We start from the raw sequence: 46661 nt of genomic DNA, 5'->3' as shown, positions 1-46661 counted from the left end.
ATAAACGTCCCCCTGCCGCTCCCCCGAAGCGAAGCTGGAACCGCCGATGAAATGGTCGATGCTGCGAAGCATGGATATAGAATCCCTTGGTCATAATTGACGTTGATGGCAGACGCGGATCAGCCGCGAAGACTTTTCCAGGTCTGTGTCTTGGCACCCGGCGGGTTGGTCGCTTCGAACACCCCCCGCGCCACCGCGCGGGTCAGCGTATCCGCCGCCAGCGCACCAATGCGGGCAACGGTGAAAGCGCGCGGCTCAGGTGCCGGCCGCTTGCCGGTCGAGATACCGAAAACGACATCGCCGTCAAATGGGGAATGGATTGGACGGATGGCCCGCGGAAGGCCGTCCTGCGCCATCATCACAACGCGCTTCATCTCGTCGGGCGTTAGCTCAACGTCGGTCGCGACGCAGGCGATCGTCGTGTTCTGCCGTGCCGCTGGGCTTGCCTTGCTCGACCCCCAATCGTCCGCGCCGATCCTGGCCGCAGGCGGCGCAAGCCCACCAAACTCGTTGTTCATTTCGAACGGCGCTGCCCAAAAACCCTTTCCATCGGGCCCAATCACCGAACCAAGGCTATTGACTGCGACAATGGCACCAACTGTCATTCCGTCGAACGTGACGACCGACGCGGACCCGGTCCCACCCTTCAGCGACCCCGCTCCCGCACCGTAGCCTGCGCCGGCGGTGCCGAGCGCGAACGTTTGCGACGCATTCTGGACCGCCCTGATTCCAAGTGCCCGGTATGGCGGCTCGAGACCCCAATTCTTGTCGCCGCCATTGGGAAGGTCAAACAAGATTGCGGCCGGGACGATCGGCGATTTCGGCACACCGGGCATTGCCATCGCGGAATAGCCACGGTTGTTCGCCCCGAGCCACGTGCAAACACCGTCTGCAGCAGCAAGGCCGTAAACCGAACCGCCTGACAGGACGATTGCATCGACGGCATGGACGAGGTTGTAGGTGTCCAGCGCGTCGGTTTCGCGCGTGCCAGGGCCACCGCCGCGGACGTCGACAGCCGCGGTCGATTCCTTGTCCGGAACTATGACGGTGACGCCGGTCCGGACCGCCGGGCTGTCCGCTTGCCCAACCGTAATTCCCGAGACGTCAGTAATGAGGTTGCGCGGGCCGGGCTTGCCGCGTCGGTCGCCACTCGGTGGCGGTGCGGGCTTGGTTTGCGCGGCTGCGCGGCTGCCCCCGAGCATCGAGGTGGCGCCGGCAAGACCGCTCAGGAGCGTACGCCGGTCTACGGTGAAATCCGGGCTTTTCATTGGTCTTGCTCCTTCGCTTGGTTCTTCTGCTCGGCGCGCTTTTGAAGCGCGGTTTCGATGATCGGTGTCGCGGCGATCAATTCGCGGGTGTAGGTGTGGGCGGGCGCGTCGAAGATTTGGCGCGCTGTGCCCTGCTCGACCATTTCACCGCCCCGCATCACCAGCACGCGGTCGGCAATGGCTCGGACAACCGAAAGATCATGGGTAACGAAAACGTATGCCATGCCGGTATCGTCGGCGAGGCTGGCCAGAAGATCGAGAATCTGGGCGCGGACCGACACGTCAAGAGCCGACACTGCCTCATCGAGCGCCATGATCGAGGGTTCGACGATAAGAGCTCGGGCGATCGCTATCCGCTGCCGCTGGCCGCCGGAGAACTCATGGGGAAAGCGTTCGCCGTCTGACGACTTCAGTCCAACCCGCTCAAGGGCCGCCGCCACACGGCGCCGTCGCTCCTCTGCAGAAACCGAATGTTCGGCAAGCGCCAGTGGCTCGGCAACAATGCGCTCGACCCGCCAACGCGGATCGAAGCTTCCATAAGGGTCCTGGAACACCGCCTGGATTTCTTGCCGCGACTTTCTCAGCTCTCGCGGTGCGAGCGCTGCATCGAACGGCGAACCCTTAATCCTTACGGTTCCCGATTGCGGCTTATCGAGCGCGAGCAGTGTTCGCAGCAATGTCGACTTCCCTGAGCCCGACTCGCCAACGATGGCCAAGGTCTCCCCGCGCGCAAGCTCGACGTCGACGCCATTCACCGCAACGTGGTCGGGCTCACGGCCGAAGAAGCCGCGACGCGCGCCAGGATAGCGTCGAACGATCTTTTCGGCGATGAGCACAGGAGGCTCGCCCCTTGCCGGCCCGGTCGCGCGAACGGGCATATGGCGCGTCGCATCCATCAACTTGCGTGAATAAGGGTGCTTTATCTCGCGGAAGATTTCGAGCGCCGGACCCTGCTCGACGATTGAGCCGGCTTGCATGATCGCGACGCGGTCGGCGACCTCGGCCACGACGCCGAGGTCGTGCGTAACCAGCACCAGACCCATATTCTGCTCGGCAACGAAGCTTTTCAGCAGCTCGAGCACCTTGGCCTGCGTGGTGACGTCGAGGGCGGTGGTCGGCTCATCGGCAAGAAGAACCTTGGGCGACGCTGCGAGCGCCATCGCTATCGCCACACGCTGACGCTGGCCACCCGAGATTTCATGCGGGTAACGGCTCAGTGGAAAACGGTCGACCGGCATCGCGACCCGCTCGAGCGCGGCGGCGGCATGCGCATGCGCCTCCTTCCGGCCGAATCCGCAATGTTGGCGAAGCGTTTCGGCGACCTGGTCGCCGATTGTCATTAACGGATTGAGCGCGGTCATCGGTTCCTGCGAGACGAAACCGATCTCCTTGCCCCGGATCGCGCACATCGCTTGGTCGTCGCCGATCGGCAACGACACGCCGTTCAGCGTGACTGAACCGCTCATCCGTGCGCCAGGCGGCAGCAGATCGAGCATGGCGAGGACCGTGGTCGACTTGCCCGAGCCGGACTCGCCGACCAGCGCCAGGATTTCACCCGGGTTCACATCGAGCGTAACGTTCGCGATGATCGGCGCACCGCCGATCGACACCGACAGGTCTCGGGCGCAGAGCAGCGTCATGCCCACCGGTCTCGCCGGAGCCGCGGATCCAGCAGGTCTCGAAGTCCATCGCCGAGCAGGCTGAAACCTAAGACCGCAATCGCAATCGCAAGTCCCGGAAAAATCGCTAGCCAGGGCGCAGAACCGATCAACGTTTGTGCTTCACTCAACATCCGGCCCCAGCTGGGCGTCGGCGGCTGGGTTCCAAGTCCGACATAGGAGAGCCCTGCTTCCGCGAGGATCGCGAGCGAGAATTGGATCGTCGCCTGAACGAGAAGTAGAGCCGAGAGGTTTGGCGCAACGTGCTCGGCTGCGATCCGCATCCGTCCTTTTCCCGCCACCTGTGCGGCGAGCACCCATTCGCGCTCAAACAAGGGGAGTGCAGCTCCGCGCGTAATTCTCGCGAACACCGGTACGTTGAAAATGCCGATTGCGATGATGGCATTGATCGCGCCGGGACCGAGTGTCGCGGAAATCATCACGGCAAGCAGCAGTGAGGGAAAGGCAAAGACGACATCCGATGCACGCATCACCAGTTCGCCAAGCCAGCCGTCTTTCGCCGCAGCGAGAAGGCCGAGCGGCGCCCCGATGCCAAGCCCCATCGCGATCGCCACCAACGCAACCCCAAGCGATGTCTGAGTGCCTGCCATCACCATCGACAGCAGGTCGCGCCCGAAGTGATCGGTGCCGAACGGATGCCGCCAGGACGGCGCCTGCAGCAAGGCGTCCGGATTCATCGTCTCGTACGAGCTCGGAGTCCAGACGAGTGAGACGAGGGCGACCAGGAACACCAGCGCGGTCAGGACCGCCCCGGTCCACAAGGCCGCCGGGAGACGCCGGCCGCTCATGGCCTCTCGCTGGGGCTGGCGAGGCGCGGGTCGACCGCGAGATAAGCAAGATCAACGAGCATCGCCATCGCGACAGCGAAGAAGACCAGCACGACGACGACGCCTTGAACGACGATGAGGTCACGCTGGGTGATCGCTTGGAACACCAATCGGCCAAGCCCCGGCAGGGTGAACACATTTTCAATGATGATCGCGCCAGCCAGTAGGAAGGGAATTTGCAGCCCGAGTACAGAAAGGACCGGAATCAGCGAATTCCGAAGCGCGTGACGGCGAAGCGCTTGCCCCCGTGAGAGCCCCTTGGCGCGGGCGGAGCGGACATAGTCTTCGTGCATTGTCTCGACCAAGGCCGAGCGCAGCACGCGAGTGAGGATCGCAGCTTGCGGCGTTGCAAGCGCAATCGCCGGAAGGATGAGCGATTTGAGCGCTGGCCAGAACCCAGCTGACCAGCCGTCGAAACCCCCGGCGGGAAGCCATTTCAACCGGATGGAGATGACCAAGACCAGCAGCATCGCCAACCAGAAATTCGGCAGCGCGATCCCCGCCTGCGCTAGCGCCGAGACCGCCGCGCCGGTGGGGCTTTGCCGCTTGGCAGCCGCAAGCAGGCCAAGCGGAAACGCAATCAGCAATGAGAGCAAGGTCGCAATGAGGGCTAGCGGGAGCGAGACCACAAGACCGTCTGCGATCAGGTTTCCGACATCGACCTTGTAGGTGTAGCTCGTGCCGAACTGACCCTGGAGAAGGCCTGTGAACCAGGCAAAGTAGCGTTGCAGTGGCGGAGCATCGAGGCCCATCTCCCGGTGCAGTGCAGCGATGGATGAGGGACTTGCGTTCAGGCCCATCATGTACCGAGCAGGATCGCCGGGTACGATCTGCAACAGGACGAAGATGACGATGGTCGCGGCGATCATCGTGGCTCCGAAGGATCCGAGCCGTCGCGCAGTCCCAAGCGGCCCGATCCTTCGCAACATCCAGGCAACGAGGACGGCAAGGCCAGCTAGCAACGCGGCCAGCCCAATCCCCCCTGTTGCCCTTGATCCTCCCCTCTCCGCCGAAGCAATTGCGGCATTTCCGTCCATGGTCACGCCGGCAAGGATCGTTCCCGCGATCGGCGAATTGACCCACAGCCCTTCGATCCCCTTCCGGTGGACATTGATCCTCGGCTGCTGGAACAGGAAAACGTTGGCGGCATCACTTGCCAACTGAATCTGCATTTTCTGCAGGATTGCCTTGCGATGATCGGGGTCGAGGGTACCTTCGAGTTGCTTCAGCAACGCGTTGTACGAAGCGCTGTGATACCCGAAATAATAATCGGGGCGACCGTAGATACCGTAGTCCATCGGTTCGACGTGATCGACGATCGTCATCTCGAAATCGTGCCGGCCGAAAACCTGGTCGAGCCACTGCGCCCACTCCATATTCTCGATCCGGGTGCGGATTCCGACTGCTTGAAGTTGGGCAACGATCATCTCCCCACTCCGTCGTGCGTAAGCACGGGGCGGCAGCCTCAGGACGAGGTCCATGCCGTGGGGATAACCGGCTTCGGCGAGCAGTTGCCGTGCCTTGACGGGGTCGTAGGGATAAAAGCCGGTCAAATCGATATAGGCTGGATCGGCCGGCGAGAAGTGACTGCCGATGGGCGTCGCGAAGCCGAACATCGCGCCCTGAATGATCGCGTTACGATTGACCGCGTAGGAGATTGCACGACGCACACGTAAATCGTTTAGCGGCGCCACTTCGTTGTTGAGCGCGAGGATCGTCTTGCTCTGTGTCGAGCCCAACGTGACAACGAAATGCGGATCGGCCTTGAATTCGGACACATTCTCCGGTGCGGAATAGTTGACGAACGCATCGACGGTGCCGGATCGGATCGCCGTATAGGCAGCTGTCGGGTCGCTATAGAATTTGAAGGTGGCACGCTGGAGTGCGGGCGCACGCCCCCAATAGGTCGGATTGCGCGAAAGCTGCACAGACGTCCCGCGCTGCCAGCTTTCAAAGCGGAATGGGCCCGTGCCGATCGGGCGGCTGGCATTGGTCGAAGCCGACGCCGGGCTAACGATTACCATGTCGCCCCACGCCAATACCGAAAGGAACTCCGCGTAGGGCCGGTTCAGCCTGATTTTGACGGTGAGGGGATCGACGACATCGACCGACGTGACCGGTTCTAGCAGTGCCTTCTGGGCATTGGCGGAGTCCTGTGCGCGCGCACGGTCGAGGGAGAATTTCACGTCGGCGGCGGTCAGCAGAGAACCGTCGTGGAAACGGACGTTGGGGCGCAGCTTGAAGATATAAACGAGATGGTCGGGCGAAATTGTCCAGCCCTGCGCCAGTGCAGGCTCGACCGTTCCTGCCTCAGTCATCCGGGTCAGGCCTTCGAAGATATTTTGGTAGACCACTTCATCGACCGCGGCTGCTGCGCCGGCCGTGGGATCCAGATTGGGCGGCTCCAGCGGCATTCCGATCACGATCGAGGAATGCTGGCCCGCCGCGATCAGCGGCGCACCGAACGCAGACAGCAGCCCGATCAGGGCTAGCACGACCTTGACGAGAACGCTTGGAATCAGGTGTGCCGGGGGACGAACGGTCACTAGTCGATCGTCGATAGGACGCTTCGTAGTCGCCCTGCGATCTCATCGATCTGCGCCGGTTCGATGATGAGCGGTGGCGACAGCGCAATCGTGTCGCCCGTCACGCGGATCAGCAGCCCCTGGTCGAAGCAGCGATGGAAAGCTTCCATTGCTCTTGCACCGGCAGCGCCGGGACGAGGCTCAAGCTCAATTCCGGCGACAAGTCCGAGGTTGCGGATATCAATGACGTGCGACGCGTCGCGCAAAGAATGAACCGCGTCTTCCCATCGGGCGCTCAGAGATCGCGCGCGTTCAAACAGTTTTTCTTCGGCATAGACGTCGAGTGTGGCCAAGCCCGCTGCAGCGGCAAGCGGATGCCCCGAGCAAGTATAGCCGTGGAAGAATTCGATGCCGCCTTCGGCATGGTCGATGATGGTATCGTGAATTGATCGGCTGACCGCGACACAGCCCATCGGGACAGCACCATTGGTCAACCCCTTGGCGCCTGTGATGAGGTCCGGAATGATGTTGAAAAAGTGGGCTGCGGTCGCCGCGCCCAAGCGGCCAAACCCCGTTATAACTTCGTCGAAAATGAGCAGGATGCCATGCGCCTGCGTGATTTCGCGAAGCCGTTCGAGATACCCAGTGGGCGGAATCAAGACGCCGGTCGAGCCGGCGACGGGCTCGACGATGACGGCGGCGATCGTTTCCGCGCCTTCGCGATCGATAATTTCCTCGAGCTCATCGGCGAGAGTCGCGCCCGCCTCGGGCAAACCGCGCGTGAACCGCTGGTGATCTGGGCCAAGCGTGTCGGCCAGATGGCTGACGTTCGGCAACGTCGGAAAGCCGCGGCGGTTATTTTCGATACCGCCGACCGAAATGCCGCCGAAGCCGACACCGTGGTAGCCGCGACGGCGGCCGACCAAACCGCTCCGCTCCGGAAAGCCTTTCGCCCGTTGATAAGCGAACGCGATCTTCAGTGCGCTGTCGACTGCCTCCGATCCGGAGTTGGCGAAGAAAACGCGGTCGAGCGGCGGCGGAAAGAAGGTCTCGAGGCGTTCGGCGAGCTTGAACGCAAGCGGATGACCGAGCTGGAACGTGGGCGCGTAGTCGAGCACCCCTGCTTCCCTGCGGATGGCATCGACAATCCGATCTCGGCCGTGGCCCGCATTGACGCACCACAGACCCGCAGCGCCGTCCAGGATGAGATTGTTCTGGGCATCACGATAGTGCATCCCGGACGCGGAAACCAACAGCCGGGGCGCCTTTTTGAAAGACCGGTTGTCGGTGAACGGCATCCAGAAAAAATCGGTGCTCGGTGCCCAGTCGTTCAGCATTTCCCCCTTGCATCCCCATGTGCGCTCACAAAGAGTGTTCCAGGTGCATGAGGCCTTGCAAGCCTCTTTCTAAGCCTGACTTAAGTATCGGAAACTGTTGGGGACTTCCGTTGACCCGCTCAGAATATTGAGCAACTTAGGCGATAATCGAAATCTCCGCGGTCAAAACGAGGGCGGCGTACAGGCGGAGATGAGGGTGCAGACATCATCCGTCACATTGCGAAAGCGGTGCGGGGTCGTGCTCTTGAACAGATAAGCCTCGCCTGCGCGGAGCACTTTTGTCTGGTCGCCCACCGTAACCTCGAGCTTGCCCGAGATGACGATCCCGCCTTCCTCGCCTTCGTGAGACAGGAGAACCCGCCCGCTGTCCGACCGCGGCTGGTAGGTTTCGTACAGAATCTGCAGCGACGAGGCGCCCGAGGAGCCGACCTGACGATAGGATACGTCGCCTCGCGAAATCTCGACGAGATCTGATGCTTTGAAGAAAACCTGGTTCTCGTCGCGGACTTCGAGATTGAAGAAGTCACCCAGCGAAATGCCGGCCGCGTCGACCAGTCGCTTGAGCGAGCCTATCGAGGGATTGGTATGGCCACCCTCGATGAGCGACACCGTGCTGCTGGGGACGCCTGCACGTTTCGCCAACGCTCGCTGGCTTAGGCCGAGGCGGGTCCGAAGCGCCCGAAGACGCGGCCCAACATCGCTTTCCATCGGTCCTCCACTGCTCAACAAAATGAGCACTTCGGGATATCGTTCAAGATTCGCGAGAAGGCAAGCCGCGAATAACAGGCTTGGCAACGCGACTTGCGATGCCTCAAAACAGTCGTCCCGGGCGATGCATGGACTGAGCAAGGAGATCGTGGTTGAGTGAGCTTTGCGACCTGACTGCCGGCGAGCTTCTCAACGGTTACCGATCAGGCAGTTTTGCTCCCATCGACGTGATCGAATCCGTAATCGCTCGGATCGAGGCGCTGGAGCCAAAACTTCACGCCACTTACGCGTTTGAGCCTGACCAGGCCCGGATCGTCGCGAAAGCCTCGCTGCAACGCTGGCGTGACGGCAGCGCGCGGAGCCTCGAAGGCGTGCCCGTCAGCATCAAGGAAATGATCGCGACCAAGGGCGTGCCCAAACCCGTTGGAACCGCCGCAGGCGACATGAATCCGCAGCCAGCCGACGCGCCGCCCGCTGCACGGCTTCGCGAGGCCGGGGCGATCATCGTCACCAAGACAACCAACCCCGATTACGGCATGCTGTCCTCGGGGGTCTCGAGCTTCCATCCACTCTCCCGCAACCCATGGGACCTCAGCCGGACACCCGGCGGATCAAGCAGCGGAGCCGGCGCGGCCGCAGCAGCGGGCTATGGACCGCTGCACGTGGGAACCGACATTGGCGGGTCGCTCCGTCTGCCTGCGTCGTGGTGCGGCATCTATTCGCTGAAACCCAGCTTCGGACGAATCCCGATCGATCCTCCTTTCATCGGTCGTGTGGCCGGGCCAATGACACGCACCGTCGAGGATTCCGCGTTGATGATGGAGGTGCTTTCGCAGCCGGATGCCCGCGATTACATGAGCCTTCCGCCCGCTGACATCGAATGGGACAAGCTCGATCGCCGTCTGGCAGGCCTTCGCGTCGGCCTGCAAATGGACGCGGGTTGCGGGTTGCCAGTCGAACCGGAAGTCGCTGCTTCTGTCGAGAATGCGGCAAAGCTGCTCGCAGATGCGGGCGTCCACATCGAGCCGGTCCGGCCGTTCCTGACCGAGGAGATGCTGGACGGGCTGGACCGTTTCTGGCGCACCCGCTTTCTTGCCGAGACGAGACATCTGTCGCCCGAGCGCTACGCGAAGATCACTCCGTTCATCCGTGCCTGGATCGAAGCCGCGCCGGCCTATGACGGGATGAGCGTCTATACAGGCTTCAACCAGATCATCCGAATGCGCGAGCTTGGCATGCGCGCGTTCCAGGGCTTCGATTTCATCATCTCACCAACGGCGCCGATTCCGGCGTGCGGCGCGGAGCAGGCGATGCCGACGGACGACCCCAGGCGACCGTTTGAGCATATCGGCTTCACCGTGCCCGCCAACATGACGGAACAGCCGGCTGCGTCTATCAATTGCGGTTACACCAGCAGTGGACTTCCGATCGGACTGCAGATCGTGGGCGATCGCTTCGACGACCTTGGTGTGTTGCAGTTCTCGCGCGAATTTGAGCGCATCCGCGGTCCGCAACGTCCGTGGCCAATCAATCCGTGATCAAGAGGCCAAGCTTGTGACACTTCGTTATCCAAAGGGGCTGTTCATTGGCGGCAAGTGGACCTCATCCCACGGCGGCGTCACGGCGATCGAGAACCCTTCGACGGGCGACACGATCGGCGAGCTTCAGCTCGCGTCGGAGCAGGATGTGGACCATGCGGTCGAAGCAGCGCGAGCGGCCTTGCGCGGACCTTGGGGTAAACTGAGCGCAGCCGAGCGGGGTCGCTTCCTGTCCTCAATCAGTGCGATCGTCACCAAGCACGCAGACTGGCTCGCCGAGCTTGAAGCGAGTGATGTCGGTAAGCCGATCAGCCAGGCTCGCGCCGATGTTCGAGCATTGGCGCGATACTTCGAATTTTACGGCGGAGCGGCCGACAAGATCCACGGCGAAACCATTCCGTATCAGGCAGGCTACACCGTCTACACCTTGCTCGAACCGTTCGGTGTCACCGGGCACATCATCCCGTGGAACTACCCGATGCAGATCATCGGCCGCTCCGTGGTCGCCGCGCTTACGATGGGCAATGCTGCAGTGCTGAAACCCGCAGAACAGGCGAGCTTGACCTCGCTAGCAGTCGCAGAGCTGCTGCATGAAGCGGGTCTTCCCCCGGGCGTACTTAACGTCGTTCCAGGGACCGGCCCTGTCGCCGGCGAAGCGCTCGCCGGACACCGAGGGATCGACCACGTGTCGTTCACCGGTTCGACGGGCGTTGGCGCCACCGTGCAGGCCGCGGCGAGCCGCAATGCCGTGCCCGTGACGCTCGAGTTAGGCGGCAAGTCGCCGCAGGTCGTGTTCGATGACGCAGACATCGAATCAGCACTCCCATTTCTCCTCAACGCCGGGATCCAGAACGCCGGGCAGACTTGCTCGGCCGGATCGCGAATCATCGTTCAGCGCGGCGTGTACGAGGAAGTCGTCGACCGGCTTGGCAGGAAGTTCAACGATCTCAAGGCTGGTCCGGCGATGGATGATCATGCTCTCGGGCCGCTCATCTCGAACAAGCAGCAGGAAGTGGTCGCGCGCTATCTCGAGCAGGGCGAGCGCGAGCTCAAACTGGTCGGTCGCGGCTCAATCGTTGAAGACGCACCGGCGGGTGGCCACTACGTGCCGCCGTCGCTGTTCGCGGACGTCTCCGGCGACCACCGGCTGGCGCAGGAAGAAGTGTTCGGGCCGCTGGTCGTCGTGATTCCGTTCGACAGCGAGGACGATGCGATCGAGCTCGCGAACGGGACGCCATATGGTTTGGTGGCAGGCGCCTGGACCAAGGACGGAGGGCGGCAAATGCGCCTCGCGCGTTCGCTCAGGGCCGGTCAGGTGTTCCTCAACAACTACGGCGCAGCGGGCGGCGTCGAATTGCCGTTTGGTGGCGTCGGCCGCTCGGGCCATGGCCGCGAAAAAGGCATGGAAGCACTCTACTCCTTCTCAACTCTCAAGACGGTAGCGGCCTATCATGGGTGAAATTTCCTGTTCGCGCTTCGTTGGCAAGACGGCGCTGGTGACCGGTGGCGGTTCCGGGTTCGGTGCCGGCATAGCCCGTCGCCTCGCTGCGGAAGGTGCACGCGTCGCGGTCGTGGACATCAACCTCAATGCCGCTGAGGAGGTGGCGAAAAGCCTGGGCAATGGCTCGCTCGCTTTCGAAGCGAATGTCGCAACTGACAGCCAAGTCGGAAAAATGGCAGCTTCGCTGCTGCGTGAGTTCGGCCGCCTTGACGTGCTCGTCAATAATGCCGGCGTCGGACACTCACCGCAGCCGCTGGAAGGCGTTTCGGAGGAATTGTTCGACAAGATTTTTTCGGTGAACGCCAAATCGGTATTTCTGACTTCACGTCACTTCGTCCCAGCCATGAAATCATCGGGGGGCGGTGCGATCCTCAACGTCGCGTCGACCGGCGCGGTCCGACCACGTCCGGGCCTTACCTGGTACAATGCCTCGAAGGGCTGGATGACCGCGGCGACGCGCGCGATGGCGATCGAGCTCGCGCCGTCGGCGATCCGGGTCAACGCAATTAACCCGGTAGCCGGTGCAACGCCCCTTCTTGCGACGTTCATGGGGGAAGACAGCGACGAAGGCCGCGCGCGAATGGTCGCATCGATCCCGCTCGGCAGGCTGTCGACCCCGGAGGACATGGCAGCGGCGGCGGCCTATCTCTGTTCCGACGACGCGGCGATGGTGACGGGGATCGCCCTTGAGGTCGACGGTGGCCGCTGCATCTGAGGGATCGCACTTCCGGCTGCTCGTCCTTCCTGGCGACGGAATCGGCCCCGAAGTCGTCGCAGCGACGCTGCCCGTGGTTGATTGGTTCGCGCAGCATCTCAATTTCAATTTTCAAATCGGGAGCGATCTGGTCGGCGGTGCCTCTATCGATGCTCATGGATTGCCCGTCACCGACGCCGTCGTCGAAAGAGCCAGGGCTTCGGACGCGATCCTGTTCGGTGCGGTCGGAGGATCCAATTGGGACGACCGCAAGGTTAGCGACCGGCCCGAAGCAGGGCTGATCCGGCTCCGCCGCGATCTCGACCTCTTCGCCAATTTGCGGCCCGCGGTCTGCTTTCCGGAATTGGTCGCGGCATCCTCGCTCAAGCCCGAGCTGATCGATGGGGTCGACATCCTGATCATCCGCGAGCTGACGTCCGGTGTCTATTTCGGGCAGCCGCGCGGACGGGAACAACTGCCTGACGGCACGGTCCGCGCTTTCGACACCCAGGCCTATTCCGAACGGGAGATTGAGCGGGTCGCGCGGGTCGCATTCGAACTGGCCCGCGGCCGCCGGTCGAAACTCTGCTCGGTCGACAAGGCCAACGTGATGGAAACGGGGGCATTCTGGCGAAGCATCGTCAGCGCACTCGCCGATGACTATCCCGACGTCGAACTTTCCCACATGTACGCAGACAATATGGCGATGCAGCTGATGCGCGACCCGCGCCAGTTCGACGTCGTGGTCACCGACAATTTGTTCGGTGACATTCTGTCAGACGAAGCGGCCATGCTGACCGGATCGCTCGGGCTTTTGCCATCCGCTTCGCTTGGCCACGCGGCGGGAGGCAAGGCGCAAGGCCTCTACGAACCCGTGCACGGGTCAGCACCGGACATAGCCGGACAAGGCCGCGCCAACCCTTTAGCGACGATTCTCTCGTTCGGGATGTGCCTCCGATACTCGCTAGGAAAGCCCGATGCGGCGGACCTTCTCGACCGGGCCGTCCGGGCATTGCTTTCAAGAGGGGTTCGGACCGCTGACCTTGCGAACGGCGGGCTCGCTCCGGTCTCGACGATGGAAATGACCGACGCGTTGCTCGCTGAACTCGACCAGTCGGCGATCCTTTGAGACCTCAGTATTTGAAGCTCAACCGAACGCCGTAAGAACGTGGCCGTCCGGGCTGCGCGATATCGGCGCTGGTGAAGAAGTTACGGGTGAGATCGTACTTCTTGTTGAAGATGTTCCGGGCCCACAAGGCTGCCTGCCAGGCACCCGACGACGGAGCGAGCGAGATTTCGGCGTTGGCCAGCCAATATCCCTTCACATCGTAGGTGGCGCCCAGCCAGGACGGATAGCGGTCACGATAGCTGTACGTGCCGTTCGCGCTCACGACATAAGCGCCAACCGGCATGTCGTAATTGATCGACCCGCCGTACGACCAGTGCGGGAACGGAATGCGCTGGCCACTCTTGTCGACGTAGACGGCGTGACCGGCGGCCCGCGACGCGGGAACGTCGAGATCGAAGAAATCGAGATATTTGCCGCTCTTATAGCTCGCATACTGAGAAATGGTCAGGCCGTGCGTCGGGTGCAGCGTCGATTCAAGTTCAAGGCCCCAGATCCGTGACTTCGGAACGTTCGCGAACCGGCCCACCGGCCCGTTCACGCCGTACACCGCCGACAAGACCTGCTGATTGCGATAGTCGTAATAATAAGCCGCGCCGTTCAGCTGGAATGCGCGCGAGAAGTCGGATTTGAAGCCGCCTTCATAGGCCCACAGCACCTCCGGCTTGAACGGCTGGATGGCCGAGGAATTGCCGGTGTTGTAGGTCGTAAAACCGCCCGATTTCACCCCGCGGCTGGCGGACGCATAGACCATGAAGTTTGGCTGGATCTTATACTGGATCTCAGCCTTTCCGGTCAGCGGCTTCATCTTCGTTGACACGTCTGTAGGAGGAAGCGCAGTCGCTCCGCCAAAGGCCGTGCCGAAACCATTGAGCTTGCGGGTTTCTTCCTCGTAACGAAGTCCGCCGATGAGGCTCAATTGGTTGGTCACGGCATATTCGGCCTGGCCGAACGCGCTGATCGAATGCACTTTCTGGTTGTACTTGACCCGGCCGTAGGTGCCGAAAATGTCTATGAAGTCGGAAAAGTAGCGCTCGTCCAGATTCTGCGCCGAATAATAGACGCCGGCGACCCAGGTGAAGCGGCTCTTGGGATGCGATGAGAAGCGCGCTTCCTCGGAAAAGACATGAACGTTGGAACCAAAGAAGGTGTCTGCCTCGATCGACGGCGAGGAATCCCAGTCCCCGAATTCCTCGCGCTTCAGTTTCTCGTAACTGGTGATCGTCGTAAACAGGGCCGGACCAAAGTCATAAGTGAGGTTCAGTGAGGTACCCCAGCTCTTGTTGTTGCGACCAGGCTTCTGGTTGGGTGACAAGCCGGCATCCCGAATGAGCGCCGGAGAAACACCCCACCCCGTCGCAAACCGATCGGTATCGGCCGGTATCGTCGGACCACGTCCGTTCCGAGTGTGCAGCGGATTGATAAGGTAGAGCCCGATCGCTTCCGATTTGTCGCGGCCAGCGTGGACGTCGATCAGCGCGGAAAGCTCGGGGCTTGGATCCAATTTGAGCAGACCACGGACGCCCCAGCGATTGGCGTCCCCGAGACCGCGCCCATCAACTCGGTTGTGCTGGTAACCACCGCCCTGCTCGGTCATCCCCGAAATGCGGAAGGACGCGATGTTTCCAAGCGGCGCATTCACATAGCCTTCCGCCTTCAGGGCATTGAAACGGCCATACTCGATCGTTCCGCCGGCCCCCAAGCGGTTGGTCGGCTTGTTAGTGATGAAGTTAATCGCGCCGCCCGTTGTGTTACGACCATATAGCGTTCCTTGCGGACCCCGCAGGATTTCGACGCGCGCAATGTCGAAGATAAGGCCCTGCGTCATTACGGGCACCGGGTAGGCGACGTCGTTCACATACACGCCGACAGTCGGTGAGTTGTTTGTCGCGTAATCCTGGAAACCTACGCCGCGAAGACGAAATTGGGCCGCGCCCCCTCCAAACGCGGGCTCGACCTCAAGGTTCGGGGTGGCCTCCTGCAGCTGGTTAACATTGGTGATGCCGCGCTTCACGAGCTGGTCACCGGTCACGACACTAAGGGCGATGCCCACATCCTGCGCAGATTGTTCGCGGCGCTGGGCCGTAATAACGATCGCGTTGGGGTCGGACTGAGCCTCTTGCTGGGCGGGCGTGTTCGGCACGGTTTGCGCGTTAGCGGCACCGGCGTGGACAAAGCCCAGCGTGCACAGCGCGGTGCTGAGAAGAAACCTGTTCATAACCCCCCCTTTTAACTCGCTCGGCCTGAGCGCGGCGCGAGCGCATCGGCTTTGCCCTCAATCACCAATTATCCGTCAGCGGTGCCTCTCCATGCACCACCGTATCAGACGCAGGCTCGCAGATTTCGGCTAATCGACGTGCGCCGCACTTCTGAATGACATGGTGAGACTGGCCCTGACCATTAGACTGGACAACCCTGTTATTTGAAATGTCAGAAGGCCCTGATAAACGGCGACTTTCCGAATGGGCCGCTCAACGGATTGAGCGATTGTTTCTTAAATGAGCGGTTACTGGCACCACTCAAATCCGAGTAGCGTTCCCTGAAACCTGCTGCAAACCATTGAAGGGTTCAATGGGCTGTTCCGCTCGCTGAAGCGCGTGTGGCTCGCGGATGGCGTGGAGGTTGACGAACACTCTCCCTGGCAGCCCTTGCGATCCTTCAGGTCGGCAGTTCCCGTCGCTCACTCTTTCAGGCGCCGATCCTTGTGAGGGCATCGCTTGATTTTCAACCGGCTGCTGCAAATCAGTCTCGCCCGGCCGTATCGAGCAGCCACCGGCTCTCACCCTCGATCGCAAGGGCTGTCAGAATTCCGGTGCGATAGGCTCCAGTGTCGATCCCGATGCGATTGGGCCGTTCGTCCACCCCTTTCGAGATCGTATGACCATGGATCACCATGAAACCATGGTCGCTACTATCGCTTAGAAATGGTTCGCGGATCCAGCGCAGATCGAACTCGCTCTGCCGGTCAAGGGGAACGCCGGGCCTCACGCCTGCGTGGACAAAGAGATAGTCGCCAAAGCTGAGGCTGCAGGTGAAGTCTTCAAGGAATTCTACGTGGTTTTTCGGGATGGCATTCCGGATGCGAGCTACAGCTTCGTCCTCGTCGAGAAGCGCGATTTCGGCGGGATCAACTCCGTAGCTCTGGAGGCATTCAGCACCCCCAAAGCAGAGCCAGTCGGCGATTAGCGGAGCTTCACCGGCGAGGATGCGAAGCAAGACCTCCTCATGGTTACCGAGGATGAAAACTGGCTCGATGCCGCCGCGACGATAGGTTCGGAGACGTTCGAGGACGTTGGCGGAACGGGGGCCCCGGTCGATGAGATCTCCGACGAAGACCAGCAGGGTGCGTTCGGGAGGACGGTGCTGAATCTCGGCATGAATCTTCGCGAGCAGGTCTTCGAGTAGGTCGAGCCGGCCATGGACGTCTCCGATCACATAGGCCCGGCAGTCCGGAGGACCCGAGGGATTGCTGCGCTGGCGGCGCAAAAATCTCAGCATTTAGCCCCCGATTGCATCGCACCGAGTTCGACAAGCCCGTCAGGGATGCCGCCGAGTAAAGGTTCAGATCGAACCTGAACCTTTCCAGTCTGCCTGTCACCCACGAGATGGAGGGACCGCGCTCGTCTGCGCACCTTCTCAGGCGCTGAGGAGCTGGAAGCGCGGAATTTCAACGTCAAAAGCGGTGCCGTCCTCGTCGACCATCCGGTAGCTGCCGCTCATGGCGCCGTTCGAAGTGTCGAGCGGACAACCCGATACATAATCGAAACTCGCGCCCGGAGCGATCAGCGGCATCTCGCCGACGACGCCTTCTCCGACGACTTCGTGGACGGTTCCGCGGCCATCGATGATCGTCCAGCTGCGCGAAAGCAGCTGCACCGCGACCTCGGCACCATTCTCGATGCGCACATGATATGACCAGAACCAGCGGTTGCTTGCGGGGTCGGATTGCTCGGCAAGAAAGCTCACCGCGACCCGCACCGCAATGCCGCGAGTCACTGCAACATTGGGGAACAGCATGGCGATCGCGTCGGTGGTCACGTTGCGGAGCCTAGGCGAGACCACTGGCGCGGCGCAACCGTTCGACGAGTCTGTGCCGGGGTTCGGTGATTGGCCTGGACCGGTCCGCGAGCGCATCACGCAAGAGAAAATGGCCGGTGAGGCTAAGCCCGTCCAATATGTCCTCCCAGGACGCACTGCCTCCTTCGCGAACAAACGACGGGAGTTTGAGGAGCTTGCCGGCATACGGCGCCGCCTCGGCTGCACTCACCGCCCTGCCCGACTTGGGACTGACGGCAACGAGATTGTCGTTACTGCCGGTCACTGCACAATTCGTAAGATCAAGGCCGAAGCCAAGCTCGGCCAGAAGCAACAACTCGAAGCGGACGAGCGCAGCACCCCACCCGCTCGCCGAAGGTGCAGCCTCGATCGCGCCCAATAGTCCATCGAGGGCCTGGTAGAGGCGTGGGTAAGGCTGGCCTTCTGGCAGCACCGTTGCGATGAGAACTGTCGCCCATTCGATCGCGGTAGCGGGCAAGGGTTCGCCAAGCAGCGGCCCACGGCTGTGAATTAATTCGATGCTGGCCTGTGGAAGCTGAGTCTCGGTCCGTGCCGACATCTGTGCCTGGACAATATTCCCGGCGATCAGCACGGGCCTCATGCGCCGGCCTCGTCCGCCCCGCACATAGGCCGCCAGGAGACCCTGCTCCGGCGTCATAAGACGGACGATCGCACCATGTTCGCCATGGCTCCTCAGCGCACAGACGATTGCCTCCGTCTCGCTTCTCATGCGCGCGGATGAAAATAATCGTACAGTTGGCGCGCCATCGCCCTGCTGATCCCGGGCGCTTTCTCAAGGTCCTCGAGCGCCGCCCCTTTGACGGCTCTTGCAGTTCCAAAATGCATCAGCAGCGCTCGTTTGCGGTTGGGACCGATTCCGGGCACTTCATCGAGGGTCGATGTGGTGAGACTCTTGGCCCTCTTCGCTCGGTGAGTGCCGATCGCAAACCTGTGAGCTTCATCACGCAAGCGCTGGAGATAAAACAGTAAGGCTGAATTTGGCGGCAGCGTGACCTCGCGCCCCCCCGGCAAGTGAAACGTCTCGCGGCCGGCGTTGCGATCGGGTCCCTTGGAAACCCCGACGATTGGCACGTCGTGGACACCCATGTCTTCCAGTACCTCGCAGACAGCCGAAAGCTGCCCCTTTCCGCCATCGATGAGCAGCAGGTCTGGCCATTCGCCACTCTCGCGGTCAGGATCCTCTTTCTCGAGACGCGCAAAACGCCTTTCGAGAACCTCGCGCATCATGGCGAAATCATCGCCTGGCTGTGTTTCAGGTCTCTTGATGTTGAACTTCCGATAGTTGTTCTTGCGAAAGCCCTCGGGGCCAGCGACGATCATTGCGCCGGTGGCATTCGTGCCCATGATATGACTGTTGTCGTAGACCTCGATACGCTTGGGGATATCCGCGAGCTCGAACGTATCCATGAGCTCGCGAAGGATCCTCGTCTGCGTGGTCGTCTCCGCGAGGCGCCTGTCGAGCGCCTCTTCGGCGTTGCGGCGCGCCTGCTCCATCAGCTTCCGCCTGGCGCCGCGCTGCGGAACTTCGATCGCGACCCTCCGCTCGGCGCGTTCCGACAGAGCTTCCTCGAGTAGTTCCCAGTCCCTCAGCTCGCGATCGACGAGAATCCGCCTGGGAGGCGGCATGTCCTCGTAAAACTGGACCAGAAAACTCGATAAAACCTCAGCTTCCGGGACGTCGCTCGTATGTGCCGGGAAGAAGGCCCGGTGACCCCAATTCTGTCCGCCGCGAATGAAGAATGCCTGTATCGACACGGTCCCCGCCTTGCAGGCAAGTGCAAACACGTCCGCATCGCCAAGGCCTTCGGCATGCACCGTCTGGCTGCCTTGGATGTAGGTGAGCGCGCGGAGCCGGTCGCGATAGACGGCTGCAAGCTCGTAGTCCTGCTTTTCAGCGGCCTCGGCCATTAGGCGGGACAGGCGGAGCTGAACACCGGTCGATTTGCCGGCGAGGAACTCCTTGGCCTCGCCAACGAGCTCGACATAATCGGTTTCGCTGATGCGCCCGACGCAGGGCGCCGAACAGCGCTTGATCTGATAGAGCAGGCACGGCCGCGATCGATTGGCAAAAAAGCTGTCGGAACAGCTTCTTAAGAGAAAAAGTTTCTGAAGTGCGTTAAGCGTCCGGGTAACCGAACCAGCGCTTGCGAAGGGACCATAATACTGACCCTTGATGCGCCTCGCACCGCGATGCTTCTGGATGCGGGGAAAGTCGTGATCCTCGCGCAGGAGAATGAAGGGGAAGCTTTTGTCGTCCCGCAGAAGCACGTTGTAGGGCGGCCGGAAGCGCTTGATGAGCTGGGCTTCCAGCAGCAGCGCCTCGGCTTCGGTGCGCGTGGTGACGATGGTCATCGAGCGCGTTTGCGCGATCATCCGCTGAAGCCGCTTGGGCAGCTTGCTCACCTGGGTATAGTTGGTGACGCGGTTCTTGAGGACGCGCGCTTTCCCGACGTAGAGCACGTCTCCCCGGGCATCCTGCATTCGATAGACGCCCGGCCGCGACGGAAGGGTTTTCAGGACTTCCCTGATTGCAGCAATCCCGGCCTCGAGGTCGGGAGCGCCCTCGCCGCGCACGGCATTGGTCGCCTGCTCTTCGTTGAAGCGCTCGGCAGCTCGCGGATGATCGGGACGATCGGCTTTGGTCACCACCCGGAGATAAGCGCTAGGCCGGCCCAGCGCGAGGGTTCAGGCAGCAGCCCTTGCCTCCTTCTCCTCGGCGAGCATCCACTCGACGCACGCCCGGGCATGGAGCGCGGTCGTATCATATACGGGAAGCACATTGGCCCGGACATCGACTGCGAGGACGAGCTCGGTACAGCCAAGGACGACGGCCTGAACCCGTTGCTTGGCAAGTTCGGTAATAAGCGTCTTGAGCTTGCGCTGGCTGTCCCTGACGACCCTGCCCGCGGCGAGCTCTTCGAAGATGATGCGATCGACCTCCTTCACCCATCCGTCCTCGACGGGAGTGAGCACGATGCCCCTCGCCTCGAGGCGGCTGCGAATATGCGGCTCCAGCATGGTGAAGCGCGTCCCAAGAAGTGCAACGCGTTTGCGGCCATCCGCTGCGAGCTCGTCGGCCGTGGCATCGGCGATGTGCAGCATCGGCACGCCGACCATAGGCGCAACCGCGTCATAGACCTTGTGCCCCGTATTGGACGTGATGATGATGCCGTCGGCGCCTGCTCTCTCGAGGAGCTTGGCAGCGGCAAGCGTGACTTCCGCAACGCCGTCCCAGTCGCCCGCAAGCTCCATCTGGGCAAAAGGAGCAAGATCGAGGCTCTCGATGACGAGGCGGGCGCTGTGGAGTCCGCCGAGCCGCTGGGCGATGCCACGGTTGATGTGTTCGTAGTAAAGCGCGGTCGACGACCAGCTAGTCCCGCCGATGATGCCGAGCTTGCGCACTGATGTCCCCTCCACGGCTCGCCAATTCGATACGCGGGAATCACGCTTCCCTCCCGATCATTTCCGCGAGGACTGGAGAGCGGACAAGCCGTGAAACATCAATTTACCGCGAAGTGAATCGCTTTTGCGGCGAATGGTTGAACCACTTAGCCGAGCGACTTCACGATCTCCTCGACCATCTTCTTGGCGTCCGCAAGGAGCATCATCGTGTTGTCGCGGTAGAACAGTTCGTTGTCGACGCCCGCGTAACCGACACCGCCCATCGACCGCTTCACGAACAGCACCGTGCGCGCTTTTTCCACGTCGAGCACGGGCATGCCGTAGATGGGCGAGCTCTTGTCAGTCCGCGCTGCCGGGTTGGTAACGTCATTTGCGCCAATCACGAAGGCGACGTCGGTCTGGGCGAATTCGCTGTTGATGTCCTCGAGCTCGAACACCTCGTCATAGGGTACGTTCGCCTCGGCGAGGAGAACGTTCATGTGCCCCGGCATCCGGCCGGCGACAGGATGAATTGCATATTTAACGCGGACGCCCTTGGACTTCAGCAGGTCCGCCATCTCGCGAAGTGCATGCTGCGCCTGGCTGACCGCCATGCCGTAACCCGGAACGATGATGACCTGATCGGCCTGGCTCATGAGGAAGGCAGCATCTTCCGCCGAGCCCCGCTTGTATGGCCGGTCGATCGCGGCGGCCGCTCCGGTGCTTGCGCCGGCGCCGCCGAACCCGCCGGCGATCACCGAAATGAAGCTGCGGTTCATTGCCCGGCACATGATGTAGCTCAGGATCGCACCGGAACTTCCGACGAGGGCACCGGTGATGATCATCGCGCTGTTGTGGAGCGTGAAGCCCATCGCGGCGGCGGCCCAGCCCGAATAGCTGTTCAGCATTGAGATTACGACGGGCATGTCGGCGCCGCCGATCGGGATGATGAGGAGGAATCCGATCGCGAAGCTCAGCGCCGTTATCGCGCCGTACACCCAGGGCGACTGGTCCTGCGTGAAATAGGCAATGAGAAAGAGGATGGCGGCAAGCGTTCCAAGATTGATCACGTGCCTCAAGGGCAGCAGGATGGACTTGCCCGACATGTTGCCGTTGAGCTTGAGAAAGGCGATCACCGAGCCCGAAAAGGTGATTGCACCGATCGCGACCCCCAGCCCCATCTCGATCCTGCTTCCAGGCAGGATGCTGATGATCGACGGGCTCGCGATCGGTGTGATCCTGACGGCGATCCCGAAGGCTTCCGGATTGAGGTAGGCGGCAGCGCCGACGAGCACTGCGGCCATGCCGACGAGGCTGTGAAATGCCGCGACCAGCTGGGGCATGGCCGTCATCTGGATCTTGCGTGCGGTGACGAGGCCGATGCCTCCGCCGATGACCATTGCGGCAACGATTTCAGGAAACGAGGCCAGCTGATGGGTGGCAAGGGTCGTCGCCACCGCGATCGTCATCCCGAGGATGCCGGTGATATTCCCCCGGCGGCTGCTTTCGGGACTGGAGAGGCCTCTTAGGGCGAGGATGAAGCAGACGCCCGCGACGAGATAGGCAAGCAGCACCCAGGAAGGCTGCGAGTGCGCTGCCGCCTCAGCCATCCTTGCGCTCCCGCTTCTTATACATCGAGAGCATCCGCTGGGTGACGGAAAAGCCACCGAAGATGTTGACGCTCGCAAGGGCCACTGCCGTCAGTCCGAGCCACTTGGAGCCCGGGACGCCGGCGGCGGCCGAGGCGATAAGGGCGCCGACGACGATGACCGACGAAATGGCGTTGGTGACGCTCATTAGCGGCGTGTGAAGCGCCGGGGTAACAGACCAGACGACGTAATAACCGACGAAGCAGGCGAGCACGAAAATCGACAGGATCGAAATGAAGTCCATGACCACTCCCGCAATGAGCGCAGCGGCCGTTGTGGCGGGTCGTTGAAAAACTGTCGAGTGCCGAGCACCGAGGCGCCGTTAATTACGACGCGGTTATCAATTTCCTAACCTTTGCGCGCGCATACGTGCGGCACCCTAGCGAAGGAACCACGCGCAAGTGTCGAAGCGCGCCGATCTGGCATTCGAAAAGAAGCCTTGGAAGCTCCTGTTTTGGACGGCGCTCGCCGGCCTGATCTTCGGGCTGATCGGCTTTGGCGAGATCGCCGAGGATTATCTGCGAACGGTCCGCAACACGCTTCATCCGCACAAGGCCAGTGGGCAGCTCGTGGTCATCAAGATCGACGATGCTTCCCTTCGTCAGTATGGCAACTGGCCCTGGCCCCGCCGGCTCCAGGGAGAGCTTACCGATCGGCTGACGGCTGCCGGCGCACACCGCATCTTCTTCGATATCCTGTTCGACTATCCGGGTGAAAAATCCAACGACCGCCTGTTTGCAGATGCAATCAGACGCTCGGGCAAGGTCGTCCTCGGGACCCGCTTCAAGGTCGGCTCGCAGGACGGCGCGCTGATCGCGTCGAGGCCGATCGCCCCATTGGCAGAGCATGCGCAGCTCGCGACGATCAGTTTCCGCTACAATTACCAGAACGCCGTCTGGCAGCTCCCGTATGCCGTCCGCAAAGGCGGCGAGACGATGCCGTCCTTTGCGGCGGCGCTTGCCGATGCCAGCGGCAGGCCCGGAAGCAGCTTTACCGTCGACTATTCGACCGACGTGAATTCTATCCCGGCAATTTCAGCCGGCGATGTATTGAGCGGCCGGGTTCCGGCAGCGAGCATAGCCGGGAAGGACGTCGTCGTCGGAACCGACTCCGATCTCATCGGCGACCGCTATTTCATCCCGGGTTACGGCCGTGGCGGGGGCGTCTACGTGCACGCGCTCGGGGCCGAAACACTAAGATACGGCAAGCCGGTGCACATCGGCTGGGTTCCGGGCTTTCTGATAGCTTTTTGCGCAGGAGCTGCCGCCCTGCTTCGCAGGCGCTTCGCAGAGCGCGTCGCTCTCTTCACCGTGGCCGGCGCAATGCTGGTCGTTGCACCAGTCTTCCTCGAAGCCAGGCTCATCTTCGTCGACGTCACTCCTGGCATTTTCGTGTTGCTCATCATGGGAGCTGTGCTTGCATGGCGGCGGTATCGAACGCGCGGCCTCGTCAACCCCGTGACGAACCTTCCCAATCTCAACGCTCTTCGAACCAATCGCGAGGGCAGGAAGCAGACCCTCGTCGCATTAAGAGTCCTCAATTATGAGGAAATCGTCGCGGCGCTGCCGCCCAACAGCGAGTCCAAGCTCGTTGACCAGATCGTATCCCGACTGAAGGTCGGCGCTCCAAAGCGGGTGCTTTACCAGGGCGACGGCGGCATTTTCGCCTGGTTCGAGCAAACCGGGCAACCCGTCGGCAATCACCTCGAGGCACTGTACGCATTGTTTCGCAACCCGGCCCGGATCTCCGGCCTGTCGATGGACCTGACCGTTGCGTTCGGAGTGGAAGTGGGCAGCGGGAGGTCGATCGCGAACCGGCTCGCAAGTGCGCTGGTTGCCGCCGACGAGGCAGCTCACGACGGACTCAAATGGAAATACCACGACCCCGAGACGCTCGAGAATGCTTCCTGGAAACTCTCGATGCTAAGCCAGCTCGACGAAGCGATCGACCGGGGCGAAGTGTGGGTCGCCTACCAGCCCAAGCTCGACCTCGCGACCCGCCGGATAACCGGAGCGGAAGCGCTCGCACGGTGGACGCACCCTGAAAAAGGCCCGATCGCGGCCTCCGAGTTCGTTGCGGCCGCGGAACAGAGCAACCGGATCGGCAAACTTACGGACTTCGTCCTTGAAAAGGCCGTCGCTGCAGGCGCGCAGATCAACAAGCGAGGAAGCAGCTTCGAGATCGCCGTGAACCTCTCGGCGCGGCTCCTTGCTGACAAGGGATTTACGCTGCGCCTCTCGGCGCTGCTGGCCCGGCACGGGCTCGATGCAGATCGGCTGACGCTCGAGTTGACCGAGACCGCCGCCCTTGCGGGCAGTGGAGAGGGCCTCGATATGATCTCCCGCCTGCGCGATATCGGCGTCCACATCGCCATCGACGATTACGGCACCGGGCTCTCGACCCTCGACTATCTCAAGAAAATCCCCGCAAACGAGATCAAGATCGACCAAAGCTTCGTCAAGGGCATGGCGGACAATCGAAGCGACCGGCTCATGGTCCAATCGACCATCGGGCTTGCACACTCCCTTGGACGCAAGGTCGTCGCCGAAGGCGTTGAGGATCGCGAGATCCTGGAGCTCCTTCACGAAATGGATTGCGACATCGCCCAGGGATTCGCCGTCGGGCGCCCGATGAGCCTCGACAGCCTGACCAAGCGCATTGCTTTCGACCGCAAGCGCAGCGCCGCCTAACCTCCTCTAAAGTCGTCGAAATTGCCGGGACGCGCGCCTTGCGCGTTCACTTCGTGGTTACTCGTTTGCTAACCATAACGATTAAGGTTAATATCCCCGGAGCTGCCGAATCGCAGTCGAACAACGGGGTAACTGAAATGAAGAAGGTCAAAACTGGCCGCGGTTTCTGGAGCTGGATCCTTGGTTGCGGCTGGGATTCGGGCGGAAGCGGCGGCTGAACCGCCTCGCCTGACCGCTGGTCAGGCCGGAGCTTGAATGAATAGCAAGCGCTCGCCGCAAGGCGGGCGCTTTTGCTGTTGCGCGCTCGTCTCGAACGCGGCTGGCCCCGGATCGCCTGCCGGGAAGAACGAGCTCCGCTCCCCTGGCGGTCCCGCTCCCAGAGCACTGCGTCGGTGACCATGATCCGAAACAGATATACTCTAAACCATTATGAATCATGGATTTTCCGAGTGAATTCAAGGTGAAGCGAACCACATGGTTACTCATTTGATCACCATAATGATTAAGGTTAACGTCCCCTACTGCCGAGTCGCAGTGCACTAGCGGGGTAAGGGAATATGAAGAGGGTTAAGACCGGTCGGGATTTCTGGAGCTGGATCCTTGGCAGCGGGTGGGATTCAGGCGGAAGCGGCGGCTGAAACCAGCCGATCTGCAAGCCAGATCGAAAAGAGAAAGCGCCCGTCCCAAGCGGGCGCTTTTTTTTGCTCGGGCGAAACGAGCCTGAAGCGCACGACGGCTGGCTTCGGGGATCCACCCGCGTTAGGCCGCGCCATGCTTCGCCAGATGAGCACCACGATCAACGTTCTGACGCCTACGCAAAACCTCGCCGAAGAAACACGCCCGAACGCGAGGATCATAGTCCACCTGGCGGACGCATGACCCTCGAATCCGTCCGCAGCTGGCTTGCAGCCAATGCGCGCGACCTTCCGCTGATCGAAGTCGCGGATAGCACCGCAACGGTCGACACCGCGGCAAAGGCCCTCGGTGTGGAATCAGGCCGCATCGCCAAGACCCTCGCGGTTCGCGCCGGTGATCACCTCTTCCTTCTGGTGACGCGCGGCAATGCCCGCCTCGATAATCGCAAGTGCAAGGACGAGCTGGGGGCAAGACCCCGGATGCTCGGCCCTGATGAGACACTGGACCTGACCGGCCATCCGGTAGGCGGCGTCTGTCCCTTTGGACTGAAGAACCCCCTGCCCGTCTATCTCGATGTTTCGCTGAAGGCCTTCGACGTAGTTTATCCGGCAGGCGGCTCGCTCAACACGTCGGTCAAGGTCCAGACCGAGCGGCTTTTCGAGCTGGTTGCCGACCGGTGGGTCGACCTATGCCGATTGTCCGAACAGACGGGCGACGTCTAGCTCCGCCGGAGTGACCTCAGGGACGGGCCAGGGCGCCCCGGTGATGAGGGATGAAGCGATCGAAGCCATTGCCGGTGACGTCTGGAGGCCAAATCCGCCCTGACCGGCAAGCCAGAAAAAACCCTCCTGATCGGGCGCGAAGCCGACGGCGGGATGCTTGTCCCGCGTGAACGATCGAAGGCCAGCCCAGCGGCTGTGGATACGATCGACCTTGACGATGGTGCGTTCCTCCATCCGGAACGCTGCGAGCGCCACTTCATATTCGTCGGGCTGGGCGTCGCACGCTTCGCTCGGCACCTCGTCCATGGGCGACGCGAAGAGGCGTCCGCTTTCCGGCGCAAAGTAGAGTTCGTCGCCGATCGTCTTGGCGAACGGCAGCCCGTCGAGCCGGATGCCGGAGGGTGCATCGAAGGTGATGATCGTTCGGCGCTTGGGTTCGATTGCGATCGTGCGGGCGCCGGCAAGGCGGGCCACGTGGTCGGCCCAGGAACCGGCGGCGTTCACGAGGATGGGCGCACGATAAGTGTCGCCTTTTTCGCTCGTAACCGTCCAGCAGCCGTTCGAGCGGGCGATCTTGCCTGCGCGCTGGCCGGTCTCGAGCGTGCCGCGATTGCCCTTCAGTTGCTTGAGATTGCCTTGAAGAAGCGCATGAGGGTCGAGGCGGATGCCGTTGCGGTCAGCGATCGCGTGGACGGCATCGTCCTTCAGAAGGGGACAAAGTTCGTGCACCCCGTGCCGGTCGAGCCGCTCGATCTTCGCAAAGGGCCGGATCTCGGCCTCGAGCGCATCAAGCTCTTCGCGTTCGTCCTCGCGCCCGTGGACCAAGACCGGCATGCGATGGCCAAGCGGACCGATGAAATCGGCAGGAGGATTTTCGAAGAATGGTCGGCTGGCGAGGGTCAGGGCCCGCACCAGGCGGTCGCCGAGCGCGTAATGGACCATCGTCGCGCTCCGCCCGGAGGAATGATAGCCGATCTGCTCCTCGGCCTCGAGGACGCTCACCCGTGCGTGTGTCGAGAGCTCCGCCGCGGCCGAAAGGCCGGCGATCCCGCCGCCAATGACGATAATATCAGTGCTGTTCATTGGACTCAGGCGGCGTTGAGACGTTCGTTTACGACCTTGCCGTCCTTGGTCAGGCGGATAGCCTTGACGATCTCATCGTCATCGGGAAGCGCTGGCCGGCGCTGTTCCGCGTCCCAGAACGCCGAAAGGAAGTTGTAGAGATTGCGAGAGAACAGTGCCGACGCGTCGGCAGCAAGGCTTCGCGCGAGGTTCGAAGCGCCGATGATGATGACGCCGTGTCTCTCGCTCCGCTCGCCGCTGATGGTTCCCTCGACATTTCCGCCGGCGTCGGCGGCAAGATCGACGATCACGCTGCCGCGCCGCATCGACGCAACCTGCTCGTCGCTGATGAGGCGCGGCGCAGGCCGGCCCGGAATGAGAGCAGTGGTGATCACGATGTCCTGCTTGGCGAGGTGACCGGAGACGAGCTCGGCCTGCGCTTTCTGATATTCTTCGGACATCTCGGTAGCGTAGCCGCCCGCGCCCTCACCCTCGATCCCGGCGACATTCTCGACGAAGATGGGCTTGGCACCGAGCGATTGTATCTGCTCCCTCGTCGCCGAGCGGACGTCGGTTGCACTCACCTGGGCTCCAAGTCGCCGGGCAGTTGCGATCGCCTGGAGCCCGGCAACGCCGACGCCCATGATGAACACCTTGGCCGGACTGACTGTCCCCGCTGCAGTCATCATCATCGGGAAGGCGCGTCCATAAGTGGCGGCCGCCTCGACGACGGCCTTGTAGCCGGCAAGGTTCGACTGCGACGACAATATGTCCATGGACTGCGCCCGCGTAATTCGGGGCATCCATTCCATCGCCATCGCCTCAAGATTAGCCGCGGCATAGGCCTCGATCGCTTCGCGCCGACGCAAGGGGTCTAGCGCAGCAACCAGGAGCGCGCCCGCCTCCGCTCCTTTCAGCGAATTGGGGTCGGGCCCATTGACCGCCAGGATGATCCCGGCGCCCCGGAGCGTCTCGAGGCGGGACCCGATCTTCGCTCCGGCGGCCTCGAAGTCGCCGTCGCCGACCGCGGCGCCTTCGCCTGCCGCGGCTTCCACCGCGACTTCGGCTCCTAGAGACGTAAATTTCTTGACGGTCTCCGGAATGGCCGCACAGCGCGTGTCGGCCGCCTCCTTCAGGACCGCGATCTTCATGAGCTTATTTCAGGATCAGGAGCACGATGAAGCCGACGATGAGGCAGGCGATAGCCCCATATTTCAGCAATCGCGTGAAGCGCGTGTAGTCGGCCACATGCACGGCGACGTCCTGTGTAGGCGGGCTCACCAGGATGGGCTCTTCTTCGGCCATTCAATTTTCCCCTTCGCGGAACGGTGCGTGGAAGCGTCCATAACAAGGCAGTGGGCATCGCCCAAGCCCCTGAACCTCAGGCATCAGGCAGTTAAGGCGACCTTTACCCCTCCTCACCTAGGATGGCGCTTCGGAAGGCCATCCATCCATGCGTGAAGAACCCACACGTTCGCTGTTACTGCTTGACTCAAATCCCGAGGAGCGTCGGCTCATCTCGGCGATCGCTGGCCGTGCCGGATGGAGCGTCGTTGGTGCCGCTGACGAGGAAATGGCCGCGGCCCTCCTCCAAGGCCCGCACGGCCGCGAGGTGCTCGCCGTGTTGCTCGGAAGCTGGGATGCCGAGCGCGGACCCCAGCTGATTGCCGCGCTTCGCGAGGACCGTGCGAACCTGCCCGTCATCGTTCTCTCCCATGGCGATACCGTCTCGGTTGCGGTCGAGGCAATGCGCGCCGGCGCCTCGGACTTCCTTGTCCGGCCCGTCGCGCCTGAGCGCCTCCTCGAAGCGCTGGCGGCAAATGCAGATCGCCGCCGCGCCGCCGGAGAGCTTGCCCCTGTTTCTGAAAAGCTCGCGCCACCGCTGGCTCTCGAGCAATTGATCGGCGCGGCTCCGGAATTTCGGGCGGCGCTTGCAGTTGCTGCCAAGTCGGCGCGCAACCGTCTTCCGGTCTTGATCGTGGGTGAACCTGGAACCGGCAAGGAGACTGTTGCGCGCGCAATTCACAGCGCGAGCCTCAGGGCAAAGGGTCCTCTCATCGAGCTCGATTGCAAGGCGGTCGCCGCAAACATCATCGACAGCGAATTGTTCGGGCATGAAAAAGGCGCTTTCCCGGGGGCCTTTACCGCCAAGACGGGAAAGCTCGTCCAATCCGACGGCGGCACCCTCGTCCTGGACGAGGTAGGCTGCCTTTCCGAAGAGACGCAGGAACTGCTCGATCGCGTGCTTGCGACGGGTGAGGTGCGACCTGTGGGCCTCAACGGAAGCTATTCGGTCGACGTTCGCATCATCGCCACGAGCAGCCGGCCGCTCCCGGAAAATTTCCATCGCGGTCTCGCCGAGCGGATCGCCGCAACAACGGTGAACCTGCCGCCCCTTCGTGAACGCAGCGCCGACATTCCCTCGCTCGCTCGCCATTTGCTTCAGCGGCTCGCCGACCAGACCAGTCTCAAACCCCTGTCGATCGGCAATGACGCGCTTGCGGTGCTGATGCGCTACGGCTGGCCGGGTAACGTGCGCCAGCTCGCTGGAGTGCTGTTCAGGGCTGCATTGCAATGCGAGGAGAGTTCGCTCACCGCGCAGCATTTCCCGCATATCGCGATCCAGTCACGTTATACTGCCCGGCGCACCGACTTCGGGCCCACGATCAGCGAAGCTCGGAGCGAAGAGGTCATCGCCGACGCGCCCGGCGTCACGCTCTACCGGACGGATGGCCACCTGCGCTCGCTCGAGGAAATCGAAGCGGACATCATCCGCCTCGCCATCGGTCACTACCGGGGCCGTATGACAGAAGTCGCGCGCCGGCTCGGAATCGGTCGTTCGACCCTCTACCGCAAACTCGGAGAGCTTGGGATCGACACCGCCGCCTAGAGGCGCGGGGTCAGTGCCTGGTCGCGCATTCCGCGCCATATGCGAAGCGCCTGCAACGTCTCGAAGACGTCGTGCACGCGGATGATCTGCACCCCCTGCTCCGCGGCCTTCACGGCAAAGGCGATGCTTCCCGCGAGCCTCTTGTCCACCGGCGCCTCGCCCGAAAGAGCACCGATCGTCCGCTTCCGGCTTGCGCCGACGACGAGCGGACAACCAAGCGAATGAAAAAGCGCAAGGCCGTTCATCAACTCAAGATTGTGCGCGACGTTCTTCCCGAAACCGAAACCCGGGTCGACGAGGATCCGTTCGGGTGCAACGCCTGCGTCGACTGCGGCCTCGATGCGCTCCTCGAGCCAGACATAGATTTCGACGAGCAGATCATCATATCGCGGATCTTCCTGCATCACCTCGGGATCGCCGCGGTGATGCATCAGGACAACGGGGACGTTCAGGCCCGCGGCAACTTCCCTCGAACGGCTATCGTAGGTGAGCGCCGACACGTCATTGATCATTCGTGCGCCGGCCTGGACTGCTGACGTCATGACGTCAGCCTTGCGCGTATCCACCGAAACGGCCGCACCCCCGGCTGAGAGCTGACGGATGACGGGCACCACGCGGTCGATTTCGTCACCTTCCCAGATCGAGCGCGCTCCGGGCCTCGTGGATTCGCCTCCCACGTCGATGATTGCGGCGCCCTCGGCGGCCATTTGAGCTCCGGCCTCCGCTGCAGCAGAAGAATCACGAAACTGGCCGCCGTCGGAAAAACTGTCGGGAGTGGCGTTAACGATAGCCATCACCTGCGGCTGGTCGAGCGGTACGGTCCGCTGGCCAAGCTTAAGCGGCGCACGCAGGCTGGTGAGCAGGCGCCACTGTTCAGCCATTCCGTCATCGAACCGCGCTTCGATGCCCTCTACCGGAACGAGTTCGGTGCCGGTGCGCCGATGCCCCTCGACATGAATGAGCTCGACCATTGCGAACCAGTTCATGCCACCTGCGAGGCGCGCGACCTTCCCGTCATGACCAAAGGGACTGTCCACGAAGGCGGTCGGGCGAAGAAGCGTGCGCAAGGCTATTTGCCAAGGCCCAGCGGCGATTGGCCAACCGGTTCAGAAGTTGATTGGGGCTCGCGTTCCTCCAGCGGGTTCAGCCACCTCGCTATGCCTGAGCCGACGCTCACCTGCGGATTTGAGGGTTCCAGCTGGTCCCGGTCTTCGGCAGCGCCAATCAATATCATTGCCCTTCTTAGCTGAGTATCCAGCGGTAAGGGCTGGCGAAAAGCGTGATTGATCAATGCATCCCCAAAAAAGGTCCAATCATTGCCGGCCTTGCAGCCGAATGACGAACGATCGGCCGCGGCCGCGGTAACGACGATGCTGCTTGAATCCCTGAGTTGCGGGATGAACTGCCCCGAGAAACAAGCCTGGAGGATGAGCAGGCGATTCTTGATCCCGAGTGACCTTAGGACTTCGGCAAGACGGGCGGGCGAAATCAAGCCGCCGCCACGTTGAAGGTCTTTGTAGACGAGGCCCATGCCGGGCTCGCCGTGGCTTGTGCTGTAGAGCACGAGCACGTCCTCGTCCCTGTCCATGAGCTCGGCGACGCGCGCGAGCGCAAGTTCAAGCGTGTGAGGCGAGCCGGGGGCGTCTGCCTTGCTTGCACCCTCATCGTTAGCGAGCACGATGGTGTGACCGGTGGCATCGAAACGGCTCGCAAGGACCCGCCCTGCTTCCCTCGCCTCACGCGAAAAGACCGGATCACCGTCGAGCGCGACTACAACGACATAGGCATCGACAACGCCAGGCCGCTGCGGTTTCAGGGCTGCAAGGGCAGAATCGATCCTTCTGTGTTCGGCAAGCTGCTGAGCGGGAGCCTCGGGAAGCGCCGCATATTCGGCCTGCTGCGCAAGCGCCGCCGAGGCGGCTGACAGCAGGAACGCCGCACCGATCAATGGCTCAACAGCAAGTCGCGACAATCGAGGCTCCACGCATCTACAATCATCTGCTGCCCGGGGCTGCGCAAGCGCTAAGCAAGCGCTGACAGGTGCTGCTGACGAACTGCGTCGAGAAGGGTGAGGACGCGAGCCTGCGAGACATGCCAGAAGGTCCAGCCATTACACGATGGTGCATTCTGAAGAGCCGCGCCGACCTTGTGGATGGAGCCCGAGTGGCCCTCGCATGCAATCGACCCGTCCGCGCGGACCGTTGCCGACCAACGGCGCTTTGCATCGGTCAGCGTCGTACCTGGAGGAACCATCCCGTTCTCCACGAGCACTCCGAACGCGACGCGCGGCTGATCGCGCTTGTCAGTGACCGTCAGCATCGCGCTTTCATCGAGCGGCAGGGTCGAATTGATGCGCTCCTGCGCGACCTTCACATAAGCGGTCTCTCGCTCGATCCCGATCCAGCGGCGGCCGAGACGCCGAGCGACCGCACCCGTCGTTCCCGTCCCGAAAAAGGGATCGAGAACGACGTCTCCGGGCTTCGTGCAGGCGAGCAGGATCCGATAGAGCAGGGCCTCGGGTTTTTGCGTCGGATGCGCCTTTGCACCGTCGGCACCCTTGACCCGTTCACCCCCCGAGCAAATCGGCAAGAGCCAGTCGGATCGCATCTGGAGGTCGTCGTTCAATGCCTTCATCGCGCGATAATTGAAGGTGTATCCCGACTTCTCGTCCTTCGCGCACCAGATGAGCGTCTCATGCGCATTAGTGAATCGCGTCCCCCTGAAATTGGGCATCGGGTTCGTCTTGCGCCAGACGATGTCGTTGAGGATCCAGAAGTCAGCGTCCTGAAGCAATGCGCCCACGCGATAGATGTTGTGATAGCTCCCGATCACCCAGATCGTGCCGTCGTCCTTGAGGATGCGGCGGGCCTGCTCAAGCCAGTCCCGGGTGAAATTGTCATAGGCGGCGAGGCTCTCGAACTTGTCCCACTCGTCGTCGACCGCGGCGACGCGTCCGCCCTCGGGACGAAAGAGATCGCCCCCAAGCTGTAGATTGTAAGGCGGATCGGCGAAGATCATGTCGATCGATCTGTCGGGCAGGCGCGCCATCTTTTCGATGCAGTCGCCTTGCAGGATCTTGTCGAGCGGAAGCTCGCGTTCGACCGTTTTGGCTCCGCGATAGCTCCCGGGCTGCTCCGCGATGCGGGCGATGAGATTCATATGACCGTCTGCCCCCTGGTGAGCGGCGAACGTGAGTCACGGCGGACTCGCGGTCAAGGAATCAAGCGTTAACGACCCTTTGTGGCACCCACTGGCTCAGGCGGCGGGGCGGGCCTGTTCCACAACATGTTGAGTCGGCTGAAGGGGTCGAGACTCAAGCGCTTGTGGGTGTGACTCGAAGGACTCGCCTTCATGAATTTCGAAGTCCAACTCCGGACGGGAGTCCTTTTCGATTGCCGCACGCACGGTTGGGAAGCTCCGGCGGTGCAGCGGGGTCGGTCCCAGCGCGTGAAGCGCCCGCCAATGGGCCGGCGTCCCATAACCGCGGTTCGTCTCCCAGCCGTAGCCGGGATATTCCTTTGCGAAATCGGCCATGATGCGGTCGCGCGTCACCTTGGCGATGATCGAGGCGGCAGCGATCGAGCGGCACTTGGCGTCGCCCTCGACAATGGCCTTCGAGGGGCGCTGCCACTTGGGGCAGGCATTGCCGTCGACGAGCACCCAGGCGGGCTCGAGGCCCAGAGCCTCGACCGCGCGCGTCATCGCGAGCATTCGGGCCCAGTAGATGTTGATCTGGTCGATTTCCTCGACGCTCGCGATGCCAACGCCCCAAGCTGAACATTTGACCAGCTTTGCATAGATGGCTTCGCGCCTTTCAAGCGGCAGGTTCTTGCTGTCGTCGATACCGCGGGGAAATCGATCACGATCGAGGATACAGGCTGCCGCCACCACGGGACCCGCAAGCGGCGCACAACCGGCCTCGTCGACACCGGCGAGAGGCTGGGGAAAATCGAGCTCGAGCTTGAAGGAGCAGCGCCGCGGCATCGGGGCAAGCCTATGGAGCCGCCAGCCGAGTCGCCAGTGGGTGCCTCCAAATTTTTGTGGATCAGTCCATGCGCCAGGGCGGGAAACGCCGCGATTCCCCGGCCTTGTAGAAGAAGATGATATTGCCGTCGGGATCGCGAAGGCGCGCCTCGCGCCACATCCAGGGCTGGTTTCTGGGTCCGTGCTCGAACGTAATTCCACTGCGGGCAAGCTGTTCCACCCGCTGGTCGAGATCGTCGCACTCGAAATAGATGGCAGTCGTGGCGATGATCTTCTCTTCAGGGTCGATCTGAACCGAGAAGGTCACGCCGCCGTAGGTCTCGAAGCGCGCATAGCCGGTGTCCGGACTGTCCACGATCTGCATGAGGCCAAGACGTCGATAAAAATCGACTGAACGCTCGTAGTTGGTACCGGTCACCGTCACCTGGTTCAGTCGCGGGCCGTCTCCGACATCGAGCCTAACCCGCGCATGTCCCAGGGGACCAGTCCCCTCGCCGAGGCCTGGCGCGTCGTGAAGCGCGAGGCGGACGAATTCGCGCGCTCGCGCAACGGCGTCAGCAAGGCTCGCGCCGCGGGCAAGGAAGAATGCGATGGCGCTTGCAAGCGTACAGCCTGTCCCGTGGGTGCTAGTGGTGTCGATCCGCTGGCCCTGCCAGCTTGTCATATTGTCTTCTTCGATGAGGGCGTCTGCGAGTGCATCCCCTTCGTCGTGGCCACCCTTGATGAGCACTGCGCAGCCGTGCGCGCCTACCAGATGAAGCGCTGCCGTTACCGGATCCTCTTCCAGCGTAAGCCGCTTCAGCTCGGGAAGGTTGGGCGTAGTGATGGTCGCAACGTCCATCAGCCGGCCGAACGCGGCGATCGTTGCATCATCCGCCAGGGCGGATCCGCTGGAAGCGACCATCACCGGATCAAAGACGATCGGGATCCCGGGCTGCTCGGCCTTGAGACGGTCGAGGCGTTTTGCGACCTGCTCGGCAGCAAAGGCGCCGCCGATCATTCCGATCTTTACCGCGTCAACTCCGATATCGCCGACAACCGCTTCGATTTGGGCGAGAATCATTTCGGCGGGGACCGGGTGGATGGCGCTGACCCCGGTCGTGTTCTGCGCAGTGATTGCGCTGATCGCCGTCATCGGGTGACCGCCCAGCATGGTTACGGTCTTTATGTCGGCCTGAATGCCTGCGCCGCCGCCCGAATCAGAGCCGGCGATGATCAGGATCCGAGCCGTCGGCGTCACGCTACCCGCCTTCGACCCCCGCCCTGGGGCGAAGTTTTCCATGTGCACGGTATCGTGGTTAGGCTGAGAATTCCAAAGAAAGGGTTCACGCCGCGGTCCGGACAGCCTCGCAGATATCCTCGACAACGCGCTCAACCAGCGCGGGGTCGTCGCCTTCCGCCATGACCCGGATAAGCGGTTCAGTACCGGACTTTCGGATGACGAGCCGCCCTCTTCCCTCAAGCTCCGCCTCGGCTGCCGCGATACGGCTTCTCACTCTGTCCGTTTCGAGCGGCTCGCTGCCGCCACTGAAACGAACATTCTTGAGAAGCTGCGGCAGCGGCTCGAACTGGTTCAGGAGTTCGCTTGCCGGCGCCTCATGCTCGACCAGCGAGGCAAGGACCTGGAGAGCAGCAACCAGCCCGTCTCCCGTCGTCGCGTGGTCGGCAAGGATGATATGCCCCGACTGTTCGCCGCCGACGTTGCAGCCGCGCAGGCGCATCTCCTCGAGTACGTAGCGATCACCGACCTTGGTTCTCAAAAGCGTCAGGCCCGCTTCGCCCAGTTTCCGCTCCAGTCCGAGATTTGACATGACAGTCGCGACCACCGCATCGCCCTTGAGCTCGCCGCGCGCCTGGAGACCAAGCGCAATGAGGGCCATCAGCTGGTCGCCGTCAACGATGCGTCCTTTCTCGTCGACCACGATCAGCCGGTCGGCATCCCCGTCCAGTGCAAGGCCGATATCGGCACCGCTCGCGAGCACCGTCTCCTGCAGCAGTTCGGGGTGTGTCGAGCCGCAACGGTCGTTGATGTTGAGACCATCAGGCGAAACGCCAAGAGGAATGACTTCCGCTCCAAGCTCCCACAGCGCTTCGGGGGCGACATGATATGCGGCGCCGTTGGCGCAATCGAGAACGACCTTGAGACCGTCAAGCCGCAGGTGCTCTGGAAAGGTCGATTTTGCAAAGTGGATATAGCGTCCGCGCGCATCGTCGATCCGGCGCGCGCGTCCGATCATTTCCGACTTGGCAAGCCTCGGTTCCTTTTCCAGGCGCCGTTCGATCGCCCGTTCGTCCTCGTCGCTCAGCTTGTAGCCGTCAGGGCCAAACAGCTTGATTCCATTGTCGGCGAACGGATTGTGGGAGGCCGAGATCATCACGCCGATGTCTGCGCGCATTGACCGGGTCAGCATCGCGACTGCAGGCGTCGGCATCGGGCCGAGCAGCACGACATCCATGCCGACACTGGTGAAGCCCGCGACCATCGCTGATTCCATCATGTAGCCGGAAAGCCGCGTATCCTTGCCGATCACGACCCGGTGACGGTGGTCCCCGCGCAGAAAGTGTGCGCCTGCCGCCTGGCCGACGCGAAGCGCAGTCTCGGCCGTCATCGGTTCAAGGTTGGTCGTGCCGCGGATGCCGTCGGTGCCGAAGAATTTGCGTGTCATCACGGCGCCTTTAGCGCGCTTAGCCGATCCAGCGCCAGATTCCGGCAGGGACGGGATGAATCCAGGTCGCAAGCAGGTACAGCAGCGTGCCGCCGCCCAGGGCGACTGTGCCGGGATAGGCAAGTCCGCGCGCAAAGGGCACGAACGCTGTCTGGGCCGTCCAGCCATGCCAGTTTACGCGCGGCTGCGCAGACTTTTTCCGATCCTGCGCCGCAGCTCCTGCGAGAGCCAGAATGATGATTGCCCCGTCGAAGACCAGGGCCTTGGGCATGCCAAGGATCATCAGGTGGACCCCTGCCCACAATGCGAAGCTCCACATCATCGGGTGACGGGTGATGGCAAGTACGCCTCTGGGCCGTCCCGCGGGCAAGGGCGAACCGACGAGCGCCGGGTTGCCGAAGAAGGAGCCGACGAACAGGATCGAGGCCAACCACATGAGCAAGGTTCCGGCGATCCACCCCGCTTCGCCGGCATCCCAAAGGGGCGGTTCCCGGCCGATGACCCGATAGAAATAGACCATCAGCCCGAAGGTGACGAGCGCGACCAGCGAATAGAGGCCGCGGAAGGTGGCTTCGCCAGCAAGTTGGACAAGCCGCCGGCGAAGAGGATGCGAAAGAAGGAAATGCATTCCGACGAACGCAATCGACGACAGGAAAAGTCCGGCCTGCGGCGTCAATGTCGGTAGGCTTCCGGAAGATCGCGCCGCGGCAGGTAGCGGTAGCGGTCGCGAAGTTTTGTCTGGTGTGTCTCGAGCGGCTGGCGAATTCCGTCGATGAAGACCTGCTCGGCTGCACTCGTGCCTTCGAGTGGGTCGCCTGACCAGATGACGAGATCGGCGCGACGCCCGGCCGCAAGGCTTCCGAACTCACCACCCATGCCGATTGCTTCGGCAGGGCGCGAGGTGATCATGGCGAGCGCCTCGCCCCAGTCGACGCCCTTGGCGCCGGGGACCTTCTGCAGGCCGACCAGATTGCCCGCATACTGGCGTTCCATGAAGAGATTGCGGGTGTCGTTATCGTCGATCATGCCGATCGCGACCTTGACGCCTGCAGAGCGCATGCGCCCGACATTCGACTGGGTGGCGGCGATCTGCTCGAACGAGGCCGGCAGATCGTTCACTGCTGAAGCAATGACCGGAATGCCCGCCCGAGCGATCCTGTCAGCGACCATCCAGCCTTCGCTCGCACCGACGAGAACAATCTTCAGCGCCTGGAAATCCGCCTTGAGACCGAGAACCTGGAGAATGTCACTCGCCCGCTCGACGTGCACGAAGAGATATTGCCGTCCCTGAAGGACCGGAACGAGGGCTACCGCATCAAAGCGCGTCAGCAGGACGTCCTGACTGCGCCTGGCATCGGCACTGTAAATCCTCGATTCGTTGGGATTGCGAACCACCGGCCGGCCCGGCCCTTCGGGGGCGGCCCCGGATGAAGCTGCAATCGAGGGAGCGTAGCGACCAAGCTCTGCTGCTTCGCGAAGAGCATTGCGGAACATGACATGCGCTGACGCGCGCGATCCGCCCGCCTTGCCGGCCCCCGTTTCCCCGAGTTCGACGAACTGGAACTTCCGTGCAGCAGTGACCGGATCCATGTCCGCCCCGGTATCGATCACCGCGCCCTGCCCGGCGAAGATATTCTTTCCGGCATTGGGCGCGACAAGGGCGCGCGTAACGCCGTCGGCGCGGTTCACCGCGATCGTCGTGTCCAGCGGGTTGATCGCGGGAGTTATGTCGATGGCGGCATTGAACGGGCCATCTGAGGTCGTGTCGTCGGCGCTCCCCGACGTATCGGACCGTCCGCCGCCATCTTCGCGGCTCGCCGTGAGGTCGACCTCGGCAAGACCAAGACGGGAGAAGCCGGCAACAATGCCGGGGGTCACCCATTTGCCTGTCGCGTCGATCACTCGGGTTCCGGGAGGAAGCTTCATCCGGACATCGCCTGCAGCGAGAATGCGACCGTCGCGAACCACGACCGTGCCGTTGGGAATTGGCTGGGAGCCGTCCCCCAGTGCAACCATGCCGCCCGTGACGACAAAGGTCTCCGCTGCAAGCGGACTGGAAGCGGCCAGGAGCAGGAGTGCAAGACCGCGGATCATTTCGTGTCTCCCTCCCCTGGCTGGCCGAGCTCGAAGTCGCTTATCGGCCGGCGTTTCGGATCGTTGGCGTCGTACATCAGTGCACCGTCAATCCAGACGAGCTGAGGTCGGGTGTAATCACTGAACGGGTCACCGTTCCACAATACGACGTCGGCCATCTTGCCAGGGGCAAGAGTTCCGGTCCGGTCGAGGATACCAAGCGCCTTGGCGGGATTTCGGCTGAGCCATTCCCAGGCCACCGCTTCGCTAAGGTTCGGGATTCCGGCGCGGATCCCGTCGGAGAGCGCCTTGGCGGCCTCCTGGTTGAGACGCTGGATGTAGTTGGGATCATCCGAGTGAACGATCGCGCACGCCCCGGCATTATGGACGAGCGGGATATTCTCCTTGATCGCGTCATAACTTTCCATCTTGAAGCCGTACCAATCGGCCCACATCACCGCGCAGATATCGTTGGCGGCAAGAAGGTCGGCGATTTTGTAGGCTTCGACGGCGTGATGAAAGGCGGTCACGTGATAGCCGAACTCCTTCGACATATCGATCATGTTGGCCATTTCATCGGCACGGTAGCAGTGGTTCTGGACGAGGATCTTGCCCTCGAGAACGCCCTTCAGCGTGTCCATCGCAAGATCCCGCTCGGGCATGTCGCCGCCGTTTTTGTAATATTTGTCCCACTTGCGCTTATATTCCTGGGCCTTGATCCACGTCTCGCGGGTCAGCGCGATATTGCCCATGCGCGTCTGCGGCATGTTGTCCTTGGAGCCGTAGACCCGCTTGGGGTTTTCACCGCACGCCATCTTGAGCCCGTAGGGTGCTCCGGGGAACTTCATTCCCTGAACGGTCCTTGCGGGAACGTTCTTGAGGACGACCGACCGGCCACCGAACAGATTGGCCGATCCGGGGAGCACCTGGAGCGTCGTCACGCCCCCATTGGCCAGCGCCCGGCTGAACCCTGGATCCTGCGGCCAGACGCTGTGCTCGGCCCAGACTTCCGGCCGCACCGGAGAGGTCGCCTCATTGCCATCCGACAGCGAGGAAACGCCTGGCGAGGGATAATCACCAAGGTGGCTGTGCACGTCGATGATGCCCGGCGTCAGGAACTTGCCAGTTCCGTCGATCTCGACTGCGCCGGCGGGCGCCGCGAGCCCGGGGCCCCCAACCGCTTGGATGACGCCGTTGGCAAGGAGAACGGTGCCGTCGTTTATCTGTCTCCCCTCGCCGTCGAACACCGTTGCATGGCGGATCACGGTCTGGATGCCGGGATAGCGCACGTAGGTCGATGGATAGGGATCCTCGTTGATCCGCACGGGCGGCGCCGGATGCGTCGTTGCGCAGCCCGCGAGGAATGCAGCAGCAAGAGCCGTAGCAAGGATGCGCATCCTCATTTCACCCCGTGCATCAGTTTTTTCAGCCATGGCGAAATCGCGAGCAGGATCACGCCGGCCAGCATGGTGAGTTCACCTCCTGTCATGAACGTGTGCGCATAGGTCTCGAGCGCCAGCTGCGGATTGGTGACCTCGCCTCCCACCGTCTGGACCGAGGCGGCCTGCGCGGCCGCACCGGCGAGATACTCGCCGATAGAGATGGACAGGAACCAGACGCCCATCATCATCCCGACGACCCGAGCGATCGACAGCTTGGTGATCATGCTGAGGCCGACCGGCGAAATGCACAGCTCGGCAATCGAATGGAGGAAATAGGTCAGCACCAGCCACCACAATGCCACTCGGAAATCCGCGTTCGCGGTGGTGCGGCTCCATGCAAGAACCACGAACCCGAGGCCCACCAGGAGCAACGCAATTCCAAATTTCACCTGGATCGAGGGCTCCCATCCTTTCTTTGCAAGGGCAAGCCAAAGCCAGCTGACGATGGGCGCGAAAATCACGATGGTGATTGGATTGAAATTCTGAGTTTGCGGCGCGGAAATCGGAATTCCGAAGAGTTCGAGCGTCGTGTTGCTGTCGGCAAACAAGGTCAGCGATGAGGCGGCCTGCTCGAACAGGGTCCAGAAGGTCACGTTGAAGATCACGAGGATGATTGCAGCGAGCATCATCTGGAACTCGGCTTTGGATCCCGTGCGCCACGACCAGATCGGAATGCCGATGATTGCTGCAAGAAAGGTGACGAAAAGGACCTTTCCAAGAAACGGCGTTGCAACGAGATAGCCCCAGAGGCCGCTTCCGGGCTCCGCCTGCGGCGTGTTCATGACGTTACGGAAGATGAGCCAGAACAGGGGAACTGAGGCAATCGACAGGATGTAGATCAGCAAGGCCCTGTCGGGACCGCTGCGTTTCGGCGGCTCGCCGTAACCCGCGAGGCGCCCCCCATCGAACTGGATGAGCGCATAACCGATCAGCATACCGACGACGACGATTGCAAAACCCGCCCACCAGCCGAACCAGTTGACGAAGATCGGGCACAGGATCTGAGACCCGATCGAGCCGACGTTGATGCCCATGTAGAAGATGGTGAAGCCGGCGTCGCGGCGTCTGTCCCCTTTCTTGTAGAGCGAGCCGACGATGGTCGAGATATTCGGCTTGAAGAAGCCATTGCCAATGACAATGAGGCTGAGCGCAATCAGCATCAACGTAAGGTAGAAGGGCGAGCGCTCGGCTCCCGGCTGGAACGCCTCCTTCGCGACGGATCTGGCTACCGCACCGTTGTCGGAAACAAGCTGCACCGAGCCGTCGGGCATTCCGCGGATCGAGAGACGCTGGCCATTGGCGACGACCCACTGCTTGTTGTTCGTCGAATCGAGGAGCGAGCCGCCGTGCTCGGCCTGGACTTCGTAGCGGTGCCCATCGATCGTCGCATAGGGTTTCGCCTGGTCGCCTCCAAAACACAGCAGTAGGTAGCCCACGGCCATGACGAGCGCGCCCCATTTCACAGAGCGCTTTGATCCGAGATAATAATCCGCGAGCCAGCCGCCGATCACCGGGGTCAGGTAGACGAGGCTGAGATACCCCCCGACGATGCCGCTAGCCTGATATTGCTCGAGCAGGAAATGCTTGACGAGATAGAGGACGAGCAGGGCCCGCATACCGTAAAAGCCGAACCGCTCCCACATCTCGATCGAGAAAAGGCGGGCGAGCTGGCGCGGATGCCCCATCCAGGTCTTCTCGGCAGAGGGATCGACATGCGTAATGTCGGGCGAGGACGGCGCTTCCGCGCCGGGCGTGTCGACCATTGAATTCTCCCCAGGACGCCCGAAGGCGCAGCGACGCGAACGTAACGACCAAATTCGCCTTGTGAAGCCGATTGTTGCGGTCGACGGTGCCGCCTATTCGGACGAGCGATGCTGAACGATCGAACTTCCGCCCTTTCGCTGCTCGAGACGCGCCGCTCGGGAAAACCCCGTGAACTCATCGGTTCCGGACCCACCCCAAGCGAACTCGAGCATATCCTCACCATCGCCGCGCGGGTTCCCGATCACGGGAAGCTTCACCCGTGGCGGTTCGTCACCGTGGCAGACAGTGAGCGCGATGCCTTTGGCGCGCTGCTGCGCACTGCCCTCGCCGAACATGACCCCTGCGCCACTATTGCCCATCACCAGAAGGAGGACGAGTTCGCTCATTATGCGGGACAGCTGGTAATACTGGTCTCAGCACCCGTGCACGAACACAAGATTCCGGTGTGGGAACAGGAGCTGTCATGCGGCAGCGTCGCCATGAACTTGCTCTTGGGCGCCCACGCGCTTGGCTATGTCGGGGGATGGGTGACGGGCTGGCGCGCCTATTCGCCGCGGGTGAATTCTGCATTCTGCAGCGCGGGGGAACGGATTGCGGGCTTCATCTTCATCGGCAAACCCGCCCGCGAACTTGAGGAACGCGAACGGCCGGACCTTGCGGCGATCACCACGGCTTGGAATCCATCCTCGCCATCGAACGGCTAACATATTGAAAATCTTTGCGAGCCGCTGTATTAGTACAGCATGACGCTCCGCACACAGCATGACAAACCGGTCTACGTCCGTCTTCGCGAGACGATTGCCGATGCAATCGTCACCGGCAAATATGGCGACGGTGATCCCCTTCCTTCGGTGAGAGCACTGGCCGCCGAGGAACAGGCGAACCCGCTGACGGTCGCCAAGGCCTATCAGGGCTTCCAGGATGAAGGACTTATCGTCGTGAAGCGCGGGGTCGGAATGTTCGTCGCGCCCGGAGCAAGGGCGCGCCTCAGCGAATCGGAACGCACCCGCTTTCTCAAGGAAGAATGGCCCGAGATTCGAGCTCGCATGCGGCGGCTCGGGATCAGCCCGGGCGAACTCATGGAGAATGAGCGCGCCTGATATTCCGATGCGCTTCAGAATGCTCTAGCCGCGCCCGAATGGAGACGCGGATCCTCCCTTACGGGGATGACGGCATTGAGGAAGCTGCGCGACTCATTCTCGCCGGGGAAGCCGTCGCCGTGCCCACCGAGACGGTCTACGGATTGGCTGCCGATGCAACCAACGGCGCGGCCGTTGCCAAGATCTACGAGGCAAAGGGGCGACCCAGCTTCAATCCGCTTATCGTGCATGTCCCCGACGTTCATTTCGCGCAGTCGCTTGGCTTTTTCGATGAGGCGGCACTCATGCTTGCGGAGCGCCACTGGCCAGGGCCCCTCACCCTCGTCGTCCCGCTCCGCGAAGGTGCCGGAATCGCCTCGATCGTGACCGCTGGCCTTCCAACCATCGGGCTTCGGGTCCCCGCGCATCCCGCGATGCAGGCGCTGCTTCGACGCGTGAACCGGCCGCTCGCTGCTCCCTCCGCTAATGCGAGCGGAGCAATCAGCCCGACCCGCGCGGAACATGTCGCGGCGAGCCTTGGAGGAAGAATAGCGCTCATCATCGATGGCGGACCGACGATTCACGGCCTTGAATCGACCATCGTTGCGGCAACCGGCGGACCTCTCCGCCTGCTTCGGCCGGGCCCCGTCGACGTTTCCGCAGCGCCGGACGCCGGAGAGAAGATCGAGGCGCCTGGCCAGCTTGCAAGTCATTATGCGCCGTCCAAGCCACTGCGGATCAATGCCGCGGCTGCAGAAGCGGACGAATTCCTGATCGGCTTCGGCGATGTCGAAGGGGATGCAAACCTCAGCCCGTCGGCGGACCTCGTCGAAGCCGCCTCCCGGCTCTTCGACCTGCTGCACCGCGCCGACGAAGCGGCGAAGCGGAGGATCGCGGTTGCGCCAATCCCGCAGGTCGGTCTCGGCGCAGCGATCAACGACCGCCTGAAGCGGGCCGCGGCCTAGACGGTAGCGGCACTCTTGGTGCGCGCCTGGAAGCTCTTGCGCAGCTTCTGGAGCTTGGGCGGGATGGTCGCGAGGCAATAGGGATTGCGCTGTCCTTCGCCGGCCCAATAGTCCTGATGGTAATTCTCGGCCGGATACCATTCGCTTTTGGGTTCGATGGTCGTGACCACACGTCCGCCAAGGTCCGCGTTGGCACGTGCAAGGGCATCGCGCGCACGTCGTTCCTGGTCCTCGTCCTGGGGAAAGATCGCCGAACGGTATTGCGTACCAACGTCATTGCCCTGGCGGTTGAGCTGGGTCGGGTCGTGAGTCCCGAAGAAGACATCGAGGAGATTATCGTAGCTGATCTCATCGGGATCGAAGGTAACACGGATTGCCTCGGCATGGCCTGTATCGCCGCCGCAGACCTGCTTGTAAGTGGGGTTAGGAACCGTCCCCCCGGTGTAGCCGCTTTCCACCGACTTCACCCCGACGACGTCGAGAAAGACCGCTTCGGTGCACCAGAAGCATCCGCCTGCGAGGACTGCGACTTGTTCGGCCATGCTTCCGCTCCTTGCTGTGATCGAAGCGGAAAATAGGAGCGATCAGGAGTCTTTGTAAGACGCCTTCAGGCTGGCGAGCTCGAGGCGCTTGCCCACCCATTCTGAAAGCTCGTCGAAATCGAGCGGTTGATCGAAAACGATCCCGGCCCGGCGATCGCTGTACCACCGGACCTCGCCCTTGACCGGCTTTAGGCTCTCGACGACCACCAGCACCTTCTTGCCGACGCAATATTCGGCAATCGGTTCGACCTTGATGCCGCCAAGGGAAATGTCATGCACGTCGACCGTGTAATAGGTCTTGCCCACCCGGACCGAGGCCTTGCACGGGATTTCGAGCCTTGGCGGACGGGGACGGAAACCGTGGCGCGGCTTGCGGCCCGCAAGTAGCTCGCCGAGGTCGACATTCTGGTCGAATTTGAAGCCTGCCATTTCTTCGCGGGTCCAGACCACGGTCGCCGGGATCCGCTGGGACGAGAGCTCAACGTGGACCTTTTCGCCAACCTGCGGTGCACGGGTGACGATCGCCATGACGCCGCCCGCCGACAGGTTCTTGACCTTGATCAGCTGCTCGTATCCGTCGGCCTGGGTGAGCTTGCCGACCCGAAGCATGGCCGAAAGGCGCTCGTCGGCTCGCCTCTCGGCCGGCCGCGGAACGGCCGTCGAGAGAGACACGGTCGTCGACTCGAATGCAGCATCGCTGCTGCTGAATGCCTGACCGGAAAACTTCCTACGGATAAGATCCGCGAACATGCTGAAAACCGCCTCCAGTTGACGCGAGACTGCACCAAATTGTGACTTTATTTGAGACGCGGTTAAAAAGGCGTTGAGAAAGCTTGATCTCAGGCGTTGATGCTGCGTACGCCGTGAGAGGGGAGAAAAGAGTTCATGCCGCAGCCCCGCCTGCTGCTGATCGACGACGAACCGGTCTTGGCCGATTATCTCGCCAACGCCGCAAGAGCATGCGGTTTCGAGCCCATCATCTGCCAGCGCGATGACGAGTTTCGCGAGATTTTCATCTCCGCCCGTCCTGAAATGGTGGCGCTCGACCTTGGAATGCCGGTCGACGGTGTCGAGCTGATCAGGTTTCTCGCCGACCAGAAATATCGCGGGCCCGTCCTCATCGTGAGCGGCTTCGACCGGCGCGTCCTCGAGTCGGCCTTTCGCCTGGGCGAAGCGCTCGGTCTCACGATGGCAGGACCGATCGAAAAGCCTGTCCGCCTCGAAGTACTCGAGGACCTTCTTTCCAAACTCAGGGCGACGTTGGTCCCGTGAGCCCGGCCGCCGAGCTCCAGCTGATCGATGGCCTTCAGCGCGCGCTCGAAGGTCAGCAGTTGCACATGGTCTACCAGCCCAAGGTGTCGCTCCGCGACGGCGGCCTGAGGCAGGTGGAGGCGCTTGTCAGATGGCAGGACCCGGAACTGGGTGCGGTAAAGCCCTCGGATTTCGTGCCGCTCGCGGAAGAGCATGGCCTCATTGACGAGCTCACGCACTGGGGCCTGAGGCGCATATTGCGCCAGTGGCTCGAATGGCGCGACCAGGACATCGACACATCCATCGCCTTCAATATCTCGGCGCTCAGCCTTCAGCATCTCGACTTTCCGGACCTCGTCGAGCGCATGTGCCGCGCGCTCGGCGTACCGAGCGACCGGTTGGTGCTCGAGCTGACCGAAGGCTCCACCCAGCCTCTTGTGAAGCTCATGGACGCACTGACGAGGTTTCGGATCAAGGGCATCGGTCTTGCGATCGACGATTTCGGGACGGGCTATTCCTCGCTGATGCAGCTTCGCCAGCTTCCCTTCACCGAGGTCAAGATCGACCAGGCCTTCGTCGCAGACG

40 protein-coding genes and 1 pseudogene (1 of these 41 only partly in view) are annotated in these 46661 nt (G+C 62.2%); 12 read left to right on the top strand and 29 right to left on the bottom strand.

What is annotated here, in order from left to right:
- Window positions 1-119: 119 nt before the first annotated feature.
- The 6 genes from V8192_RS14540 to V8192_RS14515 form a co-directional block, all read right to left on the bottom strand.
- Window positions 120-1268 (bottom strand): P1 family peptidase, encoded by a 1149-nt coding sequence (locus V8192_RS14540; RefSeq protein ID WP_341633819.1) that lies wholly within the window; start codon window positions 1266-1268, stop codon window positions 120-122.
- Window positions 1265-2908 (bottom strand): ABC transporter ATP-binding protein, encoded by a 1644-nt coding sequence (locus V8192_RS14535; RefSeq protein ID WP_341633818.1) that lies wholly within the window; start codon window positions 2906-2908, stop codon window positions 1265-1267. Before V8192_RS14535 ends, V8192_RS14540 begins: the two co-directional genes overlap by 4 nt.
- Complete coding sequence (locus tag V8192_RS14530; protein ID WP_341633817.1) at window positions 2905-3735, bottom strand: ABC transporter permease; 831 nt, start codon at window positions 3733-3735, stop codon at window positions 2905-2907. The genes V8192_RS14535 and V8192_RS14530 overlap by 4 nt, the downstream gene beginning before the upstream one ends.
- Entirely contained in the window at window positions 3732-6320 is a 2589-nt protein-coding gene (locus V8192_RS14525; RefSeq protein ID WP_341633816.1) for an ABC transporter substrate-binding protein, read from the bottom strand. Before V8192_RS14525 ends, V8192_RS14530 begins: the two co-directional genes overlap by 4 nt.
- Window positions 6320-7636 (bottom strand): omega-aminotransferase AptA, encoded by a 1317-nt coding sequence (gene aptA, locus V8192_RS14520; protein ID WP_341633815.1) that lies wholly within the window; start codon window positions 7634-7636, stop codon window positions 6320-6322. The genes V8192_RS14525 and aptA overlap by 1 nt, the downstream gene beginning before the upstream one ends.
- Before the next feature lie 162 nt (window positions 7637-7798).
- A complete protein-coding gene (locus tag V8192_RS14515) occupies window positions 7799-8344 on the bottom strand; it encodes a cupin domain-containing protein (RefSeq protein ID WP_341633814.1) in 546 nt (181 codons plus the stop codon).
- A 152-nt stretch (window positions 8345-8496) separates the two neighbouring features.
- On the opposite strand from V8192_RS14515, the gene V8192_RS14510 reads away from it, so the two are divergent.
- From V8192_RS14510 to leuB, 4 genes are read left to right on the top strand one after another with little or no spacing between them, the layout of a single operon-like run.
- Complete coding sequence (locus tag V8192_RS14510) at window positions 8497-9882, top strand: amidase (protein WP_341633813.1); 1386 nt, start codon at window positions 8497-8499, stop codon at window positions 9880-9882.
- Between the two features lie 16 nt (window positions 9883-9898).
- The gene (locus V8192_RS14505; RefSeq protein ID WP_341633812.1) at window positions 9899-11341 is read left to right on the top strand and encodes an aldehyde dehydrogenase family protein; all 1443 of its coding nucleotides are present in this window, start codon (window positions 9899-9901) and stop codon (window positions 11339-11341) included.
- Complete coding sequence (locus V8192_RS14500; protein WP_341633811.1) at window positions 11334-12098, top strand: glucose 1-dehydrogenase; 765 nt, start codon at window positions 11334-11336, stop codon at window positions 12096-12098. The genes V8192_RS14505 and V8192_RS14500 overlap by 8 nt, the downstream gene beginning before the upstream one ends.
- A complete protein-coding gene (leuB, locus tag V8192_RS14495; RefSeq protein WP_341633810.1) occupies window positions 12082-13206 on the top strand; it encodes a 3-isopropylmalate dehydrogenase in 1125 nt (374 codons plus the stop codon). The genes V8192_RS14500 and leuB overlap by 17 nt, the downstream gene beginning before the upstream one ends.
- Before the next feature lie 4 nt (window positions 13207-13210).
- On the opposite strand, the gene V8192_RS14490 is transcribed toward leuB, so the two are convergent.
- The 8 genes from V8192_RS14490 to V8192_RS14455 all read right to left on the bottom strand — a co-directional run bounded on the left by V8192_RS14490 (window position 13211) and on the right by V8192_RS14455 (window position 22554).
- Window positions 13211-15421: a TonB-dependent receptor gene (locus tag V8192_RS14490; protein WP_341633809.1), complete on the bottom strand. Its 2211-nt coding sequence runs from the start codon at window positions 15419-15421 to the stop codon at window positions 13211-13213.
- Between the two features lie 524 nt (window positions 15422-15945).
- Window positions 15946-16701: a metallophosphoesterase family protein gene (locus V8192_RS14485; protein WP_341633808.1), complete on the bottom strand. Its 756-nt coding sequence runs from the start codon at window positions 16699-16701 to the stop codon at window positions 15946-15948.
- A 138-nt stretch (window positions 16702-16839) separates the two neighbouring features.
- Window positions 16840-17220: a Co2+/Mg2+ efflux facilitator ApaG/CorD gene (gene apaG / locus V8192_RS14480; RefSeq protein WP_373276369.1), complete on the bottom strand. Its 381-nt coding sequence runs from the start codon at window positions 17218-17220 to the stop codon at window positions 16840-16842.
- A gap of 31 nt (window positions 17221-17251) precedes the next feature.
- The gene (recO, locus tag V8192_RS14475; protein ID WP_341633807.1) at window positions 17252-17989 is read right to left on the bottom strand and encodes a DNA repair protein RecO; all 738 of its coding nucleotides are present in this window, start codon (window positions 17987-17989) and stop codon (window positions 17252-17254) included.
- Complete coding sequence (uvrC, locus tag V8192_RS14470) at window positions 17986-19926, bottom strand: excinuclease ABC subunit UvrC (protein WP_341633806.1); 1941 nt, start codon at window positions 19924-19926, stop codon at window positions 17986-17988. Before uvrC ends, recO begins: the two co-directional genes overlap by 4 nt.
- A 39-nt stretch (window positions 19927-19965) precedes the next feature.
- The gene (locus V8192_RS14465; RefSeq protein WP_341633805.1) at window positions 19966-20682 is read right to left on the bottom strand and encodes an aspartate/glutamate racemase family protein; all 717 of its coding nucleotides are present in this window, start codon (window positions 20680-20682) and stop codon (window positions 19966-19968) included.
- A gap of 146 nt (window positions 20683-20828) precedes the next feature.
- Window positions 20829-22271, bottom strand: a complete 1443-nt coding sequence (locus V8192_RS14460) for an NAD(P)(+) transhydrogenase (Re/Si-specific) subunit beta (RefSeq protein ID WP_341633804.1) — start codon at window positions 22269-22271, stop codon at window positions 20829-20831.
- Window positions 22264-22554: an NAD(P) transhydrogenase subunit alpha part 2 gene (locus V8192_RS14455; RefSeq protein WP_341633803.1), complete on the bottom strand. Its 291-nt coding sequence runs from the start codon at window positions 22552-22554 to the stop codon at window positions 22264-22266. The genes V8192_RS14460 and V8192_RS14455 overlap by 8 nt, the downstream gene beginning before the upstream one ends.
- Window positions 22555-22711: 157 nt before the next feature.
- Here V8192_RS14455 and V8192_RS14450 point away from each other — a divergent pair, with 157 nt between their 5' ends.
- Window positions 22712-25000, top strand: a complete 2289-nt coding sequence (locus V8192_RS14450; RefSeq protein ID WP_341633802.1) for an EAL domain-containing protein — start codon at window positions 22712-22714, stop codon at window positions 24998-25000.
- 875 nt (window positions 25001-25875) lie between these two features.
- Complete coding sequence (locus tag V8192_RS14445) at window positions 25876-26358, top strand: YbaK/EbsC family protein (protein WP_341633801.1); 483 nt, start codon at window positions 25876-25878, stop codon at window positions 26356-26358.
- Here the strand turns inward: V8192_RS14445 and V8192_RS14440 are convergent.
- From V8192_RS14440 to V8192_RS14430, 3 genes are read right to left on the bottom strand one after another with little or no spacing between them, the layout of a single operon-like run.
- The gene (locus V8192_RS14440; protein ID WP_341633800.1) at window positions 26323-27441 is read right to left on the bottom strand and encodes an NAD(P)/FAD-dependent oxidoreductase; all 1119 of its coding nucleotides are present in this window, start codon (window positions 27439-27441) and stop codon (window positions 26323-26325) included. The two genes, V8192_RS14445 and V8192_RS14440, sit on opposite strands and share 36 nt — an antisense overlap.
- Before the next feature lie 5 nt (window positions 27442-27446).
- Window positions 27447-28571 carry an NAD(P) transhydrogenase subunit alpha gene (locus tag V8192_RS14435; protein ID WP_341633799.1) on the bottom strand — a complete coding sequence of 375 codons (1125 nt, stop codon included), beginning with the start codon at window positions 28569-28571 and terminating at the stop codon, window positions 27447-27449.
- A 4-nt stretch (window positions 28572-28575) separates the two neighbouring features.
- Window positions 28576-28725, bottom strand: coding sequence for a hypothetical protein (locus tag V8192_RS14430; RefSeq protein ID WP_341633798.1), 150 nt, complete (start codon window positions 28723-28725; stop codon window positions 28576-28578).
- Window positions 28726-28873: 148 nt separating this feature from the next.
- Here V8192_RS14430 and V8192_RS14425 point away from each other — a divergent pair, with 148 nt between their 5' ends.
- Complete coding sequence (locus V8192_RS14425) at window positions 28874-30310, top strand: sigma-54-dependent transcriptional regulator (protein WP_341633797.1); 1437 nt, start codon at window positions 28874-28876, stop codon at window positions 30308-30310.
- Here the strand turns inward: V8192_RS14425 and folP are convergent.
- The 10 genes and pseudogenes from folP to V8192_RS14375 all read right to left on the bottom strand — a co-directional run bounded on the left by folP (window position 30307) and on the right by V8192_RS14375 (window position 42238).
- Window positions 30307-31347, bottom strand: coding sequence for a dihydropteroate synthase (folP, locus tag V8192_RS14420; RefSeq protein WP_341633796.1), 1041 nt, complete (start codon window positions 31345-31347; stop codon window positions 30307-30309). The two genes, V8192_RS14425 and folP, sit on opposite strands and share 4 nt — an antisense overlap.
- Window positions 31348-31379: 32 nt before the next feature.
- On the bottom strand, window positions 31380-32294 hold the full coding sequence (locus V8192_RS14415; protein WP_341633795.1) for a C13 family peptidase: 915 nt from the start codon (window positions 32292-32294) through the stop codon (window positions 31380-31382).
- A 38-nt stretch (window positions 32295-32332) separates the two neighbouring features.
- Window positions 32333-33469, bottom strand: coding sequence for a site-specific DNA-methyltransferase (locus tag V8192_RS14410; RefSeq protein WP_341633794.1), 1137 nt, complete (start codon window positions 33467-33469; stop codon window positions 32333-32335).
- A gap of 243 nt (window positions 33470-33712) precedes the next feature.
- Window positions 33713-34294, bottom strand: a pseudogene (gene rnhB / locus V8192_RS14405) (ribonuclease HII); the annotation flags it as partial.
- A gap of 61 nt (window positions 34295-34355) precedes the next feature.
- On the bottom strand, window positions 34356-35534 hold the full coding sequence (gene thiD / locus V8192_RS14400; RefSeq protein ID WP_341633793.1) for a bifunctional hydroxymethylpyrimidine kinase/phosphomethylpyrimidine kinase: 1179 nt from the start codon (window positions 35532-35534) through the stop codon (window positions 34356-34358).
- Between the two features lie 85 nt (window positions 35535-35619).
- The gene (gene glmM / locus V8192_RS14395; protein WP_341633792.1) at window positions 35620-36960 is read right to left on the bottom strand and encodes a phosphoglucosamine mutase; all 1341 of its coding nucleotides are present in this window, start codon (window positions 36958-36960) and stop codon (window positions 35620-35622) included.
- A gap of 19 nt (window positions 36961-36979) precedes the next feature.
- Entirely contained in the window at window positions 36980-37636 is a 657-nt protein-coding gene (locus tag V8192_RS14390; protein ID WP_341633791.1) for an NnrU family protein, read from the bottom strand.
- Complete coding sequence (locus V8192_RS14385) at window positions 37633-39054, bottom strand: amidohydrolase family protein (RefSeq protein ID WP_341633790.1); 1422 nt, start codon at window positions 39052-39054, stop codon at window positions 37633-37635. The genes V8192_RS14390 and V8192_RS14385 overlap by 4 nt, the downstream gene beginning before the upstream one ends.
- Window positions 39051-40436, bottom strand: coding sequence for an amidohydrolase (locus V8192_RS14380; protein WP_373276364.1), 1386 nt, complete (start codon window positions 40434-40436; stop codon window positions 39051-39053). The genes V8192_RS14385 and V8192_RS14380 overlap by 4 nt, the downstream gene beginning before the upstream one ends.
- Window positions 40433-42238: a peptide MFS transporter gene (locus tag V8192_RS14375; RefSeq protein WP_341633789.1), complete on the bottom strand. Its 1806-nt coding sequence runs from the start codon at window positions 42236-42238 to the stop codon at window positions 40433-40435. Before V8192_RS14375 ends, V8192_RS14380 begins: the two co-directional genes overlap by 4 nt.
- Window positions 42239-42346: 108 nt before the next feature.
- Between V8192_RS14375 and V8192_RS14370 the strand changes: the two genes are divergently transcribed.
- Genes V8192_RS14370 through V8192_RS14360 form a run of 3 tightly spaced genes read left to right on the top strand, consistent with a single transcriptional unit; the run spans window position 42347 to window position 44283 of the window.
- Complete coding sequence (locus V8192_RS14370; protein WP_341633788.1) at window positions 42347-42943, top strand: nitroreductase family protein; 597 nt, start codon at window positions 42347-42349, stop codon at window positions 42941-42943.
- A 39-nt stretch (window positions 42944-42982) separates the two neighbouring features.
- Window positions 42983-43339 (top strand): GntR family transcriptional regulator, encoded by a 357-nt coding sequence (locus V8192_RS14365; RefSeq protein WP_341633787.1) that lies wholly within the window; start codon window positions 42983-42985, stop codon window positions 43337-43339.
- Window positions 43340-43377: 38 nt separating this feature from the next.
- Window positions 43378-44283, top strand: coding sequence for an L-threonylcarbamoyladenylate synthase (locus V8192_RS14360; protein ID WP_341633786.1), 906 nt, complete (start codon window positions 43378-43380; stop codon window positions 44281-44283).
- Here the strand turns inward: V8192_RS14360 and msrA are convergent.
- The gene (gene msrA / locus V8192_RS14355) at window positions 44280-44825 is read right to left on the bottom strand and encodes a peptide-methionine (S)-S-oxide reductase MsrA (protein ID WP_341633785.1); all 546 of its coding nucleotides are present in this window, start codon (window positions 44823-44825) and stop codon (window positions 44280-44282) included. The genes V8192_RS14360 and msrA overlap by 4 nt on opposite strands.
- A gap of 42 nt (window positions 44826-44867) precedes the next feature.
- Window positions 44868-45575 carry a PilZ domain-containing protein gene (locus V8192_RS14350; protein WP_341633784.1) on the bottom strand — a complete coding sequence of 236 codons (708 nt, stop codon included), beginning with the start codon at window positions 45573-45575 and terminating at the stop codon, window positions 44868-44870.
- Window positions 45576-45710: 135 nt separating this feature from the next.
- On the opposite strand from V8192_RS14350, the gene V8192_RS14345 reads away from it, so the two are divergent.
- Both V8192_RS14345 and V8192_RS14340 read left to right on the top strand, forming a co-directional pair.
- Window positions 45711-46097, top strand: a complete 387-nt coding sequence (locus V8192_RS14345) for a response regulator (protein ID WP_341633783.1) — start codon at window positions 45711-45713, stop codon at window positions 46095-46097.
- Window positions 46094-46661 carry the 5' portion of an EAL domain-containing protein gene (locus tag V8192_RS14340; RefSeq protein ID WP_341633782.1) on the top strand. It continues 293 nt past the right edge of the window, so only the first 568 of its 861 coding nucleotides appear in the window; it begins with the start codon at window positions 46094-46096; its stop codon lies beyond the right edge, outside the window. Before V8192_RS14345 ends, V8192_RS14340 begins: the two co-directional genes overlap by 4 nt.

The organism is Sphingomonas agri (assembly GCF_038148795.1).
In the GTDB taxonomy this organism is placed as follows: domain Bacteria; phylum Pseudomonadota; class Alphaproteobacteria; order Sphingomonadales; family Sphingomonadaceae; genus Sphingomicrobium; species Sphingomicrobium agri.
The sequence above is the reverse complement of the archived record's forward strand: the minus strand, read 5'-3'. Positions and strand labels throughout refer to the sequence as shown.

Excerpts from the sequence above, each read along its gene's own strand:
- V8192_RS14375 (WP_341633789.1), bottom strand. The coding sequence starts at position 42,238 with ATGGTCGACACGCCCGGCGCGGAAGCGCCGTCCTCGCCCGACATTACG.
- glmM (WP_341633792.1), bottom strand. The coding sequence starts at position 36,960 with ATGACACGCAAATTCTTCGGCACCGACGGCATCCGCGGCACGACCAAC.
- recO (WP_341633807.1), bottom strand. The coding sequence starts at position 17,989 with ATGAGAAGCGAGACGGAGGCAATCGTCTGTGCGCTGAGGAGCCATGGC.
- V8192_RS14490 (WP_341633809.1), bottom strand. The coding sequence starts at position 15,421 with ATGAACAGGTTTCTTCTCAGCACCGCGCTGTGCACGCTGGGCTTTGTC.
- V8192_RS14455 (WP_341633803.1), bottom strand. The coding sequence starts at position 22,554 with ATGGACTTCATTTCGATCCTGTCGATTTTCGTGCTCGCCTGCTTCGTC.
- apaG (WP_373276369.1), bottom strand. The coding sequence starts at position 17,220 with ATGCTGTTCCCCAATGTTGCAGTGACTCGCGGCATTGCGGTGCGGGTC.
- V8192_RS14485 (WP_341633808.1), bottom strand. The coding sequence starts at position 16,701 with ATGCTGAGATTTTTGCGCCGCCAGCGCAGCAATCCCTCGGGTCCTCCG.
- V8192_RS14350 (WP_341633784.1), bottom strand. The coding sequence starts at position 45,575 with ATGTTCGCGGATCTTATCCGTAGGAAGTTTTCCGGTCAGGCATTCAGC.
- V8192_RS14540 (WP_341633819.1), bottom strand. The coding sequence starts at position 1,268 with ATGAAAAGCCCGGATTTCACCGTAGACCGGCGTACGCTCCTGAGCGGT.
- V8192_RS14365 (WP_341633787.1), top strand. The coding sequence starts at position 42,983 with ATGACGCTCCGCACACAGCATGACAAACCGGTCTACGTCCGTCTTCGC.
- aptA (WP_341633815.1), bottom strand. The coding sequence starts at position 7,636 with ATGCTGAACGACTGGGCACCGAGCACCGATTTTTTCTGGATGCCGTTC.
- V8192_RS14410 (WP_341633794.1), bottom strand. The coding sequence starts at position 33,469 with ATGAATCTCATCGCCCGCATCGCGGAGCAGCCCGGGAGCTATCGCGGA.
- V8192_RS14530 (WP_341633817.1), bottom strand. The coding sequence starts at position 3,735 with ATGAGCGGCCGGCGTCTCCCGGCGGCCTTGTGGACCGGGGCGGTCCTG.
- V8192_RS14535 (WP_341633818.1), bottom strand. The coding sequence starts at position 2,908 with ATGACGCTGCTCTGCGCCCGAGACCTGTCGGTGTCGATCGGCGGTGCG.
- V8192_RS14380 (WP_373276364.1), bottom strand. The coding sequence starts at position 40,436 with ATGAGGATGCGCATCCTTGCTACGGCTCTTGCTGCTGCATTCCTCGCG.
- V8192_RS14360 (WP_341633786.1), top strand. The coding sequence starts at position 43,378 with ATGGAGACGCGGATCCTCCCTTACGGGGATGACGGCATTGAGGAAGCT.
- V8192_RS14345 (WP_341633783.1), top strand. The coding sequence starts at position 45,711 with ATGCCGCAGCCCCGCCTGCTGCTGATCGACGACGAACCGGTCTTGGCC.
- V8192_RS14425 (WP_341633797.1), top strand. The coding sequence starts at position 28,874 with ATGCGTGAAGAACCCACACGTTCGCTGTTACTGCTTGACTCAAATCCC.
- V8192_RS14445 (WP_341633801.1), top strand. The coding sequence starts at position 25,876 with ATGACCCTCGAATCCGTCCGCAGCTGGCTTGCAGCCAATGCGCGCGAC.
- V8192_RS14500 (WP_341633811.1), top strand. The coding sequence starts at position 11,334 with ATGGGTGAAATTTCCTGTTCGCGCTTCGTTGGCAAGACGGCGCTGGTG.
- V8192_RS14370 (WP_341633788.1), top strand. The coding sequence starts at position 42,347 with ATGCTGAACGATCGAACTTCCGCCCTTTCGCTGCTCGAGACGCGCCGC.
- V8192_RS14440 (WP_341633800.1), bottom strand. The coding sequence starts at position 27,441 with ATGAACAGCACTGATATTATCGTCATTGGCGGCGGGATCGCCGGCCTT.
- V8192_RS14385 (WP_341633790.1), bottom strand. The coding sequence starts at position 39,054 with ATGATCCGCGGTCTTGCACTCCTGCTCCTGGCCGCTTCCAGTCCGCTT.
- V8192_RS14515 (WP_341633814.1), bottom strand. The coding sequence starts at position 8,344 with ATGGAAAGCGATGTTGGGCCGCGTCTTCGGGCGCTTCGGACCCGCCTC.
- msrA (WP_341633785.1), bottom strand. The coding sequence starts at position 44,825 with ATGGCCGAACAAGTCGCAGTCCTCGCAGGCGGATGCTTCTGGTGCACC.
- V8192_RS14460 (WP_341633804.1), bottom strand. The coding sequence starts at position 22,271 with ATGGCTGAGGCGGCAGCGCACTCGCAGCCTTCCTGGGTGCTGCTTGCC.
- V8192_RS14435 (WP_341633799.1), bottom strand. The coding sequence starts at position 28,571 with ATGAAGATCGCGGTCCTGAAGGAGGCGGCCGACACGCGCTGTGCGGCC.
- V8192_RS14430 (WP_341633798.1), bottom strand. The coding sequence starts at position 28,725 with ATGGCCGAAGAAGAGCCCATCCTGGTGAGCCCGCCTACACAGGACGTC.